Source organism: Gluconobacter sp. P5B12, assembly GCF_018812035.1.
In the GTDB taxonomy this organism is placed as follows: Bacteria; Pseudomonadota; Alphaproteobacteria; order Acetobacterales; family Acetobacteraceae; genus Gluconobacter.
Map to the genome: position 1 here is coordinate 172698 of NZ_JACRVV010000003.1, position 57457 is coordinate 230154.

The window sequence follows — 57457 nt, forward strand, 5'->3', positions numbered from 1 at the left end:
AGACATCGCCCGAGCCGTCAGCCAGTTCAACGAAACCGAAACCCTTTTCGGTGTTGAACCACTTAACGCGGGAGCTGATTTCTGGGCCGGAAGCGGTAACGAAGCTGCTGCCTGCGCCGCGACGAGGTGCGCCGAAGCCACCACCACCGCCGCCACCGAAGCCGCCGCGATCGCCGCCGCCGAAGCCGCCACGATCGCCGCCGCCGAAGCCGCCACGGTCACCATAGGATGGCTGGGACGAATAGTCCCCGTCAAACCCGCCGCGGCGAGGTGAGTTAAAGCTGCGGTCGGTTCTGTTGTTTCTCAACGGTCTAATCCCGAGACTGGGGTGCCACGGAGGGCTTCTATCCCCTGCCATGACGTATTTCAAAAAGGTGAGAAAAGCCTCAGGCCTTCCTCTGAGGGAATCACTAGCATGGTTTTTTCCCGCACTGCCACAACGAAAGTGCGAGAAGTGCCCAACTCGCGCGGATTTTAAGATTGTCTCAGTCCACCAAGGGGCTCCGAAGGCTTTGCTTTGATGCCCAGTAATGACATAAAGACACAAATTAATAGCGTCATTACCCTGATCGTACGCGAGATGCAGAGGTGCCCATGCAGACCCGACTGACTCTTTCCTTCGGGGCCTGTGCCCTACTCGCACTGGCATCTTCGACTGCCATGGCAACGCCTTTGCAGGATCCTTACGGCACCTGGACGATTCAGGGCGAGAATGATGCCGTCTCTACTCTAAAAGGGACGTCAGATCAGTATTATACATCTGGCCTGCGCATTAACTGGACGTCAGGAACCGACAATCTTCCTGAGCCGATTGCGAATCTGAATCATTTCCTGATGGGAAATGGGATGCAGCGCATCAGCATCGGTTTGCAGCAGTTGATTTTTACGCCGCGGGAAACGCAGATGGCGCAGCCGCCGCAGGGTGATCGCCCTTACACAGGCCTGATGCTCGGAACGGTCAATCTTATTAACGATACGGATCTGTCCCGTACGGTTATGGGAATCCAGTTCGGTGTCATGGGCCCCGCAGGCCTGGGACGTCAGGTGCAGAACGGGTTCCATAACCTGATCAGCGATACACCGAACAAAGGCTGGAAGCATCAGCTTGCGAATCAGCCGGTCATGCAGATTCAGGCTGGTCGAATCTGGCGTCTGCCAGTTGCCAAGGTTTATGGCATCGGAATGGATGTCCTGCCTGCGGTTTCCGGAGCGGCAGGTGACTATCGGACATATGCAGACGCTGCTGCAACCTTCCGCATCGGTCAGGGGCTGGATAGTGACTTTGGCAACTCCACGATCGGGCCGGGGCTGGATGGTACGGATGCTTTCCGTGGAACGCGCCCTGTTGCCTGGTATTTTTATGGCGGCGTAGAGGGTCAGGCTGTCGGGTATGATGCGTCGTTGCAGGGCAACACAGTGCGCCCCAACTCGCCGCATGTTGAGAAAGTCTGGGATGTTGGCGAAATTCACGCCGGCGTTGCCGTCATGTGGCACGGCATGCGTCTCTCCTATAGCCAGAACTGGCAGACGGCTCAGTTCAAGTCTCAGAAAGCTGGCCTGTTCAACTACGGGTCGCTCAAGCTCTCCGTCAAATTCTAAGACCAGACTCTAGGGTAACGCCCACACTAAAAAGCCCGACCGCAGAAAGCGGGACGGGCTTTTTTCTTAAGTGGATTGCGACGCAGGTTTAGCCTGATCTCCGACCGGGGAGCCAAGGAGATATCCTTGAACCTCTTCGCACCCATAGGCGTCTAAAAAGGCCATCTGGGATTCAGTCTCTACACCTTTGGCACACGTCGTGATGTTCAAGGCGCGTGCAAGTGCGAGAATCGCGCACATGACTTCGTTCGCGCGATTATTTTCCCCAAGGCTGTTGATAAACCTGCGATCAAGTTTGATCTGATCCAAGGGATAGAAGCGTAGACGCTCCAGAGATGAAAAGCCGGAGCCAAAATCATCAAGCGCAAGTCTGACACCGAGCGCGCGGACACGTGACAACTCACGGAATGTGATGTCTTCCGGCCCGAAGAAGCGAGGTTCGGACATTTCAATCTGCAGGCGTTCAGGGGCGAGGCCGCTCTCCTGTAGGATTTCCTTGACCAGTTTTGAGAGGCGCTCGCTGACCAGCCAGACCGGTGAGATATTGACGCAGACCCTGTGAGGAACATCCCATTTTGCCGCCGCCATGCAAGCTGTTCTGAGACTCCAGCTATCCAGCATCTCAACAAGGCCTGCTTCTTCGGCGCAACGAATGAAGAGTGCGGGCGGGACTTCGCCGTAACCCGGTCTGGTCCACCGCAGAAGAGCTTCATGAGCTACGATCTGCTGGGATGCTGTGTCAACGACCGGCATCCAGTTCAGGAACAGGCCGTTCTGTTCTACGGCAACGGCCAGATCCTGTTCCAGGCTGGAGGACAGGATATGCATCCGCGTTGTTTCTTCGTCCGCGCGCCTTTCATGGCCACCGCCGAGGCGTTGGGCTTCCATGAGTGCAGCCTTGGCGCTCGTGAGAAGATCATCGACCGTATTCCCATCTTCCGGGAACATTCCCCATCCAACGGATAAAGAAAATGGCAAAGAGGAATTGGCAAGAGCAACGGGAGTTTCAGAAATCCGAAGGATGGATGTCATTAATGATCGTGTTGTTACCTGCGTATAGCCAGGTGGCGTCAGCACGATAAAGTTGCCGCCGCCCATGCCGCCAAGGAATGCGCCTTGCGGCAGAAGCTTTTCAATTCTCCGAATGATCTCTTCGAGAATGATGTCGGCAACGTCCCAGCCGTAACGTTCATTAATGAAAGACAGGTGATCGAGATTGAAACGTATTAATCCAAACTTCGCCCGCCTTGTCAGGGTCGCAGTCTGCTCGATGTACCACTGCACAGATTCCATGCTTTGCATGCGGTTCGGCAGGACAGAACCTGTGTTGTAAATCGGGTTCCGTGTCAGGCTTGCGAGATCCTCAAGCGCGTCCAAAGTCTTCTGGCCTGAAAGCTCAGTCGTTTCACCGGCAATCAGGAGAAAAAGAGAAGTTGCCGTTCGCATGTGGCGATGCGCGCTGCCGATACTGATCCCTGCAACGGTTAGCCCTTGTGAGACTTGGAAGGTCTGTGATGAGGGGGTTGCAGAGAGTTCAGCGAAAGGAAAATTACCCAGCGTATCGGTGAGGGGAGCGCCGACATAAGCAATTTCAAGCGGTAAGGCCTGCTTTGAAAGGGCGATTATTCCCGCTGAGGAGGCGCCGGTTAAGGAGCGCGCCAGTCTGAGCAGAGGCAGGTAACTGGCGGACGACGTCCCTTTCAGGAAAGAAGCTGCGTGCTGATCGTCACCAGTTGAGAACATACTGTAAACCCGATTATGGATAAGTCGTAAAACCGTCAAAGAACGATAAAGTTCCTTCTCGGAAGACAGATTAACAATTCTTTCTTAAAGGTCCTTTAACCAGAAATCAAAAGGCGGTCGGGCTCGGAGCGGTCAAAGAGCGTTAGCATAATTCTCAATGCTTCGCCCCGAGAACCTTTTAAAGATGGATTACGCATCAGTTCTCGCTCACTATCTTGCTGCATTGCAGTCAAAAGGAGTGAAATTCTTGCTCCTTGGGCTAGTCGGAAGCCCGGAAGGCCTGACTGACGGTCCCCGGCAAGGTCGCCTCCACCTCGGATTCGGTAATCCTCGTCAGCAATCATAAATCCATCGTTAGTGTCTCGTAAAAGTGTAAGTCGCCTGACGGCGGTTGGTGTTGCCAGTCCATCATGCAGTAGCAGGCAGAAGGATTTTTTTGATCCACGACCTACGCGACCTCGGAGCTGGTGGAGCTGGGCCAGACCAAAACGTTCTGCCTGTTCGATCACCATGACGGAGGCGTTAGGGATATCCACACCAACTTCAATCACGGTTGTGGCAACCAGGATGCGTGTTTCACCTCGTCGGAATGCTTCGAGGGCAGCCTGTCGAATAACTATGTCCTGCTTGCCGTGGGCCAGCCCTACGATGTTGGGGAAGCGTTCTCCCAGCATGGCCCAACGTTCTTCTGCTGCCGCTGCGGATTGTGTTTCGCTATTTTCAATGAGGGGGCAAACCCAGAAAACCTGAACCCCGTCAGCGACGGCACGAGATATGGCCGCCAGAATGTCTGGCATGGCGTCCATGTTATGCAGGGTCGTGCGAATGGGTTGCCTGCCTGCTGGTTTGGAATCCAGGCGGCTTACGCTCATTTCTCCCCATTCCATGAGCTGAAGCGTTCGCGGAATAGGGGTGGCGGTCATGACCAGAATATCTGTTGCCTGTCCCTTGGCGCTCAGATTCATCCGTTGCTTCACGCCAAAACGGTGCTGCTCGTCAATGACGGCCAGTCCAAGGTCCGCAAACGTCACGCCTTCCTGAAACAGGGCGTGAGTTCCGACGATGATGCGCGCAGTTCCATCGGCAATGGCCGCCAATGTCTCGCGGCGTGCTGCGCCTTTGATCGTCCCGCTCAGATAAACGCATTGGGTGGGACAAAGGCGGGAAACCGTCTCGAAATGTTGACGTGCCAGAATTTCTGTTGGCGCCATGAGGGCCGCCTGGGCACCTGATTCCACGGCTTGAAGCATGGCATTCATCGCGACAAATGTTTTGCCGGCGCCCACGTCTCCTTGCAGCAGACGCATCATCGGAGCAGAGGCCGCCATGTCCTGACGGATTTCAATGATAGCTGAAGACTGGGCCGACGTTGGCTTATGCCCAAACCGACGATTTAGCTCTGTCTGGAGTGCGCCCGTGCCCGGCATGCTGCGGCCTATCCGGCTGCGTGCTTTAAGGCGAGCCAGTCCAAAACAGAGCTGGTCAGCGAGAAGTTCATCCGCAGCAAGACGGGAAAGTGCGCGCTCTCGCACTGGCGCCCATTCGACATGAGCAGGAATACTCTCCGGGGCCTGCAGGATATGCAGCGCCTGTGTAAAAGCTGGCCAGCGGCGCTTTTGGACAAGGGCGTGGTCCTGCCATTCGGGAAAATCGGGCAGAAGCGTCAGGGCCGCGCGCATGGCTTTGCGCACTGTGTAGGGAAACAGGCCCGCCGTCAGGGGCCAGACGGGTTCAAGTCTGGGAAAGCTATCACGCTTTTCCCATGTTGTGACATGATCCGGCTGGGGCATCGTCAACTCACCCTGGAACCGGCTGGTCTTGCCCGAGACAAGAAGCTCTGCCCCTACGGTGGGGGCAGGCATATTTTTCTGCTGGAAAAAAACCAGATCCAGCCTTCCCGTGTCGTCTTCTGTGCGAATGATGGAGGGTTGGCCGGGGCGTGCAGCCTTGCGGATTGAGAGGACACGGACACGCGCTGTCAGGATTTCTCCGGGTGCGAGATTGTGTCCTGCGGCAACTGTGCGCAGAATACGACGGTCAACAATTCGCTCGGGAAGGGTGAACAGCAGGTCCAGGACGCGCCGTCCCCCTGCGATCTTTTCCAGCAGACTTGCATGTCTTGGCCCGATTCCGGGCAGGGACGTCAGTGGTGCGAAGAGTGGAGCAAGAAAATCTGGAGAGGGCTGTTCGGACTGCATTGCAACGGGCGCTCCCCGGGGCTTTTCTTGGTATGGCAGGGTCTGGAACGGCAGGTATAGGGCAAGAGCAGGATGGAACAAAACGAAACCATGAGCCGTGAAATGCCCCTCACATCCTTTGGTCCGACCGTCTGGGGTGTCCCGGACGGGAGTGTGGCGCTGCTGCTTCGCCAGCGGCTGGCAGAGCATGAAGGGCCGTTTCTGCATGTTGCGCGGGACGACGCTGCTGTTGCGGCTCTGATGGACATGCTGGCGTATCTGATGCCGGAAGTTGAAGTTCTGCGCCTGCCCGCGTGGGACTGCCTGCCTTACGATCGTGTCTCTCCCAATGCTGCCCTTGTTGCTGAGCGTGTTGGAACATTGTGTCGTCTGCTGGAGCCGACGAAAGCCCGCCGGATCGTTCTGACGACCGTGCACAGTCTGTTGCAGCGCGTTCCGCCACGATCGGCTTTCAAAGGCCAGTCCATCAGTGTGGCTACGGGTGAAATGCTCGATCAGTCTCTCCTGATCGAGGTTCTCGTCGCCAATGGCTACACGCGGACTGATACGGTCATGGAAGCGGGTGAGTTCGCGGCGCGGGGCGGCATTTTCGATCTTTTCCCAGCCGGTGCACCAGACCCGATCCGCCTCGACCTTTTTGGCGATGAAGTCGAAAATATCCGTGCCTTTGACATCGCTACTCAGCGCTCAACGGAAAAGCTTGCGCGTTTCGAGCTGCGGCCTGTCTCGGAATTTTCTCTCAGTCCGGAGAGTATCAGTCTTTTCCGCACGGGATGGCGTGATACGTTTGGGCCATCAGCTGCATCGGACACGCTTTATGAGAACGTCTCTGATGGGCGGCGTTATCCGGGTCTGGAGCACTATCTGCCGCTTTTCCATGATGGCGATGGCCACCAGATGGAAACGCTGCTGGATTATCTGCCAGACGTTGCAATCAGCTTCGACAGCCATGCACCGGAGATTCTGAAAGCCCGTCTGGACATGATCGCCGACCACTATGAGGCGCGTCGTGTTCCTGTTCGAGACGGCGAGATGCCGTATCGGGCGCTTCCGCCGCATCGTCTCTATCTGGACCAGCATGGCTGGAATGCCATGCTCTCCAGGGCGCCATCTGTTTTGCTGAACGCATTTGGCAAGCCGGATCTGGGAGAAGGCGTAGAAGCCGGAAGCCGTCCCGGACCGCTTTTTGCCCGGGCCAAGGACGGGTCTCGCGAGGGTGTTTTTGAAGCGTTTGGCAAGCAGGTTGAAGAGTGGGCGCAGTCCGGGCGCCGCACGTATGTTACGGCCTGGAGCCGTGGCTCGCGGGAGCGGATCGCCCATCTGCTTCAGGAACATGGCGTCGGCGTTGAAAGTTATGACGACTGGCCGTCCGCAGCAGGCATGTCCCGAGGGACAGTTGGTCTGCTCGTTCTCGGGCTAGAGCGTGGGTTCGTTTCAGATCGTCTGTGTTTTGTGTCTGAACAGGACCTTCTGGGAGAGCGTATTTCCCGGCCGCCTCGTCGCAAGAAGCGTGGTGAACAGTTCATTTCTCAGGTGGGCGAGATTTCCGAAGGGGACCTCGTTGTTCATCAGGAATACGGGATTGGACGCTATGTCGGGCTTGAGACCATCCGCGAAGGGCTGGTTGCGCATGACTATCTTTCCATTCTGTATGATGGAGAGCAGCGTCTTCTTCTGCCGGTAGAGAACATCGAACTCCTGAGCCGTTTTGGTTCGGAGCAAGCCAGCGTCCAGCTCGACAAGCTCGGCGGTACGGCCTGGCAGGCCCGTAAGGCCAAGATGAAATCGCGCATCCGCATCATGGCGGGTGAACTGATTCGGACGGCTGCTGCGCGTGCATTGCGTGAAGCTCCGACGCTCGCGCCGGCAGAGGGGCTGTGGGACGAGTTCTGCGCCCGTTTCCCGTTCGTGGAGACGGAAGATCAGTCTCGTGCGATCGCTGATGTTCTAGAGGATATGAGCTCCGGTCGCCCAATGGACCGGCTGGTGTGTGGAGACGTCGGCTTTGGAAAAACCGAAGTTGCCTTGCGTGCGGCTTTTGTTGCCGCGCTCTCAGGAATGCAGGTGGCTGTTGTTGTTCCGACAACGCTTCTGGCTCGTCAGCATTACCGTGGCTTTGTGGCGCGATTCGAAGGTCTGCCGGTTCGGATCGGACAACTGTCACGCATGGTGACACCCAAGGAAGCGACAAAAGTCCGCGAAGAGATGGCGGACGGCCGTCTGGATATCGTCATCGGGACGCATGCCCTTCTGGCCAAGACGGTCTCTTTCGAACGTCTGGGCCTGCTGATCATTGATGAAGAGCAGCATTTCGGTGTCTCTCACAAGGAAAAGCTCAAGGCTCTGCGGGAAGACGTGCATGTCCTGACACTGTCAGCCACGCCGCTGCCACGTACGCTCCAGCTGTCCCTGTCCGGTGTGCGGGAAATGAGCCTGATTGCGACGCCGCCGACGGATCGTCTCGCAGTTCGCACGTTTATTACGCCGTTTGACAGCGTCATGATCCGCGAAGCGATTCAGCGTGAGCGTTTCCGCGGTGGGCAGGTGTTCTGTGTGTTGCCGCGACTCGCTGATCTGGACCGGATGGCAGAGCGCTTGGCCGAGATTGTTCCGGATGCGAAGGTCGTTCAGGCGCATGGACGTTTGACGCCGACTGAACTGGAACGCGTCATGACCGAATTTGCCGACGGCAAATATGACATCCTGCTCTCTACCAATATTGTGGAGAGTGGTCTCGATATGCCCAGCGTGAATACGATTATTATTCATCGGGCAGATATGTTTGGCCTGGGGCAGCTTTATCAGCTGCGCGGGCGTGTGGGGCGAGGCAAGCAGCGTGGCTATGCCTATCTGACCTGGCCGCAGACGAACCCATTGTCGGCCGCCTCTGAAAAACGTCTGGAAATCATGCAGACGCTCGACTCGCTCGGCGCAGGCTTCACATTGGCATCGCACGATCTGGATCTTCGTGGTGCTGGAAATCTGCTGGGGGATGAGCAGTCCGGGCATATCAAGGAAGTCGGGATCGAGCTGTATCAGCAGATGCTGGAAGATGCCGTTCTGGATCTGCGTCGCGAACGCGGTCGAAAGGCGGAGGAAGAAGACAGCTGGACGCCGAATATTATCCTCGGATTGCCTGTGCTGATTCCAGACACTTATGTGCCTGATCTGCCGGTTCGGCTGGGGCTATATCGGCGTATCGCATCCTTGACCGGAGAAGCGGAAGTCGAGGCCATGCGCGCTGAACTTGTAGACCGGTTCGGATCCTTGCCGCCAGAGGTGGGGAATCTTCTGGACGTCGTGCTCATCAAGCGTCTGTGCCGTGAGGCTGGTGTGGAGCGTCTGGAAGCCGGGCCGAAGGGTATGGTGCTTCAGTTCCGCAAGAACCGGTTCCAGAACCCTGCCGGGCTGATCGATTGGGCGACTCGTAAGAAGGATTCGGGCGTGAAGATCCGCCCCGATCAGAAGCTGGCCATTATTCGCGAAATGACGAACGCCACCCGCATTGGTTTTGCGAAGAAAGTAACGACCGTTCTGTGCAAACTCGTGCGGAAACTGGAAGACGCCGACTAAGCGTCTTTCCAGCTTCCGCAGTGGCACTCAGGGAACGGCGATAGGGAGCGGAATACGGTTGACCGTCGCTACGCCGCCCTGAAGGGCAATATCCCACGTGGTGGTGTCGCCGCTCTGGCGTCCCATCAGGCGGGCAATGGTAAGGGCGGTGACCACTTTGGTTGGGGCTGTCTGGCGAATGGCCTCGATCAACTGTGCAACATTGGTGATGCTGACATGGGTGTCTGCGGTGGATGTTGCGGCTGAAGAGCCGATCTGAATGGTTCCTGTGCCATCAATAGTGCTGCTTCCGGAAATGGCATGCAGGGCGTTGATCGTGATCTGCTGTGAGGAGCCGGAGAGGCCGCTTACGGACAGATCGGCGGACAGGGACGATGGAATAAGAGGCTGTTTCGAGTCGTGAATGCCTGTTCCATTGACCTTGATGCGGAGCTCAGGGCTGGTCTGGACTGCGTTGATTGTCGCGTGCTGGATGGTCATTGTGTGACCAGGGCGGGACAGCTTTACGCTGCTCCATGAGGCTTCTGGCGTTCCTTCATGGATGTTGTGGACTGTAATGGTGGCGTCCTGCCCCTGACAGGCTGGGCTGATACCGCCACGGAAAGCGCTCAGTGCTGCATAAGCGGCCGTTGCATTGAACTGTTCCAGCTTGGCTTCCGTGACTGCGCCTTTGGGGTCTTTCAGGGTGACAGGCCCGATATCGAGGCCGATGCCGGTTCCTGTCAGGGTGGCGTGCAGGCCTGATGCTGAAAAGCCGTGGGCGGCAGCCTGGTGCCCGTTCAGGGAATAGGTGAAGCAGGACGCAGGAATGTTCGGAAGCGTGTCTGCGAGAGCAGGTGACGCGAAGGAAGGCAGAGCCGTCGCTAATGCTGTTACGAGAAGGGTTTTAAAAGACATCATGCCCTCAATGCTGTGGTGTCTGATCTCTCAGACAGAAAGACTGTTAAGACTCTCTTAGGATTATGGAGAGACAATGGTTCCCCATAATCCTTCCTTGCGGGTGAGTGTGCATGTCTTCGTCCATTTCCGCCATGCCAGCGGTGCCGCAATACCTGTTCATCGTGAAAGACGAACAGGCCTCCGTGAACCGATGGGAAAAGACCAGTTCATCTTCGCAGCAGGCATTGACGGCGTTCAAAGCTGAGGCCTCTTCCATCACGACGCCTGATCAGCTTCTGAAGAACTACAAGGCGCTGAAGGTCGTTCTTGGCGCCTATAACATGTCTTCCAATATTGATCAGACGGCCGTCCTTAAGCAGCTCATGACGCAGGACCCTACGTCTTCCAAGTCGTTGGCACAGAGAAGCGGGAATGCGTCCTGGAAAGCGTTTGCGACCGCGTTTTCAGACTGGTCGACGTCTCCCCTCTCGTCAGAAGACACTTTGTCTAAAATCGCCCAGAATTACCTGACGAACGGGTATGAAAGCAGTGTTCAGGACGAGACGCCGGGCCTTGGGGATGCTCTTTATTTTACCCGAACCGTCACGTCAGACATGAAGCTTTCCAGCATCATGGCAGATCCGAAACTGTTGAAGGTGGCGGAAAAAGTGTGTGGGTTCGATACAACCCAGTTTGGCGCACTGGATTACGACCAACAGGTTCGACTGTTGGGGAACAAGCTGGATCTTTCACGTCTTAGTACGTCCCAAGGCGTGCAGCGGTTTGCTGAACAATATCTGGCGCTTCTGCAAATCAGCCCTGAAGCATCTACGACGCCTGCCAGTATGCTCACACTTTATGGAAGTGGAGGGACATCGGACGGTATTCTGTCCCTTTTTACAGGAAGCAGTAGCAGTTCCTCGTCATCGCTGTATTCCGCACTTCTCTAATCCGGTTGCGTGACATCCTGAGAGGAGGCCTGTATCGCGGCTAGGGAAACGTGGCAGCGAAAAGGATCTCTTCATGGCGGGACTGGACCCTGAAGACTGGAGCGGCATTCGTGCCATGGGTCATCAGATGCTGGATGCTCTGTTTGACCGCATGGAACATGTCGGGGAAGGCCCGGTCTGGCGTCCTATGCCGCAGGCAGCCAGGGATGAGCTGAGAACGGGCTTTCCTGCCGAAGGGACCTCTCTGGAAGAACTGCATGAGCGTTTTACAGAGCTCGTTGTTCCCTATGGCAATGGAAATACTCATCCGGGTTTCATGGGGTGGGTGCATGGCGCCGGAACACCCGTCGGGATGCTGGCAGAAATGCTGGCGGGCGGCATGAACGCCAATTGTGGGGGGCGCAGTCATGCTGCCAATGAAGTCGAGCGCGAAGTTATCCGCTGGGCGCTTTCCATGGTGGGTATGCCGGAAGATGGGTCGGGCTGTCTCGTGACGGGCTCGTCCATGGCCAACTTCATCAGCATCATTACGGCCAGTCGGGCGCGTGATCCGTCGTTACGACGGCATGGCGTTGGGCAGAGCAGAATGGTTGGATATGCCGCGACAACAGCCCACGGGTGTCTACCTCGTGCCTTTGATCTTGCTGGTTTCGGAAGCGAGGCTTTGCGCCGTGTTCCGGTGACGGATGATCATCGGATGGATCTTGCAGCACTGCGCCAGATGATCACCGAGCACCGACAGAGCGGGTTGGTGCCCTTTATGGTAGCTGGAACGGCCGGAACGGTGGATTGCGGTGCTATTGATGATCTTCAGGGGATCGAAACTATCGCACGGGAGAACGGCCTCTGGTTTCATGTGGATGCAGCCTTTGGTGCGCTGGCCTGTTTGTCGTCACGTTTCAAGGCGCAGCTTTCCGGCATTGAAAAGGCTGACAGTCTGGCATTCGATTTTCATAAATGGGCACAAGTCCCCTACGACGCGGGCTGCGTTCTGGTGAGGAATCGTGAACTTCATGCGGCAGCGTTTGCTCAGTCGCTCGACTATCTGACGCGCGAAGCCAGAGGGCTTGCGAGTGGCGCGCCATGGTTCTGTGATTTCGGGCCAGATCTTTCCCGCGGGTTCCGGGCGCTCAAAGTCTGGATGACGCTGGGCCATTATGGCTCACAGCGTATGGGGCAGATGGTGGAAGAATGTTGTGACGTTGCACAGCATCTTGCGCGCTGCGTTCAGGCTACGCCCGGGCTCGTCCTGCTCGCGCCAGTAACGCTGAATATTGTTTGCTTCGGAATAGAAGGTCTGTCAGATCAGGGTGTTTCCGAGCTGGTGCAGGATTTGCATGAAAGCGGCGTGGCGGCCCCATCCACAACGCGGATCAACGGTCGGTTGGCGGTGAGGGCGGCGATTGTTAATCACCGCACCACGACCGCCGATACCGACCGTATGCTGGATGCCGTTATCGCACTCGCCGCTGACCGGCGGGGGTAAACAGTTCACTCAACTGAGCCATCATGGTGCCGCCGAGGTCTTCGGCGGAACTGATGGTTACGCTGTGTCGATAGTACCGCGTAACGTCATGGCCAATACCAATAGCCAGAAGTTCCGTGTTCCGATCGCTTTCGATCCGCTTGATGACCTCACGCAGATGGTTTTCAAGATAGTTGTGCGGATTGGCGGAGAACGTACTGTCATCCACAGGCGCACCATCTGAAATCACCATGAGAATATGACGGTGTTCCGGACGCCGTTTCAGGCGCTTCCAGGCCCAAAGCAGCGATTCGCCGTCAATGTTCTCCTTGAGGAGACCATCACGCAGCATGAGGCCAAGGTTCTTCCGGGCCCGGCGCCAGGGTGTATCTGCATCTTTGTAGATGATGTGACGCAGGTCATTCAGGCGTCCTGGCTCGGGTGGGCGCCCATTTTTCACCCATTGCTCCCGGCTCTGACCACCTTTCCATTGACGCGTCGTGAAGCCCAGAACTTCGACTTTCACGCCGCAGCGCTCCAACGTGCGGGCGAGAATATCGCCGCATATTGCAGCAGTTCCAATTGGGCGGCCACGCATTGAGCCTGAGTTGTCGATGAGGAGTGTGACGACTGTGTCGCGGAACTCCATTTCGCATTCATACTTGTACGAGAGCGGCATGGTGGGGTTCGTGACGACGCGGGATAGGCGCCCGGCATCAATGATGCCCTCCTCCTGCTCGAACTCCCAGCGGCGTTGTTGCTGAGCCATGAGCCGCCGTTGCAGACGATGCGCGAGACGGGAAATCAGGCCCTGAAGTTGAACAAGCTGCTGGTCGAGCTGCTGGCGTAGCCGGTCCAACTCGTCGGGATCGCAGAGCTCGGCAGCTCCGACTTCTTCATCGAACCTTGTGGTGTAAGCCTTGTAGCTTGAGTTGCCACCGACGGCAGTGCCTTCGCCTGACTGCTCAGAAGGGCCCGCAGCTTCTTCCGAGCCGGTCTCGGGCGAATCGAGTGCGTCGGAGGACGCTTCAGTTTCGCCTGTTATTCCGCTTTCGCCGCTTTCCGGTTGATAGCCATCTTCCTGATCAGGCTCATCGCCTGCTGGTGTCTGCTGATCTTCCTGCGGGACGGCAGCTTCATCTTCGGAAGGCTGTTCGTCTTCAGACAAATCCTCGGAGGGGGCCTGTTGTTCGATTTCCTCTGGAAGTTCTGTGAGCTGGCAGGCGCCGAGCAGATGCGTGATCGCGCGTGCGAAGGCTTTTTGGTCAGATTGCGTGACAGCCATTTCCGCCAGTGCGTTTTTGGCTGACGGAGAGAGGGACGCACGCCAGGCTTCCAGCGCCGGGCCAGCCTGCGAAGGGGTATGCTCTCCTGACATGGCCTCCCGAGCTAGCAGGCTCAGAGCCATGGCGGCAGGCATTTCGTCCTTGGTCGCCATGCGGTTACATCCAGCTTCGGCACACTGCTGGATGACACGCTGGTCAAGATTGGCACGAACGCCGGCCATATGGCGGGAGCCGTAAACTTCACAGCGCGCCTGTTCGAGGACGTTAAACGCCTCCTGAGCTTGTGGCTCTGGAAACTGCGCGTTCAGGCCACTCTTGTGGTAGCGCAGCTTCAGCGCCGCAGCATCGGCCGCTCCGCGAATTTTCTGAATTTCGCGGTCGTGCATGCTGCGGGACAGGTAGGGCAGTTGCACGGCATCAGGTGCCGGCGGAGCGGGCAGCCTATTGCCAACAACCGCACCCTGAAAATCCACGCTCTGTTCAGGCGTGCCGCCCATGGCGCGAAGGGTTGCGATTGTGGCGCGGCGGAAACCTTCCTGACGGTTTTCGTCAGGAGGGGAGTTCTTGGGCGCGGACAAGGTTTTTTTACTCCACCGGGGAGGTGTTGAAACAGCGCTGGTAGTATTCCGCGACAATACCGCGCTCGGCTTCGTCACACTTGTTCAGGAAGGTGAGACGGAATGCGAATGCGACATCATTGAAAATATTGAAGTTCTCAGCCCAGGCAATGACAGTTCGTGGGGACATGACTGTGGAGATGTCTCCGGCCATAAAACCCGAGCGTGTCAGGTTGGCCAGAGCGACCATACGTTCGACCATCTTCGTCTTGTCCTTGTCTTCCGTACCGATTTTCAGCTTGGAGGTGACAATCGCAACTTCCTGTTCAAGCGGCAGATAGTTCAGGGTCGCGACAATGTTCCAGCGATCCATCTGGCCCTGATTGATCTGCTGCGTGCCGTGATACAGGCCTGTCGTGTCACCAAGGCCAACGGTATTTGCGGTCGCAAAGAGTCGGAAGGCCGGGTTGGGACGGATCACGCGGTTTTGGTCCAGAAGGGTAAGGTGACCTTCTGCTTCGAGAACGCGCTGGATCACGAACATCACGTCCGGACGGCCTGCGTCATATTCATCGAAAATCAGCGCACACGGATGCTGCAGGCACCAAGGCAGCAAACCTTCACGGAATTCCGTTACCTGCTTGCCATCGCGCAGCACGATGGCGTCCTTGCCGATGAGATCAATACGGGACACGTGGCTGTCGAGGTTGATACGGACGCAAGGCCAGTTCAGGCGCGCAGCGATCTGCTCAATGTGGGAGGATTTTCCGGTTCCGTGGAAGCCCTGAACCATCACGCGACGGTTGAAGGCAAAGCCTGCAAGGATGGCGCGCGTCGTATCTTCATCGAACTTGTACGATGAGTCGATATCGGGGACATGCTCTGTGCGGACGGAATAGGCCGGGACCTGAATGTCAGTCTTGATGCCGAAGACTTCACGCGAAGACACCGTGAGGTCGGGCGCACCAAGAACACTGGTTGGGACCGCAGAACTTTCGGCGGTGGTGACGGTTTCCAGGGCGTCGATCGTCGCGAAATCACTCATGAGACTGGCGGACTTTCATTGAATTCAGGAATGTTCTGAAAAGATGGGCCTTTAGGCTCTATTCTTCCAGAGAGAAAATCAGGAAACGAACTCTGACTCGCGACTGAAATGCGTTTTCAGCACGGCGTACGCGGATCCAATGGCCTTGAAACGCTCTTCAGCCTGCTTGTCGCCAATATTCGCATCAGGGTGGTGACGGCGGGCAAGGGCACGATATCGGCTTTTGACGTCATCCAACGACACGGGCCATGTCAGGTCCAACGTTGCGAGAGGCAGTCGAAGCGGTTCTGGTGGGCCATCAGCTGCGGCGCGCTGACGCGCACTGTCCTTGGCGCGCTGGGCTCTGTCGCGGCGGCTGGCGCCGAGAATATCCAGAGGGTCCAGAACATCTTCTTCGTTGAATTCGGCTTTCTGTGCTGTACCAGTCCCAAGTTTCCACGAAGGGCGCTGCCACGACGTGTCAGCTCTGAGCTGGGCTTCGATCTGGGCCGGTGTCATGCCGCGATAGAAGTCCCATCGCGCGTTATAGTCGCGAACGTGTTGAAGGCAGAACCAGAAGTAGGACCGCAGGGCATCGCGCCCGCGGGGAGCACGGTAGCCGGCAGGCTCCGCACAGCCTGGATGATCGCAGGTCTGGTCTGGTGCCTCTGGATCGGGGTCAAAAGCCCGATGTCTGGTAGATTTACGCTGCATGGTGTCTGATATGGGCAATGTGAGCCGTTTGATGCAAGCGGACAAACCAAGTCGGATTTAATTGACCATGACGCAGCCCCTCACCAGACGGGATCGAATAGCTGAAATTCTCCAGCGGGAACTGGCGCCGAGCGTGCTTGAAATTCAGGATGACAGTGCCCGTCATGCCCATCATGCTGGAGCAAAAGCTTTGGGAAGTACGGGAGAAACGCATTTCAATGTCGCCATCACCAGTGCGAAGTTTGACGGATTGAACCGGATTGCCCGGCATCGCTTGGTGAACGGATTGCTGGCGGGAGAGTTTGAAACAGGGCTTCATGCCCTGTCTCTTGTTCTGCACGGAGAAGCTACTCCATGAAGCGTGCACTTCTAGCTCTTCTTTTTCTGTCTGGCTGCGCCACGAGTGGGTACGGGCATCTCCCTGCAGACCAGCAGGCAGACGTTCATAGAATTGAAACCTACATGAACGGTGTGACCGGGATGCAGGCGTCTTTCAATCAGACTGGCCCTGATAATGGGGTCAGTGCCGGACGATTCGTTTACATGCCCGGGCATCTGCGACTTGATTACGTGACGCCTCACACAATGGAACTTGTGGCCGGGGATGGTCATCTGGTTCTGGATGATATGGATAGCGGGGCTGTGACCCATCTGTCCCTGAAGAGGAACCCCTTGGGGCTCCTGCTTCATTATCCGATTCGGTTTGACCGTGGGATTCAGGTGACTGACGTGCGGCGCGGGCAGGGATCGCTTCAGGTTTCGGTTGCTGAGGCGGACAACCCTTCCCAAGGGCTGTTGACGCTCCAATTCTCCGATACGGGTGGAAAACTGCTGCTTATTGGTCTGCAGGGTGTGGATGCCCGGCAGAATCATTTCAGCGTATCTCTAGGAAATGTAGTGGAGGGGGTAGCAGTAACCCCTACCGTTTTTACTCCTCCCGGGGGATAGAGCCGAAATGCGCTGGCCAAGATGCGGCTAGCGCACGATCCAGTTCTTCCATGGAAAGAGCCGGGTTGAAGCGCCTGAGGCTGGTGACGCCGAATTCCCGTATTCCGCAGGGAACGATGCCGTCAAAGTCATCAAGGGCTGGATCAAGGTTGATCGAGACGCCGTGCCAGCTGACCCATCGGCTGACCCGGATACCAAGCGCAGCGATCTTGGCTTCCTCGCCTGTAAGAGGATCAAAGGCCCAGACGCCGATGCGTCCTTCTCTCGTAAAAGCCGTTACACCGAGGTGTTTGAGGGTCTCAATAAGCCAGGTTTCAAGTCCTTTGACGAAAGCGCGAAGATCCTTGGGGGGTATCGTGCCGTTTTGGTGGCTGAGATTCAGGAGAACGTAAGCCAATCTCTGACCTGGCCCATGATACGTCCACTGACCGCCACGGCCTGCCTCATAAGTAGGATAGTGATGTGGATTATAGAGATCCTGCTGCTTTGCGGATGTTCCGGCCGTAAAGACGGGGGGGTGCTCTACAAGCCAGACAACGGGATCGGCTGTTCCCTCGTGGATTTGGCGCGAGCGAGTGGCCATGAAGTTCAGAGCATCAGGGTACGGCGTTAGCCCGTCGGATTTTTTCCACAAAATTTCTTCATAAATATCGTTTCTGGTCATTGCTCTCGTTTCAGGCATCAGCTATATCGCCCCTCACCGGACGGTCTTGCACTACACAAGACGGTTTGTCACGGGGCGGCCGTGGCGGAATGGTAGACGCGCAAGCTTGAGGTGCTTGTGGGGGCAACCCCGTGGAAGTTCGAGTCTTCTCGGCCGCACCATCACTCTTCTGAAGTGATGGAAAAAATCTCGAAAATAAAAAATAAAACTCACCCTGAATGCCAAAGTTAAGGCATCAGTGTGATGTTTTTCTGTCTGTGCCATTTTGTTGCCAGACTGCTCATCCACAGTTATGCCTAACGATGTTTTCATCTGAACGCTGTTTGCCTTCGAGGCAGTGGTCAAATGATGTCTTGGCTGATGTGTGAGGTTTCGTGATCAAGCCCTTAAAAAAAGCAGTCCTTCCCGTTGCAGGACTAGGAACGCGTTTCCTTCCCGCTACTAAGGCGATGCCGAAGGAAATGCTTCCTGTCGTCGACAAGCCTCTGATTCAGTACGCTATCGACGAAGCCCGTGAAGCTGGCATCGAAGAGTTCTGTCTTGTTACGGGGCGTGGCAAAGACAGCCTGATCGATTATTTCGATATTGCTTACGAGCTTGAAGCGACGCTGAGAGAGCGTGGAAAGAAAAGTGCGCTTGAAGCCCTTCAGCCAAGCAGCGTTCAGGCGGGTTCTCTCGTCGCTGTGCGTCAGCAGGAGCCGCTGGGATTGGGACACGCAATCTGGTGTGCTCGTTCTTTCATTGGGGACGACCCTTTCGCTATTCTGCTGCCAGATGACATTGTAAAGAGCGGCCGTAGCTGTGTTGCTCAGCTGGTGGATGCGTACAACCAGACCGGCGGCAACGTTGTCGCTGTTACGGAAGTGCCGCGTGAGCACACGAACCGTTATGGCATTCTTGATGTCGGTGCCGACGACGGCAAACTGGTTGAGGTGAAGGGGCTGGTTGAAAAGCCAAACCCTGAAGATGCCCCCTCCAACCTGTCCATCATTGGACGCTACGTTCTGACGGCTGATGTGATGAAGCATCTTGCCAAGCTAGAGCGCGGTGCCGGTAACGAAGTGCAGCTTACGGATGCCATGGCCAAGATGATTGGGCATGTTCCGTTCCATGGATTGCGTTACGAAGGCACACGTTACGACTGTGGTGACAAGGCGGGCTTCCTGGAAGCACAGATCGCGTTCTCTATTGATCGTCCTGATCTTGGGGATGCGGTTAAGGCGTTTCTTAAAAAGTATGTCGACGCCGTTTGATCTTTAGAACACAGCATTATTGCCTGATGGTAGTGCTGATTTAAGAAGGAAGAGCTTTATCATTAAACGATAAAGCTCTTTTTTTTTGCCCTCATGACGGACGGCTATCACAGAATCTTCGCAGCGGGGTTTTGGCGAAAATGCTGGGCAACAATGCGCCTCTCATGTCATGAAGGGTGTCATGTCCATGCCATTTCAGTCTTTTTTAGAGCCAGGTCAGATTGTTCAGCATCCTGATTTTCCTGAGTGGGGATGGGGGCAGGTGCAATCTGCAATCGGCGAGCGTGTTACGGTCAATTTTCAGAATGAGGGTAAAATTCTGATTGATGCGTCACGTGTGGAGCTGAAATTGGTTAAAGGCTGATCTCAGCCTTTGATCCGCTCTTTATTCGCGAAGTATAGCCGCAACGCCCTGAACGTCCTGCTTCCTCCAGTTTGCGGAGTATGTGGAGCAGACGTCGTGACGAATGGTGCTTTCTGTTCCGATTGTTTTTCTGCAGCTCGGAGGATTATTTTTCCATGCTGTGAAAAATGTGGCGTTTCGCTCTCTAATGAGGCCTTCGGGGGTACACGAAATATCTGTGTATCCTGTCAGTTGCGTCCTCCGGTCTGGCGGTCTGCACGGGCTGCCTTTGAGTATGATGACTGGTCCAGGCGGCTTATTCTTCCCCTGAAATATTCTGATCGGACCGAGAACGCACATATCCTTGTGCAGGAAATGTCTCGCGCAGGATGTGTCTTGCTGGATCAAGCGACCCTTCTGATCCCCGTTCCAATGCATCGGACCAAGCTGTGGCGACGACGATATAATCAGGCCGCTCTACTGGCGCATGGTTTATCCCGCAGAAGTGGCGTTCCCGTGCTTGCTGATGGTCTTGAGAGGCGCCGGGCAACCAGGCCACTGGCGCGTTTATCTGCCAAGGAGCGTCAAAGGGAAATCGCTGACACGATTGTTGTGCGCGCCGGGCGGAAAAAACGAATTGAAGGGCAGGCCGTTCTTCTGGTGGACGATGTTCTGACGACAGGTGCAACTGCTTCTGTTTGCACTGGCGCCCTTTTGAAGGCCGGGGCATTGTCGGTGGATATTCTTGTTGCAGCGCGGACCTGCAAAGGCGATGAACAGGACGTTCCGTATCCCGAGGAGTAAGAACTTTATGTCAAAAATCGAAATCTTTACCCAACCGGGATGCCCTTATTGTGTTCATGCTGTTGATCTTCTGAGATCAAAGGGTGTGGCGTTTAAGGAAATCAATGCGCCACATGGGACCCGTGAGCGTGAAGAATCCATCAGTCGCTCGGGCCGCAGGACTGTCCCTCAGGTGTTCGTAAATGGGCAGTCTCTAGGAGGATGTGATGATATCGTGGCTTTGGATCGGGCTGGGCGGCTTGATTCTCTGCTTGGCGGTGCCTGAATGCGCTGGGGACGGCTTCTTGCTGGCGCACTGCTCTGCACGATACCCTTCATGGGATATGCGGCAGCACCGGCAATCCCTCAGGCAACCTCCGAGCCTTCCGAGCTAGGCCTTTGGCTATCCGCGGGTAAAGACGGTGTGTTCTCTATCGAGCATTGCGGAAATGCCCTTTGCGGCAAGCTCGTCGGGATGGACTATGACGGGGAGATGCCGAAGGACGTTTGGGGCCGTGCAGAGTGCCATCTTTGGATTTTGACAGATTTTGTAGCAGCAGAAGACCAGAAATGGCGGGGTCACATCCTTGATCCACGAAGCGGACGTATCTATCAGGCATACATCTGGCTCTCCGAGCCAAATGTTCTAAAGCTGCGTGGCTTTGTTCTGGGAATGCCGCTTCTGGGGCAGACCGAGACCTGGACGCGATATACCGGAGGCTCATTTGGGCCACAGTGTAAGATGTCTCCGCAGCCTCACTGAGAAACTACAATGGTAGGCCATGTCTCTCTGATATGGTTTGCCAGAAACATGCAGACCAATTTCAGGTCTCTGCTTCTGCCGAACTGAAAGGACCGTGGAACCACTATGTCCCACCCTCTTTCCCGCCGCGATTTTGCGCTCGGGCTGGCTGCTGGTGCGGTTGGCGCCAGCGTGGCAGGCACGTCTTATGCCGCTGACGAACCGAAAATTATTCCCGTTCCCCCGCCACCGCCCAAGCCTGTTTCCAAGACGATATGTTTCGTCGGAGGATATACAAAACACGCGCCTCCAGGAGGAGCTGGAAACGGGCAGGGTATTGCGGTGTTCGAGATGGACCGCGAGTCAGGTGTTCTGACGCCGATCACCACCTACACTGACATTGCCAGCCCGTCTTTCATTACGCTTTCCGCAGATAATCGCTTTCTGTATGCCCTGAGTGAAATCGACGATTTCAACAAGGATGGTGACGGATCTGTCACGGCTTTCGCCGTTGATCAGAAGACCGGCTCTCTGCGTAAGCTCAATAGCGTTAGCTCTGGCGGGGCGGTCCCGGCCCATCTGAGTGTGCATCATTCTGGCCGTTATGTTCTGGTCGCGAATTATGTTGGCGGGTGCGTTGCGGTTCTGCCTATCCGTAGCGATGGGTCCTTGGGTGACGCGACGGATGTGGTCCATAATACCGGGCCGCGTCAGCCAGAGCGGGCATCCGATAATCCGCAGGGAAATTTTGCGGTTTCCGATCATTCCGGCTCTCATCCGCATATGATTCGTTCTGATCCAAGTGGACGCTTCGTGATTGCGGATGATGCGGGGCTGGATCGCGTCTATGTCTGGATGCTGAATCTGGCGACTGGAAAGCTGATTCCGGCAAAGACACCCTATTACGAGATGGAACCCGGCTCTGCGCCGCGTCACTTCGAGTTCAATCACTCTGGACGCATCATGTACAATCTGTGCGAGCAGAACTCGAAGATTGTTGTGTCCACTTTTGACCCGCTGACGGGTGCGATCACGAATATCCAGACGGTCAGCACTGTCACGCCGCATTTCCGTGGCTCGACGCTGGCTGCGGAAATTCTGATTTCGGCCAGCGGCAAGTATGTCTACGCGTCCAACCGCCTGGGCGATTCGCTGGCTGTGTTCGCGATTGCTGCGGATGGAACGCTGTCCCTGCAGGATGAAGTCTGGATGCATGCCGATTATGGCCGCGCCATGATGTTCGATCCGTCCGGGACGTTCCTGTTCTGCGCCAACCAGCGTTCGGATGCGGTGACGTCCTTCAAGGTGGACAAGAACACCGGGCAGCTTGCGTTTACTGAAAACTTTACGCCTGTCGGTAGCCCGACGACGTTTGCGTTCATGAACACGCAGGTCTGACATTCAATGGAAAAGGCGCTCTTCGGAGCGCCTTTTTTGTTTCAGCCCTTCGTAAACATCGCGATGTAGTTCACGCCGGTGTCGCGCGTTGTGCGCCAGCGCGGGGGCAGGTAGCTCATGCCGGCAATGTCGGTCATGCGCAGACCGGCGTTACGCGCCATGGCTGCCAGTTCTTCCGGCTTGATGAATTTCTTCCAGTCATGTGTTCCGACAGGCAGCATACGCAGAAGGTATTCTGCTCCCAGCTTTGCCATAGCGAATGAACGCGGTGTGCGGCTCATCGTGGACACTGCAACCATGCCTCCCGGTCGGGTCAGGGTTGCGAGCATGTGCAGAAAATCCTGCGGATCGTTGACGTGTTCGATAACTTCCAGAGCTGAAACAACGTCGAATTCTGCACCTTCCTCGACCAGGTCTTCCGCGCTGCCATTACGATAAGTCAGATGTGCGGCACTCGGTGGTAGTGGGTAGGTAGCCTGATGGGCACGGGCGGCTTCGATCCCGTCCGGGCTTGCATCAAGGCCGAGTGTCTCGAACCCCAGCTTTGCAAAAGCTTCGCTGGCGAGGCCTGCGCCGCAGCCAATATCGAGCAGGGAAAGGCGTTTTCCTTCGGACGGCTTGAGAGAGATCGTTCGTGAAGCGACCCAGTCCGTTCGCAGGGGGTTCATGGCGTGCAAAGGGGCCATTGGGCCACGCGGATTCCACCAGTCCTTGGCCAGCGCACTGAAATGGGCGATTTCGGAATCGGAAACGGAAGAGCGATGTGAGGTGCTTCCGGAAACGGTTTCTGAGGCCATCAGAACTGTCCTTCTGTGTGCCCGCATGATGCCGTCGGCTGGACGCGGCGTGGCGAGACGAGTATGTGGACCGGCAGAGTCTGTTCAGAAGACCGGCCGGCAAATCTGTTTTGTGCCGTATCCGATGCCAGACCCGAGCGCGCAACGCCAGACACGTACTGGAGCCTTATCCGCGATGTCCATGTCCGATACTCCCGTTCACGACCAGGTTTCCGGTCGTGCCGATACTCTTTCCATGTCTGTGGATAGCGGGAAACGGAAAACGATCGTCATGAAATTCGGCGGTACGTCCGTCGGAACAATTGAACGCATCCGGGTCGTTGCGCAGCGGGTCAAGGCCGAGCATGCGCAGGGGCGTCGGGTGGCTGTTGTTGTGTCGGCCATGGCGGGTGTGACCAATCAAATGGTTGGATACTGCGCCGAGTTGGACCCGCTGGCAGATCCAAAGGAATATGATGCCGTTGTCGCGTCTGGTGAACAGGTCACGAGTGGTCTTGTGGCTATCGCGCTACAGGCACTAGGCGTTCCGGCACGCTCTTTTCAGGGCTGGCAGATCCCGCTTGTGACGGATGACGCGCACGGCAAAGCGTCCATTGATGGTGTTGATGGCACGGAACTGCTGAAATGTCTTGATAATGGCATTGTGCCGGTTATTGCCGGCTTCCAAGGGATTGGGCCGGATAACCGGATTGCCACACTTGGGCGTGGCGGATCAGACACATCTGCTGTAGCGATTGCCGCGGCGATCCATGCGGATCAATGCGACATCTATACGGATGTTGATGGAATTTATACGACGGACCCGCGTATCGTGAAACGCGCGCGGAAGCTGGATCGCATCACGTATGAAGAGATGCTTGAACTCGCTTCCGTAGGCGCCAAGGTACTTCAGACCCGCAGTGTCGGGCTGGCGATGCGTGAAGGGGTCCGTGTACGTGTGCTGTCGTCATTCTCCGAGACGGACGATGACAGTGGGTCGATTGTGGTGGATGAGGACGAGATCGTGGAGAAGGAACTGGTTGCGGGCATTGCCAGCTCGCATGATGAAGCAAAGCTCTCCGTTCGGGGTATTCCGGACCGTCCGGGCATCGCGGCCGCCATCTTCGGACCTCTGGCTGCGGCAAACATCAATGTGGACATGATCGTGCAGAGCACGGGCGTTGACCGCATGACGAACATGACCTTCACGGTCGGCAAAAGCGATGAGGCTGCTGCCCGCGCTGTTCTGGAAAGTGCTCATGGCATCATCCAGTATGGCGAGCTTGAGACGTCCCACAATGTGGTGAAGATCAGCGTCGTGGGTGTTGGTATGCGTTCGAATGCCGGGCTTGCTGCGACCATGTTCGCTACGCTGGCGGAACGTGGGATCAATGTGCAGGTGATTTCCACCAGTGAAATCAAGATCTCCGTCCTGATTGATTCGGAATACAAAGAGCTTGCGATGCGTGCACTGCACACCGCGTACGGGCTGGACAAGAAAGAGGAACCCTCTACGTGAGTGCAATGACGGACGCCCGCGAGACCCTGAACCGCCTCTGGAAGCCGGGATGTGACTTCCTGGGCAGCGAGGTCGCCATTCTTGGCGGCGCGATGTCCTGGGTGAGCGAGCGAAATCTTGTTTCCGCCATTTCCAATGCTGGCGGTTTCGGTGTGATTGCCTGCGGTGCCATGACGCCGGAGCGCCTTGAGGAAGAAATTGTTGCCACGCAGGCTCTGACGAAGCGCCCGTTTGGTGTGAACCTCATCACCATGCATCCGGCACTCGAGCAGCTTGTGGATGTGTGTCTTGCGCACAACGTGTCCCATATTGTTCTGGCTGGTGGTGTGCCGACGAGTGCCATCATCAAGCGTGTTCGTGATGGCGGAGCCCGTGCGATCGGTTTCGCGCCTGCGCTGGCACTGGGCAAGCGTCTGGTGAAGCTGGGTATTGAAGCGCTCATTATCGAGGGTTCGGAAGCTGGTGGTCATGTCGGACCGGTTTCCCTGACGGTTCTGGCGCAGGAAATCCTGCCGCACATCAAGGACGTTCCTGTCTTTGTTGCTGGTGGTCTGGGCCGTGGTGATGCCATCGTCTCCTACCTTGAGCAGGGCGCTTCCGGTGCGCAGCTTGGAACGATCTTTGCTGCGTCTGAAGAGAGCATCGCGCACGAGAACTTCAAGAAGGCGTTCCTGCGGGCCAATGCCCGTGACGCTGTGACATCCGTGCAGCTTGATGAGCAGTTTCCGGTCATTCCGGTTCGTGGTCTTGCCAATGCTGGAAGCCGTGGCTTCCTGAAGCATCAGGCAGAGACGATCCGTACGTTCCAGAGCGGTGGTGTCAGCAAGGAAGATGCTCAGCTCTCCATCGAGCATTTCTGGGCTGGTGCGCTTCGTCGTGCCGTAATCGAGGGTGACGTCGAGAACGGGTCTGTCATGGCTGGCCAGTCTGTTGGTATGGTCAAGGAAGTCCGTCCGGTTTCCGAAATCATTGCCACACTCGTTGAGCAGGCTGTCGAAGCCATTGCGAAGCGGGAAGATCGCGTTCACGCTTCTGCCTGATCAGGTTTTATCAGCCATGTCTCCTCCCTCCGACCGTCCGATGCCGCTTCGCTCAGACCAGCCCAGTGTTGGCACGATTCTGCGTACGCGACGGGAAGAGTTGGGATGGCAGATAGATGACGTTGCGCAGTGGCTGCGCATCCGGTCGCGTCTGCTGGTTGCGCTTGAAACTGATGATCTCTCGTCTCTGCCAGGTGTGGCGTATGCTGTCGGCTTCCTGCGGACGTATGCCCACGCCATGCAGTTGGACGCAGATGGGTTGGTAGCCCGTTTCCGTCGAGAATATCGCGGGGTTGTCAATCGGAAGACGGATCTAGTCTTTCCGCAGCCTGAGGGTGAGCGCGGGCTGCCCATTGGTCTGCTGGTTGGAGCAGGGCTTGTTGTTGTCGTGGCGGCCTATGCTGGATGGTATCGGTTTGCCTCGCATGACAGTCCGGCAGATCGCCGCATTCCGGCTGTTGCGGAATTGATGCCAGGTGCTGCGACATCTGCGACTACGTCTCCTCAGGTCGCGTCTGTCATGCCCGGCAGGGCACCAACTCCCGATCCCTCTCTGCCGCATGATCCTCTTCCTGCGTCCGTCGCTCCTGTCGTGCCCGCTCCGGCGTCTCAGCCGGTTATTGCACCGACTGAGTCTGCGACGCCTGCAGTATCGCCAGCATCTCCCTCGCCGAGCGCAGAAGAGGATGATGCAGCGCCGAACAATACGGATCAGTTTGGCCCCGCTACAGATGTTCCTGCTGAAACTCCCGCTCCAGCTGTCCCCGTCGGGGCTGTTGTCGTGCGTCTGTTGGCGCCTGTCTGGATGCAGGTGAAGGACAAGGACGGTCATGTTCTTGTGTCTCGCGTGCTCAAGGCTGGCGAGAGCTGGCAGGGTGACGCTTCTGCAGCGCCGTTCCGCATGTCTTTCGGCAATGCGGGTGGTGTTGTCCTTTCGACAGATGGCTGCACGAGCGCGCCGCTTGGTCGTCAGGGTGAAGTGCGCCGGAATGTTGAAGTTACAGCGGATGCCATCCGCTCAGGTGCATTCGGCAATGGTGTTGCTCTCCCGGCACAGCCGTCTGCCGTGGTGGCTACTCCTTCCGAGCAAAGTGTTGACGGGTCGACTGCGGCCGCACCAGATGATTCGTCTGCGGCGCCTGCTGCGAAGCCTGTAATTCGTCGCCCTAAAAAAGCTCCTACGCCTTCCGCAGAAGTTTCTGCTGACGATCTGAATGCCCGGCAACTGGATCAATCGTCTCCATCGCATTAAACAGGGGGGTAACGCCCCTGACCCAAAGGACCCGGTTATCCCGGGCACGAAGAGGTAAATCATGAGCAGCTACCGCCCCTATCAGCACATCGAGCGTCGCAAGTCGCGCCAGATTCATGTCGGCAAGGTTGCGGTCGGTGGTGATGCGCCGATCTCCGTGCAGACCATGACCAATACCCTGACGTCTGACGCGCAGGCGACGATTGACCAGATCCGTCTCGCCGAACTGGCAGGTGTGGACATCGTTCGTGTGTCCTGTCCGGATGAAGCCAGCACGGCCGCTCTGAAGGAAATCGTTCATGAAGTGAACGTGCCGATCGTTGCGGACATTCACTTCCACTATAAACGCGCGATCGAAGCCGCGAAGGCTGGAGCGGCTTGCCTGCGTATTAATCCGGGCAATATCGGCAGTGCCGAGCGCGTGCGTGAAGTTGTGAACGCTGCCAAGGATTACGGCTGTTCCATCCGTATCGGCGTGAATGCTGGCTCGCTGGAAAAGCACCTTCTGGAAAAGTACGGTGAGCCTAACCCGGAAGCGCTGGTCGAAAGTGCTCTGGAGCACGCAAAGATCCTTCAGGACCATGATTTCCATGAGTTCAAGATCAGCGTGAAGGCGTCTGACGTGTTCATGGCGGTTGCCGCCTATCAGCAGCTTGCAGACTGCTGTGACCATCCGCTGCACATCGGCATCACGGAAGCTGGCTCCAAGCGTGCCGGTACGGTGAAGTCCTCCATTGGTCTGGGCAATCTGCTCTGGGCGGGCGTGGGTGACACCATGCGCGTTTCACTGTCTGCTGCACCGGAAGAAGAAGTGCTGGTGGGCTGGGACATTCTGAAGTCCCTTGGCCTGCGTCATCGTGGTGTGAAAATCATTTCCTGCCCATCCTGTGCGCGTCAGGGCTTCAACGTGGTTGAGACGGTCCAGACGCTGGAAGATCGCCTCCAGCACATCAAGACGCCACTGACGCTGTCCATCATCGGATGCGTTGTGAATGGTCCGGGTGAGGCCCTGATGACCGATATCGGTGTGACCGGCGGTGGCTCTGGTCGCCATATGGTCTATTCGGCTGGTCGTCAGGACCACACGATGCCGGCAGAAGACATGATCGAGCATATTGTGGATCTGGTTGAGACCAAGGTTGCCGCTATTGAGGCAGACAAGGCTCAGACAGAAGCTGAAGCAGCCAAGTTGTTGGACCCGGCGGCTCACTGATGTCAGGATTGCAGCCACCTCGCGGCACACACGACCTTATTGGCGACACGATGCGCCGTCACCACCATGTGGTGCAGACGGCCAGAGCTGTTTTGGAAACCTATGGCTTTGAAGAGTGGAGCACCCCCATCTTCGAAGATACGCGGGTTTTCTCGCGGACACTCGGGGAAACCTCCGATGTCGTCTCCAAGGAAATGTACACCTTTGAGGACCGGGGCGGCGAAAGCATTACGCTGCGTCCCGAGAACACAGCCTCAATCTGTCGTGCTCTTGTGACGAACGGCCTGACCCAGTCCTTACCTCAGAAGGCATTCTATCACGGGCCGATGTTCCGTTATGAGCGCCCGCAAAAGGGGCGTTATCGCCAGTTCCACCAGATTGGTGCGGAGTTGCTGGGCGCAGAAGGCCCTCTTCGAGACGCCGAAGTCATCACAATGGCCTACGACATTCTGAAAGCGCTTGGTCTTTCAGAACATGTTGTTCTGGAAATCAACACGCTCGGGGATATTGCGTCCCGACAGGCGTGGCGTGAGGCTCTGGTGGGGTATTTCCGTCAGCACGCAGATGCGCTTTCTGAAGAAAGCCGAGTGCGTCTTGAGGTAAACCCGCTGCGAATTCTGGACAGCAAGTCCGAGCAGGATCGTGCGCTACTGGCCGATGCACCGGCATTTGCGGATTATCTGAACGATGAGTCTCGTAAATTCTGGGACGACCTGCGGTCTTACCTGACGGCATTTGGCGTGAAGTTTGTCGAGAACCCGCGGATTGTGCGTGGCCTTGATTATTACAGCCACACGGCCTTCGAGTTTGTGACGACGAAGCTGGGTGCTCAAGGCACTGTTCTGGCTGGGGGACGCTACGAAGGTCTGGTTGAGCAGATGGGCGGTCCTGCTGTTCCTGCAATTGGCTGGGCCGGTGGTATTGAGCGTCTTGCCCTGCTGCTTGAGGACGCGCCTGCTGTTCCTGCTGGAATTGCAATTGTTCCTATGGGAGACGAGGCTCTTCTCAAAGGTGCTGCGATTGCCCGCTCACTGCGCGAAGCGGGACTGCGTGCTGAAATTGAGACGCGTGGGAACATGAAGAAGCGCATGGAGCGCGTCGTGAAGTCCGGTGCATCTCATGCGGTTGTTCTGGGTGATGAAGAAATTGCGCGCGATGTCGTGCAGCTTCGTGATCTGGGAACGCGTGATCAGCAGGAGGTATCTGTTGCGGATCTGGTTCAGGCACTGAAGGGCGCCTGACACGTGGCATTTGACGACAGGCTTGAGCGAATTGTTGCGCGGTCGGAGGAAATTCAGGCTCTGATGTCCGCAGGTGAGGCGACGGGGGAAGAGTTCACGCGTCTCTCACGGGAGTATGCAGAACTCGAGCCTGTCGTTGCTTCAATCCGGGCCTGGCAGGACGCCGACACACAGCGCGATGGAGCCAAAGCTCTTCTTTCTGACCCGGAGATGAAGGAACTGGCTCAGGCTGAGCTGGAAGAGATTGAAGCCCAGATTCCTGAACTGGAGCACAATCTCCGACTCGCTCTTCTTCCTAAAGATGCAGCGGATGAACGCAGTGCTATTCTGGAAATTCGTCCGGCGGCAGGTGGTGACGAGGCAGGGCTTTTTGCCGCCCAGCTTTTCGATGCCTATCGCCGATTTTCGGAGCAGAATGGCTGGCGTTTTGAAGTCATGGAATACGCCGAGAATGAAGTTGCAGGTCTGAAAGATGGCATGGCGACAATTTCCGGCCGTTCCGTGTTTGCTCGCCTGAAGTATGAGTCTGGCGTGCATCGCGTACAGCGCGTCCCAGCGACTGAAAGCCAAGGGCGCATTCATACGTCCACGGTGACGGTTGCTGTTCTGCCAGAAGCAGAGGAAGTGGACGTCACGATCAATGACGACGATCTGCGGATTGACGTTTATCGTGCGTCGGGTGCGGGTGGGCAGCACGTCAACAAGACGGAAAGTGCCGTTCGCATTACGCATATTCCTACTGGCGTCGTAGTGGCGATGCAGGAAGAAAAGAGCCAGCACAAGAACCGTGCCAAGGCTATGAAAATCCTCCGTGCACGTCTGTATGAGCGGCAGCGTTCGGCAGCACATGAATCCCGTGCCGCGGATCGACGCTCTCAGGTTGGAACAGGGGACCGGTCAGAGCGGATTCGGACGTATAACTTCCCGCAGGGGCGTGTGACGGACCACCGCATCAATCTGACGCTCTACAAGATCGAACGCATCATGGCGGGCGAGTTTGATGAGATTATCGATGCGCTGACACGTGAAGAACAGACAGAGCTTCTGGCAGCTGAGGGCTTTTAAAGCCTCAGCTGCTGGGAACTGCGCAAACAGCAGCCCGTCCATGCCGATGAGTGGCGACGGATGGATCGTTGTAATCTACTAAAAAAAAGTCTGTGAAATTATTGCTTCCGACTGCATCCAGGGCATGGTCTTGCGGGCTATGAAGCTGTCCGTCGCTGCTGACCTGATGCGTTTCCTGATGTCCGTTGTGCATGATGGTGATTTCGCCGCACAGGGCGTAGTCAACATCGTTGCGTCCGGCAGGCAGCGTGATGGTCTGCGTTTCTCGCGATTTGGATAAGCCAAGGCGGAAGGTCGCCACCAGGTTACCGTTCAGGTAAAGGCGAGAGACTTCGGAGATTTCTTCAGGAGCACGTTCATCGGTGACGGTGAAGGTGCCAGGAAGTTCAGACTGGGCGCTGGCTGAATGCAGGGCGCATCCCAGAAGAAGGACCGAGAAGAAAAATGCACGTTTGGACTTCATGATCACAGGTATAGCAGGTTCACTGACAAAATGACTGCAAAAGATGACATTCTTCAGCGTGCAGCAGTGGTCTTGCAGCAGGCTGGACTTGAAGATCCTCGTCGTGAAGCCCGATTGCTGCTGTCCTGGGCCACGCAGCGTGATCTGGCTGGATTGTTCGCTCTGAACGTTCTTTCGGAAGATGAAGCGAATCGCTTTGAGGCGGCTGTTCAGCGGCGGGCGTCTCGCGAACCTCTGGCTTTCATCACGGGTGAAACAGGGTTCTGGACTCTTGATGTCTTTACGTCACCCGAGACGCTGATTCCACGGGGAGACAGTGAAGCTCTGATTGAAGCGCTCCTGATCGTTCGGCCGGACAAGGCGGAGGCTCTCACCATGCTAGACCTTGGAACGGGGACAGGGTGCCTGCTGTTGTCCGCGCTTTCAGAATATTCCCGGGCATGGGGGGTAGGCGTTGATCTTGCACCTGGCGCGGCACTTCTGGCCCAGCGGAATGCGGCTCGGAACGGATTGGAAAAACGCAGTGCGTTTTTGGCAGGGAACTGGGATTCTGCCCTGAACGGGCAGTTTGATGTCGTGATTTCCAATCCGCCCTATATCGAGAGTGCTGACGTGCCCGACCTGATGCCGGAGGTCTCGCGTTATGAGCCCGCCCGGGCGCTGGATGGAGGAACGGACGGCCTGGATGCCTATCGGTTGTTGTGTGACGCGTTACCCCGACTGCTTGTTCCGGGGGGACATGCCATTCTGGAAATGGGCATCGGGCAGATCGATGCTGTATCCGAACTGGGGAGCCGGCGAGGGCTGAAAGAGGTCGCGCGGCATGATGATCTGGGGGGCATTGCACGCGCTCTTGTTCTGCAGCGGACAGAAAACTGAGGAAAGACGTTGGCTTAAGGGCCGAGAGTTGGTATGACCCAAAAGCTACGTTTTGGAGTGAAAGCCGTAATGGCGGTTTTTTYCTCACGGAGTTGCTCCTGTTGGCCGTCTTTCAGTAAGCCGGTAACAGATGAGAAGGCTGGCCAGTGTCCAGCCACAGCGAGATAGACAGACGTCTTTTCGACAGCGGCGGATGCATCCTTCTGCAAGGGCAGAAGAGGGGCCCGCCATCAGGAAAGTGCATCACGGGTCGATGAATATGAAGCGTATAAGAGGCCGGCATCATCGTGCAGGCGGCGGGACACCACGCACAAGTAGTTCCCAGACCCCTCTGAACCGCAACCATGTGTTTGACAGCAATGGCCCGGACCTCAGAATTCGCGGAACTGCTCAGCAGCTTTTCGAGAAGTATCTCCAGCTTGGTCGGGATGCCACCGGAACCGGGGACCGTATTCTTGCGGAAGCCTATTTCCAGCATGCCGAGCACTATTTCCGCATTCTGAATGCGATGAATCAGGCGGCCCAGCAGAGTCAGCAGGAGCGCAACGAGCGTCAGGCGCAGCGTCAGCGCGCTTATGAAGATCGTCGTGAGCCACATGGCGAAGAAAATTATCAGGGCGGGGACCGTGAAGGTGGCGAACAGCCTTCCTTCGAGGCCCAGCGGCCTCAGGACGCTTCAGCCGACGCTGAATAAGATTTGAAAAAGAGCCGGTCCTGAAAAGGGCCGGCTCTTTTTTATATCCGCCCTACAAACCGTTCGGGGAGGTGCCAGAGCTCGGTTCCATTGATGTGGAGGTCGAGCCGGTACTGGTCATGATCGCGGTCAATTGCGCTTTGTTCGACCGCATGACGCCAGTTCTTTAGCCGCTGGTCCTGCTGATCGAATGTTGGGTGGACAATCGGGAGGCCTGCCATGTTGCGGAGCATGTTCTCCCAGTCCTGATCAAGGAGGCGCTGGTGCTGGCCGGCATTTTCTGAGCTCCAGGGCTGCGTTCGAGTTCGGTTCAGACGCCTGAGGCCTGAGGCAAGGTCTGCGTAACGCAGGTGGAAAAGAAATAGCGGTGCTGTCAGTTGAGGGCTGACTTCTTTGCAACAATGAAAGCCAGGAGCCCACGTCACCGCGGCGCGGATGAGTACAGGCTTACACATCGCACTCGAAAATCGTAAATGCTGCCTCTGGATTGAAACCGGCCGACTATAATCGAAGTCAGTCTCGCTGTTGGGCAGATGGATGACATCCAGCCCCGTGGCTGTGACGACAGGGCTACTATTGGCGACGGCAAAATGGGTGAGGGACGGGTACATGGCAGGATCTGCCAAGAGAAGCTCATCCACATCACTGTAAATGACGCTGTCATACCATTCGAGAAGACTGGCACAGAATGCGCCAACGGCACGTGTGCGTCGTTCGTCATCCTGAGGAGAGCGTGGAATTCGGATCCTGTTGACCTGACCGAGATGATCCGTCGATCCGTCATTGGAGCCATGGTCAATAACGTAACATGACGCTTCGCCGACCTGAGCGCCATAATGCCGACGCCAGATCTGAAGATGTTCTGGTTCATTATAGGCCATGGTGACGACGGCAAGAGGCTTCTTGATCATGTCAACATGATACAAAAATGCTTTCAGATCAGATACCTGAAAGATTTTTATTTAATTTTAGGAAAATATGGATGGTAGCGGTGGACGGATTTGAACCGCCGACCAAGGGATTATGATTCCCCTGCTCTACCACTGAGCTACACCGCCATCCCACCGGGTAACCCGGCGTTGAGGCGGGTTTTTAAGGGGGATCTGTTGGTGTGTCAACACGTTATCAAAAGGAAAATGCAGGATTTTAGTCACCGCATTTTTCACAATGGCCATATCTGTTATGGTTTTCTGAATCCCTCAATTCCCTCTTGATATGGAGCTTCCTGCCTAGTGACGCAGCACTTCGTCAGCACGCTGTTTGCCGTAAGGTCTTATTTTACGTGGCTTCCGGCAGCCGTTGTTTCTGTTCTGATGCTCGCGGTCGTGGGTATTCTAGCTTTTTATTGCGGTAATCTCGTAACGTCCCTGACGTTGCGGATCCCCGGCTCCCGAAGTGGTGCCCTGATCCGCCGGATCGTGGCTGCGCTTCGGCGTCCAACACGGATTATGATCGCACTGCTTGCGATGATTGCGGCTTTGCCTGCCGTGACAGGCTTTGCCTACGAGACTGAACAGAACCTCAGACTCTTTTTCCTGTTCCTGCTGGTTCTGACGTTTGGCTTCTCTGCCATTATCGTTTTCCGGATCATGACGGAAGCGTATCTCAATCGGCTTTCTTCAAGAGAACAGACCGACGACATCATGATCCGTACGCACCAGACGCAGATCCGCGTTCTGAGGCGGCTGACGGAAATCATGGTGGGCATTGTGACCGTGGCGTCTGCCCTTATGCTGTTCCCGTCCGTGAAACAGTATGGTGTGTCGCTCTTTGCTTCGGCTGGAGCCGCATCACTGATTGTGGGTCTTTCTGCGCGTGGCTTGCTGACCAATCTGATTGCAGGCGTGCAGATTGCCGTGACCCAGCCCATTCGTATGGAAGATCTCGTCATCATCAATGGTGACTGGTGCTGGGTTGAGGAAATCAACGCGACATATGTTGTGCTGCGGGTGTGGGACTGGCGCCGTCACATTGTGCCTATCTCTTACTTCCTGGAGAACCAGTTCGAAAACTGGACGCATAATTCTGCGGCGATCATCGGTGTTGTGTTCCTATGGCTCGATTATGAGGCGCCAATGGATCGCATCCGGGAGATGCTCAATGAGATCATCCGCACATGCCCACTCTGGGACGGCAAGGTTTTTGATGCGCAGGTGGCGGACTGTAACTCTCAGGTGATGTCGATCCGTATTATCGCCAGTGCGCGCAATGCTCTTCAGAGCTGGGATCTACGGTGTGATATCCGGGAAAAGATTATCGCACGGATCAGGGAAGAATGTCCGGAGGCTCTGCCGCGGGCACGTTTTGCCATGATGCCACCCCGGCCGGGGGCTGAGGCTTGGCCAAGCGAGCTTTTGTCTCCAAAGATCGATCGGCCGCCGCCGGGAAGTTATATGGGCCCTGGAACACCGGGGTCCTGAGACAGAAACCATCGCTTCGGCGGTGGTTTTTTCTTTTGAGAGACGTAATCGCTCTGCATCTGGCGGGATCAGCTTATGGCTGTTACGTCGGACTTGAGTGTTTCTGGTTGAAGCATGAATGCCGGATCTTGTGCAGGACTGAAGAAAATATGTCGGAACATCCTCAGACCATTCAGATCTTTCTTCCTTCCGGTGATCCTCAGGGTATTCGTACAGCAGCCATCACAACGCGCATTGTGCAGGTTGTTGAAATTCCACGAGTGCGTCTTGAGTCCTTTTTGGCGATGCCTGAAGCAGGGTTCGTCGGGGTTTATGTTCTTTTCGGCGAGAATGAACAGACTTCCGCACCCATGGGTTATATTGGGCAAACGGGAAATCTGGGCGCGCGCTTGAAGCAGCACAATGAGAAGAAGGATTTCTGGAACCGAGCCGTCGTGGCATTGTCTTTGACGCAGAGCCTGACGCTCACGCATGCTTACTATCTGGAATGGCTGTCCATCAGTCGCGCAGCGCAAGCTCAGCGCTTTGAGCTGGATAACGGTACGATCGGTACCAAGCCGCATACGCCACCAGCGATGGAAGCCGAATGCCGGGAAATCTTTGAAACATTCGATATTTTGCTGGCGACGCTGGGCTATCCGCTCTTTGATCCATTGATCAGGGCTCGTGTTGTTCAAACTCCAGTCATCACTCCGCATGACACCTATAATCCTGTGGCATCGGAAGATGCGGAACAGGAATTTTATTGCAGAGCAGGGGGGGTGAACGGCCGAGCCCGTTACACTGAGGAAGGGCTTGTTGTTCTTGCGGGATCGTACGGAAGAACAGAGGTTTCCGAGGCATTTCTGAAAAACGGATATTACCAGAAGCGTCAGGAGTTGATTGATCAGGGCGTTCTTCGTGTGGAAGGAGAGCGTGTCATCTATACGCGTGACACGCTTTACAAGTCTCCTAGTTCATCAGCCGCCTATTTGCTCGGACGATCTGCCAATGGATGGTCTGAATGGAAGAATGGTACTGGGCAGTCCCTTGGCGAAGCACTGGGACGCTACGGCTCTACGGAAGAAAGCGCTGCTGTTTAAACGCTGTTCTTCCGTAGGGTGTGATTTTCAACCTGCCATTGTGGAATTGCGACGTCCGTAAAAGACGTATGTGACGACGCCAAGAATGACGTAGCTCGTTAGCAGGATGATCGGCACAGGATTTCCATTGGCAACGGAGTGAATCATGTCCGTGACGAGCGGAATGGTCATGAACAGGCAGAAAATGATGCCGAGGAGTGGTGTGATGCCAATCCAGAAACCACGGATCCGAAAGCCTCCCAGAGGGACACTGAAGGGGCGTTGAATGTCCGGGCGTGTGTTCCGCTGCCAGATGACTGTGAAGCAGACGATGCCAAAGGCTGCGGCTGTACCGATTGAGACCAGATCACTGATGATGTCGATGGGAAGTGTTGCCGTCATAATGGCAACGATGATTCCCAGAACGATCGTTCCCAGCCACGGCGTACGAAAGCTAGGGTGCACTTTTCCAAACAGAGAAGGGATCAAACCATCCCGGCTCATCGTCAGGAGCACGCGCGACTGGGCATACATCAGCCCCATCAGAACTGAGCATAGACCAATGGTTGCGCCAACATTGATGAAGATCGACAGCCAGGGGGTGTTCATGGCGCGGACTGCGATGGCCAGTGGGTCCGGGACATCAAGCTCCCGATAAGGCACGATCCCCAGAAGCACGGCGGCAACGATAATATAGACAATCGTGCAGATCAGCAGGCTACCGATAATTCCAATGGGGACATCACGTGTTGGGTTTTTGGCTTCCGCTGAAGCGGTTGAGACCGCCTCAAACCCGACATAAGCGAAGAAGATGATCGACGCTGCCCGGAAGATCCCTTTGACCCCATAGTGAAAGCCACCCTCGCTGGGCGGAATGAAGGGATGCCAGTTTGCCGGGTGAATGGCATGGATGCCGAAGGCAACGAACAAACCAAGAACACCAACCTTCAGGATAACGATCAGCGTATTAACGCGGGCAGATTCCTCAATGCCACGCACCAAGAGGCCGGTTACCATAAAGACGGCCGTCAGGCCGATAAGATCCAGTCGCCAGCCAGCGCTAATGGCTGTGCCATCCGAACCAGGGACAGGCTGCAACGTCGCCTGAGTAAGGCTGGAAGGAATATGGATACCAAAGACGGCAAGGAGAGACGACGCATAACCGGACAGTCCGGCGGCGACGGCTGCACAGGAAATTCCGTATTCCAGAAGGAGCAGCCACCCCACGATCCAGGCCACTTTCTCGCCCATGGAGATGTAGGCGTAGGAGTATGCGGAGCCAGAGACCGGGAGCGTGGATGAAAGCTCACCATACGAGAAAGCGGTGAAGAGGCAGGCGAGGGCGGCCACCACGAACGAAACAAGAACAGAGGGGCCAGCATATTCGGCAGCAGCCGTTCCCGTCATGACGTAAATACCGGCGCCAATGGTGGAGCCGACACCTAGAAGAATAAGTTGCGTCGCTGTGAGGCTACGCTTCAATCCATGCGCCTCATTCTCGGACATGATCTGTTCGAGACTCTTTCGACGGGCAGCCGTGGCTGAGGCGGATGGGCTGGATTGTATCGGAAGTGGCATGATCCCTAATCTGCCGGGAAAAGCGGCGTCTGGAAAGGTTTATAGAACGATGAGAACGCCTGCCAGCAGACCGGCAGCAATGCAGTAGATGCCGAAAGGCTTGAGAGCCCATTCGTCATGATTGCGGAAAAAGCGCAACATCAGGAGAGAACAGATCAGAGCTGTGATCCCGGCAGCGATGGCCCCCACGACGCATTGAAACATCACGTCGTGGGCAATCGTCATATGCCGCATCTGCCAGCCTTCCTTGACGGTCGCTGCCAGAACGACTGGCTGGGCCATGAGCAGCGAGAAACGGGCGGCGGTGCCGTGATCCAGTCCGCGCAGAAGACCGCCATTCATGGTGGCGCCTGAACGCGACAGACCAGGGAACAGGGCAAGACACTGCCAGAACCCGATAATCAGAGCATCCTTGGGAGACAGGGAAGAAATCGGACGGTGATCCGCCTGTCCGCGCTGTCTGCGGAGCCATTCCGTGACCAGAAGCAGCAGGCCATTCAGAACCAGAAAGCCTGCGACGGCCAGAGGTGCCCCGAAGATGGAGCGCAGGCTATGTTCAAAAAGCCCACCGAAGATGACGGCCGGGATGGTCGCAATGACGAGAAGACCAAAAACCCGAATCGATTCAAGCTGGTTGTATCGGCCGTGCAGACCGAGCATCCCGCGAAGGATGGCCATCCAGTCGCGCCAGAAGACGCCGGCCAGAGCCACAAGGGTTCCGACGTGCAGCATTGTCAGGAATGGCAGGAACATTTCCGAATGTTCGTCCAGGTTCCAGTGAAGGATACCGGGCAGCAGAACGGCATGGCCGAGGCTACTGACTGGAAAGGGCTCAGTAATGCCCTGAACGATGGCGAGAATGATGGCCTGAAAAAGCGTCATGGAGCCTGCACGGATGGGCGGAAAAGGAAGTCACTTGCCTGATGGCGCGAAGGGACGCAACCTTGACCGTGCTGTGGGGGAAGACTAACTCGCCAGCTTACCGGGTTTTTTGAAAGTTGAGGCACCACATGAAGGCAGGATACAGCGGGCGCGGTGGCGCCATTCTGGCAAGCGGTCTTGTCCTTCTCGTTGCCGGGGCTTTTCTTGTTTATGGCGGTGAGCTTCGTAAGGGGCCGGTTCAGCACAGCATCGTCATGCATGCGCAGTTCAATTCAGCGAATGGCTTAAAAGCTGGCGCTGATGTTGATCTCGCCGGGGTGACGGTGGGGCGTGTCCAGTCGATCAGCCTCAACCCACAGACCCAGATGGCTGACGTGACGTTTTCCGTTGATCAGCAGCTCAATCTTCCGGTTGATACGGCTGTCGGTATTGGTGCGCCGAGCATGACGGCTGATAACGCGCTTCAGATTGAACCGGGGAAAGACCCTAAGACGCTGTCTGCTGGCGGGGTCATCAAGGACACCCGCGACCAGCTTTCGCTGGAGCAGCAGGTCAGCAACTATATCTTTGGCGGTGGTAAACTCGGGAACTGAGTTCTCTCAGTCGTTCATTGGATAGGACGCCAGCAGACGGCGCTGTTTGCGCCAGGAGTGCAGCATTCCGAAAGCGCCTGATGTCTTCCATCCACGCGCCTTGTTGGCAGCGCCGATGAGGAAGGTCTGGTGATAGTGTGAGAACTGTGCCCGATACGCTTCCCACAGGGTCGTACGTCGGTCCCAGATATGGATTGCTTCGGAGCCGACACCATTAATTTCGATAATGCGAAGGCCTTCTCCGCGCTGCAACGCTTCAACCGACGGAACCTTCACGTCTACACGGCCGAAATAGAAGTCCGGAACGTCTTTCATGATGGCGTCCAGGCGCGCGGTCAGCTCTGGGGTGGTATCAGCCCGGCCATCGCGAAAGACAGACCCTTTGCAATGATTGCCTGCAAACACGAGGGGTAGAACTTCCCCTTCTGCCAGAACGGACTTTTCCCGACCTGCCAGACGCGGAAGATAGATTTGCGGAACCTGACCCATGCGAGGATCACTCATGATAAGTTCCTCGATGGTGGAATGTCCGTCGCCAGTGAGAACCGGGGCTTCCTTGTATGTTACCGACGTGATGCGGCCTTGCGGTTGATCGGGATGGCGGATGTAAAACAGGCCGGCTTCGACGGGATAGTCGATGAGTTCCTGCACCATCAGGTCAACGTCGTTCGGGAACTGAGGGAGAACGCTTTCGAGTTGCTCCCGGGAGCGGACGAGTTTCACGCCTGTTCCGTTGCAGCCAATATCGGGTTTGACCACTACCGGAAATGACAGCTCCTTCCGTTCCATCGCGGCCAGCGCACGATCCAACGCGCCAGCGCCACTCGCAAAAACAGCGTACGAGGCAATAGCCTCCTGGGCGATTGGGCCAGCCATGTCGAGAATGGAAGACTTGCTCTCTCCGCAAAGACCACCGGTCTCGATGCGCGGATTGGCGGCCGTCGGAATGCTGAGGTCCCGGTATTTTAGGCCCATTGCGATCCAGTACAGGACGATGGGCGTGTAAAAGATGGAACCGGGCCAGAACTCGAAAAGCGAGAGGGGATTTTGTTCAGTCTCTGTCTTGGACATTCGGTTACTGGCTCACGGTCTGGATACGGGCGATCAGGCGCCCGACAACAACAATACACAGAACAAATCCCGCCAGTCCGGCCCAGCGCCAGCCGCCCTGATGCGCCAGAAGCCAGCCGCCAATGCGCATGGCCAGCAGAAACAGCAGTGTTGTCCACACAAGGGTGGCGAGCACTGCTGTCAGGGCAAAGCGCAGGAACGGTGCGTGGAAGAAGCCGCAGGCAGTATAGAGCGGGAGGCGCGCGCCGGGCACGAAGCGGGAGATGGCGACGATGCGGATGACGTTCTTGGAAAACCAGTCCTGCGTCCGTTCCTGCTTGGGAAGCGTCAGGAAGCGGCGAAGACGGGGCCAGCGTGCACCAGCGGCGCCAAGGCCATATAGCCCGAGATCGCCGATTGCGACGCCAAACCAGAGGGCACCCAGGGCCAGGGCGATGCTGACATGCCCCGCACGTGCAGCCACTCCGGAAAGAACGGTTGCCACGTCTTCGAGGATAAAGGTCCCCACAATGATGCTGACTGCTTTCAGCCAGGCAGGCTGTGACGCCAGGGCGGGGCCAATGGCTATCATGCCGCGGGATGTTCCATGATCATGGAACGTTGATGTCGCATGTCAGCGCGCTGGCGACAATCTCACGCCGGGCGTTTTGACCGGAGAATGCTCGAAAGGTTTTGCGGAAGACTGGTAGGGAGCATCACAGGTTGCTAGCGTGCGCTTCAAATGAACCACCCTCTGGGGGCTGATATTCCCGTGCTTAAAAGACGTCATCTTCTTGCTGCCTTTTCCTCTGTTGCCGGAGCGGCTGCGATGGGGATCCGCTCTGCTGAAGCTCAGGACTACGGTGCATTTCTCGCCGGTGTCCGATCGCAGGCACTGGCGCAGGGGCTTTCTTCCAGCATCGTCTCTCGTGCTCTGGCTTTGACGCGAGAGCCCAATGCCAAAGTTCTTAAGCTCGATCGGCATCAGCCGGAGTTCACCCTGACATGGGCGCAGTATCGTGATCGCGTGCTGCCGGAGTCGCGTTTTCAGAAGGGCCGGACTGTCTATTCGGGCGTAGAAAGCGTGATGGCACCCGTCAGTGAGCGCTTTGGATGTGACGATCGGGGCGTGATGGGGATCTGGGGTCTCGAGTCGGGTTTTGGTGCGCATACCGGCACTTTCTCTGTCGTGGATGCCCTTGCGACTCTGGCATTCGATGGTCGTCGTTCCACGTTCTTTCGTGGGGAGTTGATGAAGGCCCTCCAGATCCTGAATGATGGCGATATCGCACCGGAAGCCATGATGGGCAGCTATGCCGGTGCCATGGGGCAGGCTCAGTTTATGCCGAGCGCGTATCTGCGGTATGCGGCTGATGGTGATGGAGACGGCAAGCGTAATATCTGGACGTCTCAGCCCGATGTGTTTGCGTCTATCGCGAACTATCTCGGGAAATGCGGTTGGCAGCCTTACGAGCCATGGGGACAGGAAGTCACACTGGCCAGCGCATTGGACAAAAGTGAGATTGGCCGGACCAATACCAAGTCACTGGCAGAGTGGATGTCTCGCGGCGTGCGGCGGGCAGATGGCGCGCGTTTCTCCCGTACGGACGTAAAAGGCGCGATTGTGCAGCCAGATGGTCCGGGAACGCAGGCCTTCATGGTTTACCATAATTTCAACGTGATCCGTCGTTACAATCCATCTGATTATTACGCGCTGGGCGTAGGTCTTCTGGGAACTGGCATTGTTTCTCCGTAATTTTGCGCCACTTCTGGCGTTCTTGCCCCTGGTCGGGGCGTGTCATCAGGATGATGAGCCCGCTATTGCGTCGCATCCCCACTATGAACTGGGGAATGCATGGCACGGCCCGCAGGGTTGGTTTTATCCCAATGAGCAGTTCGACTATCGGGCAACGGGTCTGGCGACACGTGAGGTGCCGTTACATGGGCAACTGGCTTCTGACGGAGAGGTTTGGTCATCGGGTGGAATGACCGGATCACACCAAACCCTTCAACTGCCGTCGATCGTGACGGTCCGAAATCTGTTGAATGGGCGGGTGGTTCGGATCCGGCTGACCCGGCGGGGGCCGGAAAGTGCAGGGCGCGTTGTCGCGTTGTCTCCAAAGGCCGCAGATCTGCTGGGCATGACGTCTGATACGCCTGTTGAGATTGTTGAAGACGAAACCGCGAGCCGTTCCGTTATGGAGGGACTGACGGGTGCGCCGCATCTGGACGTCCAGTCTGCTCCGGTCGGGGAAGTTCGCGCAGAGTCGCTTGATGGTGGCGCTTCGAAAAAAGTCTATGGCAGCGACTCGTCTGTGGGAGGCCAACCGTCTGCAGCGCTCACGCCGTTACCTGTAACGTGGTCTCAGGGGATGACAGGTCCGCAGGGGCTATATGTTCTTCTTGGAAAATTTTCCGGGCATGGAGCCGCCGCGAGTGTGGCTGTGCGCTGTTCCGGCGAGGTTCAGCGTGTGCCAGATGGAGCAGGGCTGGACTGGCGCGTAAGGTCCGGACCCTATACCGATACCGCCCAGGCCGATGCGGCACTGGACCGGACCCATGCGTGCGGGGTAGAGGGCGCGCGGATCATTGTGGAATGACGGCCGTGACAAAGGCCGAACAACTGGGGACGAACGTGCGGACTAGACGCTCTCTTTTCGGTGGTGTTGCGGGCTTTGCAGCCTGTGCTTCTTTTGGCGGGCCGCTGAGTGCGCTGGCACGCCCGCACCATCATGCCGCAGCTCATGCAAAAGCCGCTGCCGCCGCTTCTGATGTTCCGGCTGCTCCGGTTGGGACGCCTGCCAATACGCCGATTGGTCCGTTCGATACCGTTGCGCGCTGGGCATACATTGTGGATTCCAGCACGGGTGCAGTTTTGCTGGATAAATCTGCAGATGAGCGGATGGCACCGTCGTCCCTGACGAAAATGATGACGGCCTATATCGTGTTCGGCATGCTGGCGACCGGGCGTCTGCACCTGGAGCAGGGGCTTCCGGTCAGTGAAAAAGCCTGGCGGACGCAGGGCTCCAAGATGTTCGTGCCGCTGGGCGAGAGCGTACTTGTCTCTGAACTGATCCAAGGCATGGTCATTCAGTCAGGCAATGACGCCTGCGTTGTGCTCGCAGAAGGGATCGCCGGCTCTGAAGAGCGTTTCGTCGCCATGATGAACGAAGAAGCTCCTAAGATCGGGCTGACGAATTCGCACTTCATGAACGTGACCGGTCTGCCTGCTGAAGGGCACTACATGTCCGCGCATGACGTCGCGACCGTGGCCATGCACCTGATCCGTGACTTCCCGCAATATTACCATTTCTTCGGTGAGACGGAATTCACGTTCAACAAGATCCGTCAGGGCAACCGTAACGTTCTGGTCGACAAGGGACTGGCTGATGGCCTGAAGACGGGCCACACCGATGCGGGTGGGTTTGGTCTCTGTGCCAGCTCCAGCCGGAACGGAAATCGCGTGATTGTCGTGATTAACGGGACAGCGTCCAGCAATGAGCGCGCGCATGAAGGTGAACGCCTTATGTCGTGGGCGTTTGCAAACTTCGAAAATGCCACGTTGTTCCGCAAGGGGCAGGTTGTGGATCATGCACCGGTCTGGATGGGTGAACACAAGGCTGTACCGCTTGTCGCGGGTGCTGACATTGTGATGACCATGCCGGTGGGCTGGCAGCAGCGCTCCCATATTGCTGTGGATTATGCGTCACCAGTGCTTGCACCGGTCGTTGAAGGTCAGGCCTGTGGCGCGATCGTAATTTCAGCGCCGGGCATGGGTGATATTCGTGTGCCGCTTCAGGCTGGTGCATCCGTTGCAAAACTCGGACTGGTTGGACGTGCGATGGCGCGCCTTGGTCATGGCCCTGCAAATTAAAAACGGTTTGTTCGTTACGCTGGAAGGTGGCGAGGGCGCGGGGAAATCCACGCAGGCGCGCCTTCTGGCAGACCATATTCGTGGGCTAGGGTACGAAGCCATTCTGACGCGTGAACCGGGCGGAACGCCGGGCGCGGAGGCAATCCGGCATCTTCTGCTGTTCGGAGAAGAAGAGCTGTCCTGGCGGGCAGAGGTGCTGGCACATATGGCAGCCCGTTGTGACCATCTGGATAACCTCATTCTTCCGGCTCTTCAGCGCGGCGCTGTTGTAGTTTGTGATCGCTTTCATGACTCGACGCTGGCTTATCAGGGCTATGGTGTTGGGCGCGGATCAACGGAACGTCTGGACTTCATTACTGGCGCACGACGTCTTGTTGGGCGAGAGCCTGATCTGACCTTGCTGCTTGAACTCCCACGCGAACAGGCGCTGGAGCGGCTGGAAAGTCGCGGAGGTCGGACAGACCGATACGAAGGACAGGCTGAGGCTTTTCATCAGCGTGTCCTTTCTGGTTTCGACGCAATTGCCAAGGCAGAACCGGAGCGCGTGAAGCGTATTAACGCTGGCCGCACTCCTGAAGCTGTCAGCCGATCCCTCCTGAATGCTGTGTCGGAGAAGCTCGGTCATACGGCGTGCGCGTCTGACGCGTGACGGATCCACGGCACACATTCGACCTGCGAGGCCACGAAGCGGCTGAAGAGACGTTTCGTGCTGCCCTTGCATCTGGGCGATTACATCATGCATGGCTGATTTCCGGCCCCGCCGGGATTGGAAAGGCGACGCTCGCGTTCCGGCTGGCGCGGATACTGCTGAATGGAGAAGATCCAGCCTCTGCATCCGCACGGCGTATTACGGCTGGGACGCATGGAGACCTTTTGGAAATCTCTCGTGCTGTGGACGAGAAAAAGGGTCGTTTGCGGGGAGAAATCACGGCTGCAGATGTGCGGCCGGTGCAATCCTTCCTGCACCACACAGCCACGGAAGGTGGCTGGCGTGTCGTGATCGTGGACGGCGCGGAATATCTGAACCGTTTTGCAGCAAATGCGCTCCTGAAAATTCTGGAAGAGCCGCCCCCGAAAGCTATCCTGCTGCTGACAACCGCGTCTCCGGGACGGCTACTTCCGACCATCCGCAGCAGATGTCGCGCGTTTGCCCTTTCGCCTCTGCCTGACGCGGATATGCGCATGCTGGTTCCGGATGTTCCGGAGGATGTTCTTGCGCGGGCTCATGGTTCTCCAGGGCGCGCATTGTTTCTTGCTCAGGATCGGGATGGAGCGATTGCTGCGTTTGTGGCGGAAATACTGGCGGGGAAGACGCTTACGGCTGATATGCTTCCTCTCATTGACCGGATTGCCCGTGAGACGGAAGGTTTCGCATTGCTCTGTGATTTGCTAGGCGAGGGACTGGCAGACCGTGCACGCTCGGCAGCACGACGTGGCGACCTGCCTGTTGCTGATTCTTCTGCCCGTCAGTGTTCGGAACTTGATACACTGAGGCGGCAGACAGACGGTTTTAATCTGGACAAGGCCCAGGCCATCCGTCAGGCAGTGGAACTCGCTGCCGGAACGTGAATGGCTCAGGCATGACAAGACGAGTGGACATGACGCGGCGCTTCACCATTACAACTCCGATTTTCTACGTGAACGGCGCTCCGCATATCGGGCATGCCTATACGTCCATCGCGGCTGACGTTCTGGCCCGTTTCCATCGCCTGAATGGTGAAGATGTCCTGTTCGTCAGCGGCACGGATGAGCACGGCCAGAAGGTCGAGCAGACCGCGACCGCTCAGGGCATGGACACGCAGGCCTATGCCGACAAGATTTCTGCGTCTTTCCGCCAGATGCAGCAAGACATGGCGATCTCCACGGATGAGTTCATCCGTACGACGGATGAGCGCCACAAGGTTGCTGCAAGTGCGCTGTGGGAAAAAGTTGCGGCCAATGGTCACATCTATCTCGGCGCGTATGAAGGCTGGTACTCCACACGCGATGAAGCGTTCATCGGTGAAGATGAGCTGGTCAAGAAGCCGGATGGCACGATGGTTGCTCCATCCGGTGCGCCAGTAGAGCGCGTCAAGGAGCCGTCCTACTTCTTTAAACTGTCCGAGTTTCAGGACCGTCTGCTGAAGCTGTATGAAGACAATCCCGAGTTTATTGGTCCGCATGGACCGCGTCGGGAAATCGAGAGCTTCGTGAAGCAGGGGCTGAGGGATCTTTCCGTCAGTCGCACCAGCTTCAAATGGGGTATTCCGGTTCCGAACGATCCGGATCACGTCATGTATGTCTGGTTCGATGCGCTCGCCAACTATCTGACGGCTGTGGGCTACCCGGATCTGAATGATCCGCGTGCGAAGTTCTGGCCGACAGATTTGCATATTGTTGGCAAGGAAATCGCACGCTTCCATTGCGTGTACTGGCCCGCGTTCCTGATGGCTGCTGGCATTGAACTGCCGAAAAGCGTCTTCGCCCATGGCTGGTGGACAGTCGAAGGCGAGAAGATGAGCAAGTCTCTCGGCAACGTTCTGGACCCGAAGGCGCTGGCTGATGAGTTCGGTCTGGATGCGCTGCGGTTCTTCCTGATGCGAGAAGTGCCGTTTGGTGGTGATTCAAACTTCAGCCGTCGTTCGATGATTACGCGCACAAACGTCGAACTGGCGAACGATCTCGGCAATCTGTGTCAGCGGACGCTGAGCCTCGTGGCGCGCAATCTTGGTGGCGTTGTCCCGGAACGCGGGCCACAGACGGAAGACGATCTGGCCATTCTGGCCACGGCGCAGCTGCTGCCGTCTCTGATGAGCGAGCAGATCGAGCGCAAAGCCATTACGGACGCGCTTGAGGAAGTCTGGAAGATCATCCGTGCGGCCAATTCTTACATTGACCGTCAAGCTCCCTGGGCGCTGAAGAAGACTGATCCGGAGCGGATGGCGCATGTTCTGCGTGTGCTGCTGGACGTGATCCGTGCGATTGCGACGATGCTTCAGCCGTATATGCCCAACACGATGGACAAGATGCTGACCCAGCTTGGCGTGGAAGAGAACGAGCGCACATTCGCCGCTCTTGAAACGCCGCTTCCAGGTGGTCGCACATTGCCGAAGCCAGAAGGGCTGTTCCCGCGCTTCGTCGTCGAGGACGCAGAATGACGGGACTGATCGACAGTCATTGCCATCTTGATCGTCTGGATGATGTGCCTGCCGCGCTGGAGATCGCGCGGCAGTCTGGTCTGGCTGGTATGATTACGATCGGGACGCGCTTTTCACAGGCAGAGACCCAGATTGGTCTGACGCGCTTTGACGCGCCAGACCTTCGCGTCTGGTGTGCCATCGGCACGCATCCGGATCATGTGGGTGAAGAGCGTCTTCCTTCTGTGGAAGAGCTGGTTCAGAAAGCCGAACCATCCTGCGTGGTGGCCATTGGTGAGTCCGGGCTGGATTATTTTCACAGCGGAGATGAGGCGAAACCTGCGCAGCACGCTGCATTTCGCACGCATATTGCTGCGGCTCGTGAGACAGGTTTACCGGTCGTTATTCATACGCGACAGGCAGACGACGATACGATCGCGATTTTGCGCGAAGAAAGCGGGAAGGGTGCGTTTCCTTTTCTGATTCACTGCTTTGCTTCGGGACCCAAGCTTGCTGAGGCTGCGCTCGAACTCGGGGGCTATATCAGCTTCTCCGGGCTTCTGACGTTTCCAAAATGCCAGGAAATTCGGGACGTTGCGCGGATTGTCCCTGAGGATCGGTTGCTGGTTGAAACGGACAGTCCGTTTCTTGCGCCCGTTCCAAAGCGCGGTAAGCCGAATACGCCGGGATATGTGGCCCACACAGCTGCGCGAGTGGCGCAGGAGCGGGGGGTTTCTGCTGAAAAAATCGCGGATATCACCACCGAAAACGTACATCGTCTTTTTGCAAGGACACGCCTGTGAAAGTCACAATCCTTGGATGTGGAGGTTCTGCTGGCGTGCCAATGCTTGGTGGTCAGAACGGCTCACAAACGGGGATCTGGGGGCACTGTAATCCGCAGAACCCCAAGAACAGGCGTACGCGTTCTTCTATTGTGGTTGAAGGTGAGGGCGGGTTTCGGCTTCTGGTTGATTCCGGGCCGGACTTCCGCTCTCAAATGCTGAATTGTGGCCTGAGCCACATTGATGCAGTGCTCTATACGCACCCGCATAGTGACCACATTGCAGGGCTTGATGATCTGCGGGCCATCAACCGTGTAATTGACAAGCCACTTCCGCTTTTGGCTGCGCAAAGCACTTTGGAAGAGCTTCGGCAGCGGTTTGCCTATGCGTTTGCGCCTTGGAAAGGCCCGGATTTTTATCGTCCGGTTTTCAATGAGCAGGTCGTTACGGCTGGCGAAGACGTCGATTTTCCCGGTCTGGAAGGGCGTATTTTCGAGCAGCGTCATGGGCGGATCACGTCTCTAGGGCTGCGCTTTGGAAAATTTGCCTATTCCACGGATGTTGAAACATTGTCCGAAGACGCTCTGACGCTTCTGGATGGTGTGGATACGTGGGTTGTGGATTGCTTCCAGTATGAACCGCATCCAGCTCATGCCTGGCTGGAACGTGTGCTGGAATGGCGCACGAAAATCAGGGCAGGGCGCACAATCCTGACTCATATGGGCACAGATATGGATTACGATATTCTATGCCAGACACTGCCGCCGGATGTGCGTCCAGCTTATGATGGAATGGTTCTGACGTTCTGAAAAAACCGGGCAGGGTGGTCTGCCCGGTTTTTCTGGGCTCAGAAGGTGATCATCGCGCCGGCTGACATGGTGTGATCGCTCTCATGGTTCGGGCCATGAGCATCGGATTCCGTATGGGCATATTCACCCACGAGGAACATCCAGTCTGTCAGTGTGTAATAAAGTGCCCCGACTTCGGACTGATTGCGACGAACCAGCGATGGATTGTCTTCGCCCGTAGCCTGATAAAGATTGCTGACACCGTAGCTTCCAACCAGCTTCAGGCGTGGCAGAATCTTGTAGGAGGCCTGAACGTAATAGCCTTCCGAGTTTCGTTTACGGCCGGACTGGGAAATGCCGTCAAACAGCAGGCCGGTCGTGCCCAAACCATTACCGTAATAGTAATAAGCCACGCCTTCAAACGGTCCGCGGGAGAGCTTGACGCCAACATCGCCTGCAGCGACAGTCGCGCCTTTGCGGCTGTCTGTACCCAGGGTTGAGCTTGTCAGGTTCTGGACGTGCTGGGTCAGGAAGCTGGCCCAGAGACGTGTGGTGAAACCTGCAATTTTTGCGTCGTAGGTAACTTTACCCTGAACCATTGGCGAGCTGTGCTGGGTGCTTGTCGCAGACAATCCACCGCCAGCATAGTTGAACGGATCCAGTGGCGTCATGATGCCGACAGATCCCTGAAGACCATGCCATTTTGGGGAAATATAGGTGATCTGTGGGAGCCAGTCCGTGTAGACGTAACCTACACCGATGCGGCCCAAAGAGGTATTGGCCGGATTGGCATTGCTTCCCGTACTGCCGACACTCAGCAATGTTGCATCATTCAGAATGGCATCAGATGCGAACAGGGCGATGTCACGACCGATCTTGATCGTACCAAGTCTGTCGGTGCCAGCTGTCATGTACACCTGACGGAAATCAACGCCCGCTGTTCCGAGGCCCACGGGGCTGCCACCGGAGTTGGCGTTGAACGCGCCGACATCTGCGTTGTTCAGTCCCGGATACATTCCGAAGACCGCGCCAAGTTTGATGCCGTCCTGAACCGTATTTAGTTTCAGGATGAGGCCACCAGGAAGCAGGCCGTTTCTGACGGATGAGGAATCAAATCCACTGGAGCCGGTGGAGACGCCACCTGCAACGGGCTTGCCGCCACCAGGGCTGTTATACGTGTAGAAGCCGTTAACGAAGCCTGAGAGATTGATCTCGATCTGGCCAGCCTGAACAGTTACGCCTTTGCCTGCGACGTAAGGTTTGACGCGCACAACGCTATCTGGATCGTAGCTCGCGCGCGCCTGGCGGAGCATGGAACGTGTGTCACGTGCATCAGCCGCAGCTTCGCTTGCTGCACGACGTGCGGCCTGAGCGGCGGCGATGGTCGTGACATCGGGGGGCTCAAGGCTGCCATCATACTGAGTTGGATTGTAGCGGCGGTATCGGTTGCGTTTTGCCGGGGGGCTTGAGGTGCCATCCTGATTGGAGGATGCCTCGGATCGGCTGTGTCGCAGATGGTGTGCCAGAAGGCTGTTATATTCTCCGTGTGTCAGGCTGCCTTTGGCCCGAAGGATATCCAGAAGTTCGGTGTAATCATCGGCGTGTGCGGTTGCAGGAAGAACCGTGAGAGACCCAACAGAGAAAACGCAGCTCAGAAAAGCAATCTGGCGCAATGAAAGGCGTGGCATGCAACAACCGCTCCAGCGGAGGATCTGGTTCACGACAATGGGTTCGTGCACCAGAAGAATTGAACTTCGTTTCAGGTTAGCGCGAAAAATGACATTCTTCGCAACAAGTCATCGTGTATCACGGATATGTGAGTTTTCGGCTGTTTTTGATATATAAGTTGGCATAATATATATTATACGACATGCGTGTGAAGCAAAATATAAAAGCCTCTTCACGTTTTCAGACCGAGCATCTGAGACTGCAATTGGCTTATTTCCGACGATTTCTGTCTAATTTGACGTTTTTTTGCATTGAGCTGTGTAGCTTATGGCATTTTGCCACAGCTCCCGGTTTTTATGCTGTTTTGGGACATCATCAGCCGCAAATTGGCGATCAATGGCAAAATGCCATAAATATCGACCGTAAATCACTTATGGCATTTTGCCATTAACGTTATGGCCTCTTTACCGGTGCTCTGATTGGCTTCTACCCATGGTCTCTCCTCTCTTCACCCTGCGAGACCGTTTTGACTGAAGTGATTCCAAACGACCCTGTGGTCGATGCCGTGAAAGTGCCGTCTTCCAAGGATTTGTTTGGGCACCCCAAGGGGCTTTGGGTCCTGGTTCTGACTGAAGGCTGCGTGGCATTTTCGCTTTACGGCATGCAGGCCATTCTCGTGCTCTATCTGGCGGACTACCTGCTTCAACCCGGGCATGTGGAGCATGTGCTGGGTATGAAGGCACTGAAGTCTTTTCTTGGTGTGCTCTATGCACCAGTTGGAATACACGCCACGGCAGGCGCGATTACCGGACTGTTTTTGGCACTGATCTATGCCACGCCTCTCCTCGGTGGCATCGTTGCTGACCGGTTTCTTGGCCGTACACGGACGATTTTCCTGGGCGCAATCCTCATGACAGTCGGGCATGTGCTCATGTCCTTTGACTGGAGCTTTGTCATCGCGATCACGACCCTCTTATTGGGACTTGGAGCGGCTGGTGGTCTACGCGCGCAGGTTGGCGCTCTGTACACATTGGATGATCCGAGACGTTCAGAGGCTTACCAGATCTATTCTTTGGGTGTTCAGGCCGCAGTTATTGTGGCGCCTGCCCTGTGCGCCTATCTTGCTCTGAAAGCATGGCACTGGGGCTTTCTGGCCGCCAGTTTGGGAATGCTGATTGGGCTTTTCGTTTATATGTTGGGCAAGCACTGGTTGCCCAACGACAGTATTGCGAGTGCATCCGTCCCTCGCCCGTCTTTGACGTCTGCAGAAAAGAAAACGACTGTTCTGCTCCTGGGGCTTCTTCCTGTTCTGGCATTGAGTGCGCTGCCAAATTCAGAAATTTTTGACGGATATCTGTTGTGGGGACGCGAGCATTACCAGCTGACGCTTCTGGGTCATCCGTTTCCGGTCAGTAGTCTTGTGTCGCTTGATGGTCTGGTCAGTACCGTTTGTACGATCGCTGTTCTTGGGTTTTGGAAGATATATAGTCGTCGGCGGCCAAATCCAGCTGAGATTACGAAGGTTGCGATCGGCGCTTTTATTGCTTCTCTGGGGCCGCTCGTACTCGCCATAGCGTCTTGGCTCTACCCTGCTCCACATCAGGTGAGCCTGATCTGGGGGATCGCTTTTCACACGATTAACGATATTGGCTTCAGCATGAGTTATGCGATCGGCATGGCGCTGTATTCACGTGCTGCGCCCGCAAGCCTCAACACTATTCTGGTCGCCTGCTTTACCCTGCATCTCTTTCTGGCGAACCTCCTGATCGGGAAGCTTTCAACCCTGATTGGTCATGTCGGGGATGTGCCCTTTTGGCTCATTCATAGTGGGGCCTGTCTTTTGGCCGCATGTGTTCTGATGGGATGTGCCTTCTTCTGGCGGGACCTTTTGGCCCCGCAGAAGAAGGCTATCTAATGTCGGAAGTCTGCGCTCAGGAAGACGCTATTCCCTTGAGCCCCTGAGCGGGAGCAAGCCTGACACCTTCTGCCGTTTTAACCACGTAAGGGTCTAGGAGGCCGTCAGCGCGCTTGTTGCTGCGGGCAATGATGAGGCGCTGGACAATCGGATAGTCGGTGATCAGTTTTTCGAATACCGGCTTGGGGATTGCCAGAAGATGGCTGAACTGAAGCGACCGAACGGTCCCTTGTAGCCGCTCTCCACGGATGACGGAGGCCGCGCCGATCAGGTCCCCGCTGCCGAACAGGATTTCACGCTCCGGAAGATGAACTTCGGCAAGGCCAGCGACCTGTGCGTAGACAATCCTTGCTTTCTGGCCACGCTTGAAAAGAACCTCCCCAGGAGAGACAAACCGCATGGCAACCTTGCGGGAAAGCGTGTGCAGAACGCTGTCGGGGACGCCATTGAAGGCTGGAAAAGCTCGCAGCCGCTGTTCAATACCGCTCTTGAGATTAAAGCGTAGAGGCGCTTCAAGACGCGCGCTCCGGCGTTCGATATCCCGGTGGAGTTCCCGATGCAACTCTTCGGAAATGAGATTGTCAGCCTGAAGCGCATCGTATTCTTCGTCTTCCAGGCGCAGTGCGATCTGACGGAGAATACGGCTCTCAAGAGCTTCCGAGTAACCGGAATAATGCAGGCGGAGTGTTTCCAGAGCATCATCCAGAAGCTTGCGCTGACGACCCAGAACCTCGGATACGATTTCCGTAATACGCGGACCGAGGGTTGGCTCCATGCGCTGCCTCACAAAGCGTTGCAGCGACAGTGACACGAGATGTGCGATGATCAGCATCTCGAAGCGTTCCATCATCGCGTACATTAGAGGTTCGTCGAAATGGAAGCGGCTGTGCAGTTCCTGAGCAACCCGGAACCTCACCGGTGGCTGTAGTCGGCGCTTTAGGGCGCGGACATAACCATAGCGTCCTTCAAGACGCGCGCCATCCGCCATGGCTTCAGCCGTCCGCAGGAGCGTTTCCATGACACGTCGCGACAGGCCCTGAATGCGAAACAGGTCCAGCAGAAGGGAGCGTTCCTGATTGGCAATCGTGATGAGCGCGATATTGACGCGAGCGCGGTCGCTCAGGGCAGATTCAAAATTATTGGCCGCCCTCTCCTTTTCAGCGCGCTTCTCGATCCGGCTGATGACACCAATGCGCGTCTGTTCGCTAAAGCCCAGTTCATCAGACATCACGCGTGTCCGTTCTGCGACTTCACCAAGGCCGATCCCAAGGATCTGCTGGCGGATCGCCTGATCGATCGGTGACAGTTGATCAAGCTTCAGGAACAGGACGAGTGAACGCAGGGTCGTCCCGTTAACCAGTAGGGTAATCAGCACGAAGCCTGTCGCGATGATGCCGATGAAATGCGCTACGGGGCTTGAGACGCTCTGGTTTTCGGTCACGGCCAGCGCGAGCGCCAGAGTAATGGCGCCGCGCAGGCCGCCCCAGACCATGGTAGCCTTGAAAGGCGTTGGGACAGGTGGCGAAAGCTTCGTGAACGCCAGGATCGGCAGCATACCGAACACAACGGCACCGCGCGCGACCAAGCCTGCCACGCTCGCGATCAGGATGAGCACACAGTCCCACTTGGTCATGCCAATCAGGAGGCGCGGAACTAGCATGGAGGCAAGAAGAAACACGAGAGAGCCTGCCCAGAAAACGAGCTGCTGCCAAAGCTCGTTCAGGAAGCGCCAGACTTGCGGACGGAAGGTGGACGGCCCGTAAGCTGAGACTGTCAGGCCGGCTGCTGCCGTGGCGACAACGCCGGAGAAGCCGAGCATTTCGTCACAGAGAATATAGACCGTGTATGGCAGAGCGAGGGTCAGGGTAATTTCTGCTGCCGGTGCGCCGCCCAGGCCTGCAATGAGCAGCAGGGTCAAGCGGCCAAGGCAGACGCCGACAACGATGGCGCCACCAAAAGCCGACGCAAAATCAACGACCGCCTCACCGAGATGGATGTGCCGGTGGGAGGTGACGGAGGCCAGCAGGATGGCGAAAATCGCAATCGCGGCGGCATCGTTCAGGAGCGCCTCACCTTCGACAAGACGCGTCAAACGTGACGCAGCGCCGATCTCCCTGAAGATGCCTGCTACGGCTGACGGATCAGTCGTGGCGACAATGGATCCGAGGAGAAGGCAGACCACCAGGCTCTGATTGGCGAAGGGGTAAAGCGCGAGACCAATGGTGGCTGTGGAAACCACGACCGCCACCACCGCCAGCAGAAGCACTGTCGCTGTTTCATGGGCCAGACGACGAACATCAATGCCCATGGCACCCTGGAACACCAGAATGGGCAGGAAGATCAACAGGAAGGCTTCACTGTTGATCGGGAAATAGATCAGGGCTTCGGCGGCGCCATCCAGCAGGTCCGTTGCGGAGGAACGAACAACAAGAGACGCAGCGCCACCCAGAACGATGCCAGCAAGGGCCAGCAGAACCGTTTCGGAAATCTCAAGCCGTTTGGCCAGAGGCTGAATGATGCTGACGAGCGTGAGCAGGAACGCAATCGCGAGAAGAACGGCTGCAAGGCCTGTCACCATCATTGTATTCCGTACTCCCTTGGTTCGAAAACCATCCTAGAGACGGTTGCCGCCCCACGATAGCTCTGTCTTGCAAATTATGTGTCAGCGGCGGCAAGCCACTGTCTGACCTGGCTTTCCGGGTCTTCGGCACGAATGAAATCGCTTACGGCGGCAACGCTGTCTGCCCCTGCCTTCAGGCAGGACGGCAGCCGATCGAGCGTGATGCCACCAATGGCCACCAGAGGGACATCGCCACTGAGCTCACGCCACTCGGTCAGGCGCTCAACACCTTGCGGACCAAACGCCATCTTCTTCAGTTTCGTTTCCCAGATCGGACCGAGTGCAACGTAATCGGGCTTGCAGGCCAAAGCACGCTGCAGTTCTTCACGGCTATGGGTCGAGATGCCGAGGCGAATGCCCGTCTGGCGGATGGCCTCAAGGTCTGCGGTCTCAAGATCTTCCTGCCCCAGATGCAGCCACTCATAGCCCAGTTCGATTGCCAGCTCCCAATAATCGTTCAGCACGAGGGCGACATTATGGCGGGCGGCCAGTTCCTGGGCAGTTTCAGCCTGCGCCCGGATTTCTTCAGACGGCATGTCCTTGAGGCGCAGCTGAATGAAACGCGCGCCCGCTCCGCCGAGGCGTTCGACCCAACGAGGATGATCAACGACAGGATAGATTTTCGAAGGCAGACGGGACATTTACAGCATTTCTCCACCGAGGCTGCGGGCCAGACCGAGGGTCGGGGTCGAGGGCACCGCCATATCGCGTTCTTCCATAGGGTCTGCAGCAAATCCGGCAAGCCCGGCTTCGCACGCCAGGCGAAACGCGGTGGCCATCTGGGCCGGGTTCCCTGCTTTGGCGACGGCCGTGTTGATCAGAACGGCATCGTATCCGAGCTCAAAGGCTGCCGTGGCATGAGAGGGTTTTCCGATGCCGGCATCCACGACCATTGGGATGTCCGAGAAATGGCTGCGCAATGCGCGGAGGCCGAAAAGATTGTTCAGCCCCCTGCCCGAACCAATTGGTGCGCCCCATGGCATTAGCACCTCAGCACCCGCACGGAGCAACCGTTCAGCCACAACCAGATCTTCCGTTGTGTATGGGAAGACTTTGAAGCCATCTTCCGTCAGGATGCGTGTGGCCTCGACCAGCCCAAAGACATCAGGCTGAAGCAGGTCTCCCTGGCCGATCACTTCCAGCTTGATCCAGTCTGTTCCGAAAACATCCCGGGCCATCTGTGCGGTGGTGACAGCTTCCCGAACCCCATGACACCCTGCGGTGTTAGGGAGAATGGGGACGTTCAGGCTCTGGATCAGAGACCAGAACGCCTGTCCTGCCTGAGCGCCCGCAGCTTCGCGACGCAAAGACACGGTTACAACACCAGCCTGAGCGGCCTTTACCGCGTCTGCGAGAATGGCGGGACTGTCATATTGGGCTGTGCCCAGCATCAGCCTTGAAGAGAGTTCAGTGCCGTAGAATTGCATGTCAGCCTCCCTGCATGGGGGCAAGAATTTCGAGCACAGCCCCCTCTTCCACTGTTTGTGCACTCCGCTGGGTGGCTGGAATGAAAAAACCGTTCAGGGCCGTCGCCACGCGCGCCTTGCCGTAACCCAGTTCATCAAGGACCGCGCCAAGTGTTCGCGCATGAACTTCATGGAGTTCGTCATTCACGGTGATCTGCATGATGTCTCTCCCATCCAGGGGTATAAGAGGAAGAAAGGGTCTCAGGCCCGATCCGTTCCGAAAATGATGTCACAGACTTCTTGTGCACGTGCGGGCGATAGCAGGAAACCGTGACGATACATGCCGTTGAGGGAAATGCTCTTCCTATTCTGCCTCACCCTCGGGACATTGTCAGGATAGGCTGGTCTGAGGCCAGCATTGGCCTCCAGAAGTTCTGCTTCTGCGAAAGCAGGGTGCAGCGTATAGGCCGCATTGAGCAGTTCGGTCACGGCGCGCACTGTAATGCCGCGCGTATCATCACTCTCGACCATAGTTGCCCCGACCATGAAGACGCTGTCTGCCCTCGGGACAATATAGACCGGAATGCGGGGATGCAGCATGCGAACAGGCCGGTGAAGGCTGATCTCCGGACAGCGTAGCAGAACCATCTCCCCGCGCATGCCTCTGAGGTCATTTTGCGTGGTCCGGGCCGCTACGCCCGTACAGTCAACAACCCAATCAAACCTATCATCGTCAAACCCTAGGACTGTCAGGACCTGGCCGCCTTGTTGTTTGAGGCGGTGAGCAAGAGCCAGCAAGGCCTTGCGAGGATCGACATGCCCTTCCTCTGCAAAGAAGAGCGCCTTATCGAAACGGCCTGCCAGATCTGGTTCCAGCGTATCAATCTGGGAGGCGTTGAGGGTTTCGAAGTGACTGGTGCGGCGTCCAAAGCGGTTTAACTCTGGCGTATCGCGAGGCGGAGCGACAACAAGGCTGCCTGCCTGAACTACGTCCGGAACGTGGGATTTCCACCAATGGAGCGATGTCAGGCTGTCCTGCGTGACTTCATCTGGTGCTGATTCTGCCTCACACCAGGGGGCCAGCATTCCGCCCGCAAACCATGAGGCGCCAGCGCCAACCCGGCCGCCGGTGTCATGAACCGTGACCTGTGCGCCGTGTTCTGCCAAAGCCACAGCGGTGACCATTCCGGCTACGCCGGCGCCTCGAACCAGAATGCGAGGTCCAGTCATCCATGTCCTCCTCGTAAAAGCGGGACGTGTTTAACATGGCTTGTCTGTTTGGTCAGGAGGCACGCACGGGGAGATGATCGGCTGCGTACACAAAGATCGTATAGCGCCCTTCCGTCAGACGTTTGGCCGGAGTGCCGAATGTTCGCAGCACCTCGGCTTCCCCGAAGGTTTCTTCCGGGTGTGGGATCAGGACGAAAAAGGCTTTTCCATCAA

General features: G+C 56.7%; 54 protein-coding genes and 2 tRNA genes (2 of these 56 only partly in view). 33 read left to right on the forward strand and 23 right to left on the reverse strand.

Annotated elements, in window-relative coordinates; genetic code table 11:
- A protein-coding gene (locus KP702_RS16455; protein ID WP_202207360.1) for a cold-shock protein crosses the window boundary here: on the reverse strand, nt 1–307 show its 5' end (the start). 443 nt of this gene lie to the left of the window's left edge; the window shows 307 of its 750 coding nt (coding positions 1–307); the start codon lies at nt 305–307; its stop codon lies beyond the left edge, outside the window.
- Nucleotides 308–594: 287 nt separating this feature from the next.
- On the opposite strand from KP702_RS16455, the gene KP702_RS07625 reads away from it, so the two are divergent.
- Entirely contained in the window at nt 595–1599 is a 1005-nt protein-coding gene (locus KP702_RS07625) for a lipid A deacylase LpxR family protein (RefSeq protein WP_202207361.1), read from the forward strand.
- A 66-nt stretch (nt 1600–1665) separates the two neighbouring features.
- Here KP702_RS07625 and KP702_RS07630 read toward each other — a convergent pair whose 3' ends face one another.
- Together KP702_RS07630 and recG are read right to left on the reverse strand one after the other, a co-directional pair.
- Nucleotides 1666–3342 carry a GGDEF domain-containing phosphodiesterase gene (locus KP702_RS07630; RefSeq protein ID WP_202207362.1) on the reverse strand — a complete coding sequence of 559 codons (1677 nt, stop codon included), beginning with the start codon at nt 3340–3342 and terminating at the stop codon, nt 1666–1668.
- A gap of 95 nt (nt 3343–3437) precedes the next feature.
- Complete coding sequence (gene recG / locus KP702_RS07635) at nt 3438–5540, reverse strand: ATP-dependent DNA helicase RecG (protein ID WP_202207363.1); 2103 nt, start codon at nt 5538–5540, stop codon at nt 3438–3440.
- A 72-nt stretch (nt 5541–5612) separates the two neighbouring features.
- Between recG and mfd the strand changes: the two genes are divergently transcribed.
- Nucleotides 5613–9113 carry a transcription-repair coupling factor gene (mfd, locus tag KP702_RS07640; protein ID WP_202207364.1) on the forward strand — a complete coding sequence of 1167 codons (3501 nt, stop codon included), beginning with the start codon at nt 5613–5615 and terminating at the stop codon, nt 9111–9113.
- 27 nt (nt 9114–9140) lie between these two features.
- On the opposite strand, the gene KP702_RS07645 is transcribed toward mfd, so the two are convergent.
- Nucleotides 9141–10013, reverse strand: a complete 873-nt coding sequence (locus KP702_RS07645) for a DUF2125 domain-containing protein (RefSeq protein WP_215768735.1) — start codon at nt 10011–10013, stop codon at nt 9141–9143.
- Between the two features lie 110 nt (nt 10014–10123).
- On the opposite strand from KP702_RS07645, the gene KP702_RS07650 reads away from it, so the two are divergent.
- A complete protein-coding gene (locus KP702_RS07650; protein ID WP_215768736.1) occupies nt 10124–10942 on the forward strand; it encodes a DUF1217 domain-containing protein in 819 nt (272 codons plus the stop codon).
- 73 nt (nt 10943–11015) lie between these two features.
- Nucleotides 11016–12428, forward strand: a complete 1413-nt coding sequence (locus tag KP702_RS07655; protein WP_215768737.1) for an aspartate aminotransferase family protein — start codon at nt 11016–11018, stop codon at nt 12426–12428.
- On the opposite strand, the gene KP702_RS07660 is transcribed toward KP702_RS07655, so the two are convergent.
- From KP702_RS07660 to KP702_RS07670, 3 genes are all read right to left on the reverse strand, one after another.
- On the reverse strand, nt 12397–14271 hold the full coding sequence (locus tag KP702_RS07660) for a cobaltochelatase CobT-related protein (protein WP_215768738.1): 1875 nt from the start codon (nt 14269–14271) through the stop codon (nt 12397–12399). The genes KP702_RS07655 and KP702_RS07660 overlap by 32 nt on opposite strands.
- A gap of 7 nt (nt 14272–14278) precedes the next feature.
- A complete protein-coding gene (gene cobS / locus KP702_RS07665) occupies nt 14279–15295 on the reverse strand; it encodes a cobaltochelatase subunit CobS (protein ID WP_215768739.1) in 1017 nt (338 codons plus the stop codon).
- A 78-nt stretch (nt 15296–15373) separates the two neighbouring features.
- The gene (locus KP702_RS07670; RefSeq protein WP_202207369.1) at nt 15374–15988 is read right to left on the reverse strand and encodes a J domain-containing protein; all 615 of its coding nucleotides are present in this window, start codon (nt 15986–15988) and stop codon (nt 15374–15376) included.
- Nucleotides 15989–16055: 67 nt separating this feature from the next.
- Here KP702_RS07670 and KP702_RS07675 point away from each other — a divergent pair, with 67 nt between their 5' ends.
- Together KP702_RS07675 and KP702_RS07680 are read left to right on the forward strand one after the other, a co-directional pair.
- The gene (locus KP702_RS07675; protein ID WP_202207370.1) at nt 16056–16346 is read left to right on the forward strand and encodes a BolA family transcriptional regulator; all 291 of its coding nucleotides are present in this window, start codon (nt 16056–16058) and stop codon (nt 16344–16346) included.
- Entirely contained in the window at nt 16343–16936 is a 594-nt protein-coding gene (locus KP702_RS07680; protein WP_202207371.1) for an outer membrane lipoprotein carrier protein LolA, read from the forward strand. Before KP702_RS07675 ends, KP702_RS07680 begins: the two co-directional genes overlap by 4 nt.
- On the opposite strand, the gene lipB is transcribed toward KP702_RS07680, so the two are convergent.
- The gene (gene lipB / locus KP702_RS07685) at nt 16917–17600 is read right to left on the reverse strand and encodes a lipoyl(octanoyl) transferase LipB (protein WP_202207372.1); all 684 of its coding nucleotides are present in this window, start codon (nt 17598–17600) and stop codon (nt 16917–16919) included. The genes KP702_RS07680 and lipB overlap by 20 nt on opposite strands.
- A 75-nt stretch (nt 17601–17675) precedes the next feature.
- On the opposite strand from lipB, the gene KP702_RS07690 reads away from it, so the two are divergent.
- From KP702_RS07690 to KP702_RS07720, 7 genes are all read left to right on the forward strand, one after another.
- A tRNA-Leu gene (locus tag KP702_RS07690) sits at nt 17676–17761 on the forward strand.
- Between the two features lie 213 nt (nt 17762–17974).
- Nucleotides 17975–18853 (forward strand): UTP--glucose-1-phosphate uridylyltransferase GalU, encoded by an 879-nt coding sequence (gene galU / locus KP702_RS07695; RefSeq protein ID WP_202207373.1) that lies wholly within the window; start codon nt 17975–17977, stop codon nt 18851–18853.
- 181 nt (nt 18854–19034) lie between these two features.
- Nucleotides 19035–19217: a DUF3553 domain-containing protein gene (locus KP702_RS07700; protein WP_202207374.1), complete on the forward strand. Its 183-nt coding sequence runs from the start codon at nt 19035–19037 to the stop codon at nt 19215–19217.
- A 9-nt stretch (nt 19218–19226) separates the two neighbouring features.
- Complete coding sequence (locus KP702_RS07705) at nt 19227–20000, forward strand: ComF family protein (RefSeq protein WP_256445514.1); 774 nt, start codon at nt 19227–19229, stop codon at nt 19998–20000.
- A gap of 7 nt (nt 20001–20007) precedes the next feature.
- A complete protein-coding gene (gene grxC / locus KP702_RS07710; protein ID WP_202207376.1) occupies nt 20008–20265 on the forward strand; it encodes a glutaredoxin 3 in 258 nt (85 codons plus the stop codon).
- Nucleotides 20266–20742 (forward strand): DUF2147 domain-containing protein, encoded by a 477-nt coding sequence (locus KP702_RS07715; protein WP_202207377.1) that lies wholly within the window; start codon nt 20266–20268, stop codon nt 20740–20742. It abuts the gene before it with no gap.
- 105 nt (nt 20743–20847) lie between these two features.
- A complete protein-coding gene (locus KP702_RS07720; protein WP_202207378.1) occupies nt 20848–22119 on the forward strand; it encodes a lactonase family protein in 1272 nt (423 codons plus the stop codon).
- Nucleotides 22120–22160: 41 nt separating this feature from the next.
- Here KP702_RS07720 and ubiG read toward each other — a convergent pair whose 3' ends face one another.
- Nucleotides 22161–22916 carry a bifunctional 2-polyprenyl-6-hydroxyphenol methylase/3-demethylubiquinol 3-O-methyltransferase UbiG gene (gene ubiG, locus KP702_RS07725; RefSeq protein ID WP_215768740.1) on the reverse strand — a complete coding sequence of 252 codons (756 nt, stop codon included), beginning with the start codon at nt 22914–22916 and terminating at the stop codon, nt 22161–22163.
- A 175-nt stretch (nt 22917–23091) separates the two neighbouring features.
- Between ubiG and KP702_RS07730 the strand changes: the two genes are divergently transcribed.
- From KP702_RS07730 to prfA, 6 genes are all read left to right on the forward strand, one after another.
- Nucleotides 23092–24414, forward strand: coding sequence for an aspartate kinase (locus tag KP702_RS07730; protein ID WP_202207380.1), 1323 nt, complete (start codon nt 23092–23094; stop codon nt 24412–24414).
- 5 nt (nt 24415–24419) lie between these two features.
- Nucleotides 24420–25454, forward strand: a complete 1035-nt coding sequence (locus tag KP702_RS07735) for a nitronate monooxygenase family protein (RefSeq protein ID WP_215767000.1) — start codon at nt 24420–24422, stop codon at nt 25452–25454.
- 16 nt (nt 25455–25470) lie between these two features.
- Nucleotides 25471–26706, forward strand: coding sequence for a helix-turn-helix domain-containing protein (locus KP702_RS07740; protein WP_202207381.1), 1236 nt, complete (start codon nt 25471–25473; stop codon nt 26704–26706).
- 61 nt (nt 26707–26767) lie between these two features.
- Nucleotides 26768–27919 (forward strand): flavodoxin-dependent (E)-4-hydroxy-3-methylbut-2-enyl-diphosphate synthase, encoded by a 1152-nt coding sequence (ispG, locus tag KP702_RS07745; protein ID WP_046901473.1) that lies wholly within the window; start codon nt 26768–26770, stop codon nt 27917–27919.
- On the forward strand, nt 27919–29160 hold the full coding sequence (gene hisS / locus KP702_RS07750; protein ID WP_202207382.1) for a histidine--tRNA ligase: 1242 nt from the start codon (nt 27919–27921) through the stop codon (nt 29158–29160). The genes ispG and hisS overlap by 1 nt, the downstream gene beginning before the upstream one ends.
- Nucleotides 29161–29163: 3 nt before the next feature.
- A complete protein-coding gene (gene prfA, locus KP702_RS07755; protein ID WP_099212338.1) occupies nt 29164–30225 on the forward strand; it encodes a peptide chain release factor 1 in 1062 nt (353 codons plus the stop codon).
- A 4-nt stretch (nt 30226–30229) separates the two neighbouring features.
- On the opposite strand, the gene KP702_RS07760 is transcribed toward prfA, so the two are convergent.
- Entirely contained in the window at nt 30230–30688 is a 459-nt protein-coding gene (locus tag KP702_RS07760; RefSeq protein WP_064273185.1) for a hypothetical protein, read from the reverse strand.
- Nucleotides 30689–30718: 30 nt separating this feature from the next.
- Here KP702_RS07760 and prmC point away from each other — a divergent pair, with 30 nt between their 5' ends.
- Entirely contained in the window at nt 30719–31567 is an 849-nt protein-coding gene (gene prmC, locus KP702_RS07765; RefSeq protein WP_215768741.1) for a peptide chain release factor N(5)-glutamine methyltransferase, read from the forward strand.
- A gap of 259 nt (nt 31568–31826) precedes the next feature.
- A complete protein-coding gene (locus tag KP702_RS07770) occupies nt 31827–32261 on the forward strand; it encodes a DUF4167 domain-containing protein (RefSeq protein ID WP_373321848.1) in 435 nt (144 codons plus the stop codon).
- Between the two features lie 41 nt (nt 32262–32302).
- On the opposite strand, the gene KP702_RS07775 is transcribed toward KP702_RS07770, so the two are convergent.
- Both KP702_RS07775 and KP702_RS07780 read right to left on the reverse strand, forming a co-directional pair.
- The gene (locus KP702_RS07775) at nt 32303–33172 is read right to left on the reverse strand and encodes a glycosyltransferase family 2 protein (RefSeq protein ID WP_202207384.1); all 870 of its coding nucleotides are present in this window, start codon (nt 33170–33172) and stop codon (nt 32303–32305) included.
- 72 nt (nt 33173–33244) lie between these two features.
- A tRNA-Met gene (locus tag KP702_RS07780) sits at nt 33245–33319 on the reverse strand.
- A 174-nt stretch (nt 33320–33493) separates the two neighbouring features.
- On the opposite strand from KP702_RS07780, the gene KP702_RS07785 reads away from it, so the two are divergent.
- Entirely contained in the window at nt 33494–34681 is a 1188-nt protein-coding gene (locus KP702_RS07785) for a mechanosensitive ion channel family protein (protein WP_202207385.1), read from the forward strand.
- A gap of 149 nt (nt 34682–34830) precedes the next feature.
- Nucleotides 34831–35763, forward strand: coding sequence for a GIY-YIG nuclease family protein (locus KP702_RS07790; protein ID WP_215768742.1), 933 nt, complete (start codon nt 34831–34833; stop codon nt 35761–35763).
- Between the two features lie 27 nt (nt 35764–35790).
- Here the strand turns inward: KP702_RS07790 and KP702_RS07795 are convergent, their stop codons facing one another.
- Both KP702_RS07795 and KP702_RS07800 read right to left on the reverse strand, forming a co-directional pair.
- Nucleotides 35791–37320 carry an amino acid permease gene (locus tag KP702_RS07795; protein WP_202207387.1) on the reverse strand — a complete coding sequence of 510 codons (1530 nt, stop codon included), beginning with the start codon at nt 37318–37320 and terminating at the stop codon, nt 35791–35793.
- 39 nt (nt 37321–37359) lie between these two features.
- Nucleotides 37360–38202, reverse strand: coding sequence for an undecaprenyl-diphosphate phosphatase (locus KP702_RS07800; RefSeq protein ID WP_202207388.1), 843 nt, complete (start codon nt 38200–38202; stop codon nt 37360–37362).
- Nucleotides 38203–38330: 128 nt separating this feature from the next.
- On the opposite strand from KP702_RS07800, the gene KP702_RS07805 reads away from it, so the two are divergent.
- Nucleotides 38331–38795, forward strand: coding sequence for an MlaD family protein (locus tag KP702_RS07805; RefSeq protein WP_046901483.1), 465 nt, complete (start codon nt 38331–38333; stop codon nt 38793–38795).
- A 6-nt stretch (nt 38796–38801) separates the two neighbouring features.
- Here the strand turns inward: KP702_RS07805 and KP702_RS07810 are convergent, their stop codons facing one another.
- Both KP702_RS07810 and KP702_RS07815 read right to left on the reverse strand, forming a co-directional pair.
- On the reverse strand, nt 38802–39866 hold the full coding sequence (locus KP702_RS07810) for an ATP-grasp domain-containing protein (protein WP_202207390.1): 1065 nt from the start codon (nt 39864–39866) through the stop codon (nt 38802–38804).
- Between the two features lie 4 nt (nt 39867–39870).
- Nucleotides 39871–40437 (reverse strand): DedA family protein, encoded by a 567-nt coding sequence (locus KP702_RS07815; RefSeq protein WP_064273192.1) that lies wholly within the window; start codon nt 40435–40437, stop codon nt 39871–39873.
- 180 nt (nt 40438–40617) lie between these two features.
- Here KP702_RS07815 and KP702_RS07820 point away from each other — a divergent pair, with 180 nt between their 5' ends.
- From KP702_RS07820 to KP702_RS07855, 8 genes are read left to right on the forward strand one after another with little or no spacing between them, the layout of a single operon-like run.
- Nucleotides 40618–41601 carry a lytic transglycosylase domain-containing protein gene (locus tag KP702_RS07820; protein WP_202207603.1) on the forward strand — a complete coding sequence of 328 codons (984 nt, stop codon included), beginning with the start codon at nt 40618–40620 and terminating at the stop codon, nt 41599–41601.
- Complete coding sequence (locus KP702_RS07825) at nt 41588–42445, forward strand: septal ring lytic transglycosylase RlpA family protein (protein ID WP_202207391.1); 858 nt, start codon at nt 41588–41590, stop codon at nt 42443–42445. The genes KP702_RS07820 and KP702_RS07825 overlap by 14 nt, the downstream gene beginning before the upstream one ends.
- Entirely contained in the window at nt 42442–43719 is a 1278-nt protein-coding gene (locus KP702_RS07830) for a D-alanyl-D-alanine carboxypeptidase family protein (protein ID WP_202207392.1), read from the forward strand. Before KP702_RS07825 ends, KP702_RS07830 begins: the two co-directional genes overlap by 4 nt.
- Nucleotides 43703–44368: a dTMP kinase gene (tmk, locus tag KP702_RS07835; RefSeq protein ID WP_202207393.1), complete on the forward strand. Its 666-nt coding sequence runs from the start codon at nt 43703–43705 to the stop codon at nt 44366–44368. The genes KP702_RS07830 and tmk overlap by 17 nt, the downstream gene beginning before the upstream one ends.
- Nucleotides 44365–45288: a DNA polymerase III subunit delta' gene (locus KP702_RS07840; RefSeq protein WP_202207394.1), complete on the forward strand. Its 924-nt coding sequence runs from the start codon at nt 44365–44367 to the stop codon at nt 45286–45288. Before tmk ends, KP702_RS07840 begins: the two co-directional genes overlap by 4 nt.
- Nucleotides 45289–45317: 29 nt before the next feature.
- Nucleotides 45318–46856, forward strand: a complete 1539-nt coding sequence (gene metG / locus KP702_RS07845; RefSeq protein WP_202207395.1) for a methionine--tRNA ligase — start codon at nt 45318–45320, stop codon at nt 46854–46856.
- Complete coding sequence (locus tag KP702_RS07850) at nt 46853–47638, forward strand: TatD family hydrolase (RefSeq protein WP_202207396.1); 786 nt, start codon at nt 46853–46855, stop codon at nt 47636–47638. Before metG ends, KP702_RS07850 begins: the two co-directional genes overlap by 4 nt.
- Nucleotides 47635–48426: an MBL fold metallo-hydrolase gene (locus tag KP702_RS07855; RefSeq protein WP_046901492.1), complete on the forward strand. Its 792-nt coding sequence runs from the start codon at nt 47635–47637 to the stop codon at nt 48424–48426. The genes KP702_RS07850 and KP702_RS07855 overlap by 4 nt, the downstream gene beginning before the upstream one ends.
- Nucleotides 48427–48464: 38 nt before the next feature.
- Here the strand turns inward: KP702_RS07855 and KP702_RS07860 are convergent, their stop codons facing one another.
- Nucleotides 48465–50093: a porin gene (locus tag KP702_RS07860; RefSeq protein ID WP_202207397.1), complete on the reverse strand. Its 1629-nt coding sequence runs from the start codon at nt 50091–50093 to the stop codon at nt 48465–48467.
- Between the two features lie 515 nt (nt 50094–50608).
- Here KP702_RS07860 and KP702_RS07865 point away from each other — a divergent pair.
- Nucleotides 50609–51988 carry an MFS transporter gene (locus KP702_RS07865; protein ID WP_215768775.1) on the forward strand — a complete coding sequence of 460 codons (1380 nt, stop codon included), beginning with the start codon at nt 50609–50611 and terminating at the stop codon, nt 51986–51988.
- A 16-nt stretch (nt 51989–52004) separates the two neighbouring features.
- On the opposite strand, the gene KP702_RS07870 is transcribed toward KP702_RS07865, so the two are convergent.
- The 6 genes from KP702_RS07870 to KP702_RS07895 form a co-directional block, all read right to left on the reverse strand.
- The gene (locus tag KP702_RS07870; RefSeq protein WP_202207398.1) at nt 52005–54569 is read right to left on the reverse strand and encodes a cation:proton antiporter; all 2565 of its coding nucleotides are present in this window, start codon (nt 54567–54569) and stop codon (nt 52005–52007) included.
- Between the two features lie 74 nt (nt 54570–54643).
- A complete protein-coding gene (locus KP702_RS07875; RefSeq protein WP_215768743.1) occupies nt 54644–55249 on the reverse strand; it encodes a thiamine phosphate synthase in 606 nt (201 codons plus the stop codon).
- Complete coding sequence (locus KP702_RS07880) at nt 55250–56035, reverse strand: thiazole synthase (protein ID WP_202207399.1); 786 nt, start codon at nt 56033–56035, stop codon at nt 55250–55252.
- 1 nt (nt 56036) lies between these two features.
- Nucleotides 56037–56234, reverse strand: a complete 198-nt coding sequence (gene thiS / locus KP702_RS07885; RefSeq protein WP_046901497.1) for a sulfur carrier protein ThiS — start codon at nt 56232–56234, stop codon at nt 56037–56039.
- 41 nt (nt 56235–56275) lie between these two features.
- Entirely contained in the window at nt 56276–57244 is a 969-nt protein-coding gene (gene thiO, locus KP702_RS07890) for a glycine oxidase ThiO (protein WP_202207400.1), read from the reverse strand.
- A gap of 52 nt (nt 57245–57296) precedes the next feature.
- Nucleotides 57297–57457, reverse strand: the 3' portion of a protein-coding gene (locus KP702_RS07895) for a hypothetical protein (RefSeq protein ID WP_202207401.1). 1420 nt of this gene lie beyond the right edge of the window; only the last 161 of its 1581 coding nucleotides appear in the window; its start codon lies off the right edge, out of view; the stop codon is at nt 57297–57299.

Coding starts and splice junctions, on each gene's coding strand:
- KP702_RS07875 (WP_215768743.1), bottom strand. CDS start 55,249: ATGTCCCGTCTGCCTTCGAAAATCTATCCTGTCGTTGATCATCCTCGT.
- KP702_RS07870 (WP_202207398.1), bottom strand. CDS start 54,569: ATGATGGTGACAGGCCTTGCAGCCGTTCTTCTCGCGATTGCGTTCCTG.
- thiS (WP_046901497.1), bottom strand. CDS start 56,234: ATGCAGATCACCGTGAATGACGAACTCCATGAAGTTCATGCGCGAACA.
- KP702_RS07775 (WP_202207384.1), bottom strand. CDS start 33,172: ATGATCAAGAAGCCTCTTGCCGTCGTCACCATGGCCTATAATGAACCA.
- KP702_RS07815 (WP_064273192.1), bottom strand. CDS start 40,437: ATGATAGCCATTGGCCCCGCCCTGGCGTCACAGCCTGCCTGGCTGAAA.
- KP702_RS07850 (WP_202207396.1), top strand. CDS start 46,853: ATGACGGGACTGATCGACAGTCATTGCCATCTTGATCGTCTGGATGAT.
- lipB (WP_202207372.1), bottom strand. CDS start 17,600: ATGACCAGAAACGATATTTATGAAGAAATTTTGTGGAAAAAATCCGAC.
- KP702_RS07630 (WP_202207362.1), bottom strand. CDS start 3,342: ATGTTCTCAACTGGTGACGATCAGCACGCAGCTTCTTTCCTGAAAGGG.
- KP702_RS07720 (WP_202207378.1), top strand. CDS start 20,848: ATGTCCCACCCTCTTTCCCGCCGCGATTTTGCGCTCGGGCTGGCTGCT.
- KP702_RS07790 (WP_215768742.1), top strand. CDS start 34,831: ATGTCGGAACATCCTCAGACCATTCAGATCTTTCTTCCTTCCGGTGAT.
- KP702_RS07680 (WP_202207371.1), top strand. CDS start 16,343: ATGAAGCGTGCACTTCTAGCTCTTCTTTTTCTGTCTGGCTGCGCCACG.
- KP702_RS07860 (WP_202207397.1), bottom strand. CDS start 50,093: ATGCCACGCCTTTCATTGCGCCAGATTGCTTTTCTGAGCTGCGTTTTC.
- mfd (WP_202207364.1), top strand. CDS start 5,613: ATGGAACAAAACGAAACCATGAGCCGTGAAATGCCCCTCACATCCTTT.
- KP702_RS07805 (WP_046901483.1), top strand. CDS start 38,331: ATGAAGGCAGGATACAGCGGGCGCGGTGGCGCCATTCTGGCAAGCGGT.
- KP702_RS07730 (WP_202207380.1), top strand. CDS start 23,092: ATGTCCATGTCCGATACTCCCGTTCACGACCAGGTTTCCGGTCGTGCC.
- KP702_RS07880 (WP_202207399.1), bottom strand. CDS start 56,035: ATGCAATTCTACGGCACTGAACTCTCTTCAAGGCTGATGCTGGGCACA.
- KP702_RS07670 (WP_202207369.1), bottom strand. CDS start 15,988: ATGCAGCGTAAATCTACCAGACATCGGGCTTTTGACCCCGATCCAGAG.
- hisS (WP_202207382.1), top strand. CDS start 27,919: ATGTCAGGATTGCAGCCACCTCGCGGCACACACGACCTTATTGGCGAC.
- KP702_RS07675 (WP_202207370.1), top strand. CDS start 16,056: ATGACGCAGCCCCTCACCAGACGGGATCGAATAGCTGAAATTCTCCAG.
- tmk (WP_202207393.1), top strand. CDS start 43,703: ATGGCCCTGCAAATTAAAAACGGTTTGTTCGTTACGCTGGAAGGTGGC.
- KP702_RS07650 (WP_215768736.1), top strand. CDS start 10,124: ATGTCTTCGTCCATTTCCGCCATGCCAGCGGTGCCGCAATACCTGTTC.
- KP702_RS07760 (WP_064273185.1), bottom strand. CDS start 30,688: ATGAAGTCCAAACGTGCATTTTTCTTCTCGGTCCTTCTTCTGGGATGC.
- ubiG (WP_215768740.1), bottom strand. CDS start 22,916: ATGGCCTCAGAAACCGTTTCCGGAAGCACCTCACATCGCTCTTCCGTT.
- KP702_RS07735 (WP_215767000.1), top strand. CDS start 24,420: ATGACGGACGCCCGCGAGACCCTGAACCGCCTCTGGAAGCCGGGATGT.
- KP702_RS07700 (WP_202207374.1), top strand. CDS start 19,035: ATGTCCATGCCATTTCAGTCTTTTTTAGAGCCAGGTCAGATTGTTCAG.
- KP702_RS07655 (WP_215768737.1), top strand. CDS start 11,016: ATGGCGGGACTGGACCCTGAAGACTGGAGCGGCATTCGTGCCATGGGT.
- metG (WP_202207395.1), top strand. CDS start 45,318: ATGACGCGGCGCTTCACCATTACAACTCCGATTTTCTACGTGAACGGC.
- KP702_RS07795 (WP_202207387.1), bottom strand. CDS start 37,320: ATGCCACTTCCGATACAATCCAGCCCATCCGCCTCAGCCACGGCTGCC.
- KP702_RS07625 (WP_202207361.1), top strand. CDS start 595: ATGCAGACCCGACTGACTCTTTCCTTCGGGGCCTGTGCCCTACTCGCA.
- prmC (WP_215768741.1), top strand. CDS start 30,719: ATGACTGCAAAAGATGACATTCTTCAGCGTGCAGCAGTGGTCTTGCAG.
- KP702_RS07830 (WP_202207392.1), top strand. CDS start 42,442: ATGACGGCCGTGACAAAGGCCGAACAACTGGGGACGAACGTGCGGACT.
- KP702_RS07645 (WP_215768735.1), bottom strand. CDS start 10,013: ATGATGTCTTTTAAAACCCTTCTCGTAACAGCATTAGCGACGGCTCTG.
- cobS (WP_215768739.1), bottom strand. CDS start 15,295: ATGAGTGATTTCGCGACGATCGACGCCCTGGAAACCGTCACCACCGCC.
- ispG (WP_046901473.1), top strand. CDS start 26,768: ATGAGCAGCTACCGCCCCTATCAGCACATCGAGCGTCGCAAGTCGCGC.
- grxC (WP_202207376.1), top strand. CDS start 20,008: ATGTCAAAAATCGAAATCTTTACCCAACCGGGATGCCCTTATTGTGTT.
- KP702_RS07715 (WP_202207377.1), top strand. CDS start 20,266: ATGCGCTGGGGACGGCTTCTTGCTGGCGCACTGCTCTGCACGATACCC.
- KP702_RS07740 (WP_202207381.1), top strand. CDS start 25,471: ATGTCTCCTCCCTCCGACCGTCCGATGCCGCTTCGCTCAGACCAGCCC.
- KP702_RS07800 (WP_202207388.1), bottom strand. CDS start 38,202: ATGACGCTTTTTCAGGCCATCATTCTCGCCATCGTTCAGGGCATTACT.
- recG (WP_202207363.1), bottom strand. CDS start 5,540: ATGCAGTCCGAACAGCCCTCTCCAGATTTTCTTGCTCCACTCTTCGCA.
- KP702_RS07810 (WP_202207390.1), bottom strand. CDS start 39,866: ATGTCCAAGACAGAGACTGAACAAAATCCCCTCTCGCTTTTCGAGTTC.
- KP702_RS07770 (WP_373321848.1), top strand. CDS start 31,827: ATGAAGCGTATAAGAGGCCGGCATCATCGTGCAGGCGGCGGGACACCA.
- thiO (WP_202207400.1), bottom strand. CDS start 57,244: ATGACTGGACCTCGCATTCTGGTTCGAGGCGCCGGCGTAGCCGGAATG.